59 protein-coding genes, 2 tRNA genes and 1 pseudogene are annotated in these 56,151 nt (G+C 63.2%); 10 read left to right on the forward strand and 52 right to left on the reverse strand.

The features are described 5' to 3' along the window. Positions 1-220, forward strand: a pseudogene (locus Q0X61_RS00800) (hypothetical protein); the annotation flags it as partial. Here the strand turns inward: Q0X61_RS00800 and Q0X61_RS00805 are convergent. Further along, a complete protein-coding gene (locus tag Q0X61_RS00805) occupies positions 204-941 on the reverse strand; it encodes a 1-acyl-sn-glycerol-3-phosphate acyltransferase (RefSeq protein WP_297739359.1) in 738 nt (245 codons plus the stop codon). The pseudogene Q0X61_RS00800 and the gene Q0X61_RS00805 sit on opposite strands and share 17 nt — an antisense overlap. Before the next feature lie 156 nt (positions 942-1,097). Here Q0X61_RS00805 and Q0X61_RS00810 point away from each other — a divergent pair, with 156 nt between their 5' ends. Further along, the gene (locus Q0X61_RS00810) at positions 1,098-2,450 is read left to right on the forward strand and encodes a DUF222 domain-containing protein (protein WP_297739361.1); all 1,353 of its coding nucleotides are present in this window, start codon (positions 1,098-1,100) and stop codon (positions 2,448-2,450) included. A 161-nt stretch (positions 2,451-2,611) separates the two neighbouring features. On the opposite strand, the gene Q0X61_RS00815 is transcribed toward Q0X61_RS00810, so the two are convergent. The 10 genes from Q0X61_RS00815 to Q0X61_RS00860 all read right to left on the reverse strand — a co-directional run bounded on the left by Q0X61_RS00815 (position 2,612) and on the right by Q0X61_RS00860 (position 12,691). After that, positions 2,612-3,169, reverse strand: a complete 558-nt coding sequence (locus Q0X61_RS00815; RefSeq protein ID WP_108872503.1) for a DUF4865 family protein — start codon at positions 3,167-3,169, stop codon at positions 2,612-2,614. 310 nt (positions 3,170-3,479) lie between these two features. After that, entirely contained in the window at positions 3,480-4,046 is a 567-nt protein-coding gene (locus Q0X61_RS00820) for a TetR/AcrR family transcriptional regulator (protein WP_297739368.1), read from the reverse strand. An 84-nt stretch (positions 4,047-4,130) separates the two neighbouring features. Further along, on the reverse strand, positions 4,131-5,060 hold the full coding sequence (locus Q0X61_RS00825; protein WP_297739371.1) for a hypothetical protein: 930 nt from the start codon (positions 5,058-5,060) through the stop codon (positions 4,131-4,133). Continuing rightward, on the reverse strand, positions 5,057-5,698 hold the full coding sequence (locus Q0X61_RS00830; protein ID WP_297739374.1) for a hypothetical protein: 642 nt from the start codon (positions 5,696-5,698) through the stop codon (positions 5,057-5,059). Before Q0X61_RS00830 ends, Q0X61_RS00825 begins: the two co-directional genes overlap by 4 nt. Positions 5,699-5,742: 44 nt before the next feature. After that, positions 5,743-6,900, reverse strand: a complete 1,158-nt coding sequence (locus tag Q0X61_RS00835; protein WP_297739377.1) for a glycerate kinase — start codon at positions 6,898-6,900, stop codon at positions 5,743-5,745. 26 nt (positions 6,901-6,926) lie between these two features. Continuing rightward, a complete protein-coding gene (locus tag Q0X61_RS00840; RefSeq protein WP_297739379.1) occupies positions 6,927-7,829 on the reverse strand; it encodes a glycoside hydrolase family 43 protein in 903 nt (300 codons plus the stop codon). 194 nt (positions 7,830-8,023) lie between these two features. Further along, positions 8,024-8,854: a carbohydrate ABC transporter permease gene (locus tag Q0X61_RS00845; protein WP_297739382.1), complete on the reverse strand. Its 831-nt coding sequence runs from the start codon at positions 8,852-8,854 to the stop codon at positions 8,024-8,026. Further along, entirely contained in the window at positions 8,851-9,771 is a 921-nt protein-coding gene (locus tag Q0X61_RS00850) for a carbohydrate ABC transporter permease (RefSeq protein WP_231974610.1), read from the reverse strand. Before Q0X61_RS00850 ends, Q0X61_RS00845 begins: the two co-directional genes overlap by 4 nt. A 56-nt stretch (positions 9,772-9,827) precedes the next feature. Next, positions 9,828-11,165: an ABC transporter substrate-binding protein gene (locus Q0X61_RS00855; RefSeq protein ID WP_297739389.1), complete on the reverse strand. Its 1,338-nt coding sequence runs from the start codon at positions 11,163-11,165 to the stop codon at positions 9,828-9,830. A 20-nt stretch (positions 11,166-11,185) separates the two neighbouring features. Beyond that, on the reverse strand, positions 11,186-12,691 hold the full coding sequence (locus Q0X61_RS00860) for an alpha-N-arabinofuranosidase (protein WP_297739392.1): 1,506 nt from the start codon (positions 12,689-12,691) through the stop codon (positions 11,186-11,188). Positions 12,692-12,864: 173 nt separating this feature from the next. Between Q0X61_RS00860 and Q0X61_RS00865 the strand changes: the two genes are divergently transcribed. Then, on the forward strand, positions 12,865-13,860 hold the full coding sequence (locus Q0X61_RS00865) for a LacI family DNA-binding transcriptional regulator (protein ID WP_297739395.1): 996 nt from the start codon (positions 12,865-12,867) through the stop codon (positions 13,858-13,860). Positions 13,861-15,287: 1,427 nt separating this feature from the next. After that, a complete protein-coding gene (locus Q0X61_RS13330) occupies positions 15,288-15,623 on the forward strand; it encodes a DNA/RNA helicase domain-containing protein (RefSeq protein ID WP_367270689.1) in 336 nt (111 codons plus the stop codon). A gap of 143 nt (positions 15,624-15,766) precedes the next feature. On the opposite strand, the gene Q0X61_RS00870 is transcribed toward Q0X61_RS13330, so the two are convergent. The 8 genes from Q0X61_RS00870 to leuC all read right to left on the reverse strand — a co-directional run bounded on the left by Q0X61_RS00870 (position 15,767) and on the right by leuC (position 24,456). Then, on the reverse strand, positions 15,767-16,798 hold the full coding sequence (locus tag Q0X61_RS00870) for an ABC transporter ATP-binding protein (protein WP_297739397.1): 1,032 nt from the start codon (positions 16,796-16,798) through the stop codon (positions 15,767-15,769). Beyond that, positions 16,795-18,348 (reverse strand): hypothetical protein, encoded by a 1,554-nt coding sequence (locus tag Q0X61_RS00875; protein ID WP_297739400.1) that lies wholly within the window; start codon positions 18,346-18,348, stop codon positions 16,795-16,797. The genes Q0X61_RS00870 and Q0X61_RS00875 overlap by 4 nt, the downstream gene beginning before the upstream one ends. Beyond that, positions 18,335-19,342 carry an extracellular solute-binding protein gene (locus tag Q0X61_RS00880; protein ID WP_297739403.1) on the reverse strand — a complete coding sequence of 336 codons (1,008 nt, stop codon included), beginning with the start codon at positions 19,340-19,342 and terminating at the stop codon, positions 18,335-18,337. Before Q0X61_RS00880 ends, Q0X61_RS00875 begins: the two co-directional genes overlap by 14 nt. 71 nt (positions 19,343-19,413) lie before the next feature. Next, a complete protein-coding gene (locus Q0X61_RS00885; RefSeq protein WP_297739405.1) occupies positions 19,414-20,799 on the reverse strand; it encodes an MFS transporter in 1,386 nt (461 codons plus the stop codon). Positions 20,800-20,928: 129 nt separating this feature from the next. Next, complete coding sequence (locus Q0X61_RS00890) at positions 20,929-21,615, reverse strand: response regulator transcription factor (protein ID WP_297739408.1); 687 nt, start codon at positions 21,613-21,615, stop codon at positions 20,929-20,931. Further along, entirely contained in the window at positions 21,603-22,397 is a 795-nt protein-coding gene (locus Q0X61_RS00895) for a sensor histidine kinase KdpD (protein ID WP_297739411.1), read from the reverse strand. Before Q0X61_RS00895 ends, Q0X61_RS00890 begins: the two co-directional genes overlap by 13 nt. Before the next feature lie 42 nt (positions 22,398-22,439). Beyond that, on the reverse strand, positions 22,440-23,045 hold the full coding sequence (leuD, locus tag Q0X61_RS00900) for a 3-isopropylmalate dehydratase small subunit (protein WP_297739413.1): 606 nt from the start codon (positions 23,043-23,045) through the stop codon (positions 22,440-22,442). A 13-nt stretch (positions 23,046-23,058) separates the two neighbouring features. Next, a complete protein-coding gene (gene leuC / locus Q0X61_RS00905; RefSeq protein WP_297739416.1) occupies positions 23,059-24,456 on the reverse strand; it encodes a 3-isopropylmalate dehydratase large subunit in 1,398 nt (465 codons plus the stop codon). A gap of 96 nt (positions 24,457-24,552) precedes the next feature. Here leuC and Q0X61_RS00910 point away from each other — a divergent pair, with 96 nt between their 5' ends. Then, on the forward strand, positions 24,553-25,281 hold the full coding sequence (locus Q0X61_RS00910; RefSeq protein WP_297739418.1) for an IclR family transcriptional regulator: 729 nt from the start codon (positions 24,553-24,555) through the stop codon (positions 25,279-25,281). Positions 25,282-25,334: 53 nt separating this feature from the next. Here the strand turns inward: Q0X61_RS00910 and Q0X61_RS00915 are convergent. The 6 genes from Q0X61_RS00915 to Q0X61_RS00940 all read right to left on the reverse strand — a co-directional run bounded on the left by Q0X61_RS00915 (position 25,335) and on the right by Q0X61_RS00940 (position 28,031). Further along, positions 25,335-25,407, reverse strand: a tRNA-Glu gene (locus Q0X61_RS00915). A gap of 26 nt (positions 25,408-25,433) precedes the next feature. Continuing rightward, positions 25,434-25,505, reverse strand: a tRNA-Gln gene (locus tag Q0X61_RS00920). A 61-nt stretch (positions 25,506-25,566) separates the two neighbouring features. Further along, on the reverse strand, positions 25,567-26,496 hold the full coding sequence (locus tag Q0X61_RS00925) for a CPBP family intramembrane glutamic endopeptidase (protein ID WP_297739421.1): 930 nt from the start codon (positions 26,494-26,496) through the stop codon (positions 25,567-25,569). After that, positions 26,493-27,296, reverse strand: coding sequence for a fumarylacetoacetate hydrolase family protein (locus Q0X61_RS00930; protein WP_297739423.1), 804 nt, complete (start codon positions 27,294-27,296; stop codon positions 26,493-26,495). The genes Q0X61_RS00925 and Q0X61_RS00930 overlap by 4 nt, the downstream gene beginning before the upstream one ends. Positions 27,297-27,300: 4 nt before the next feature. Continuing rightward, the gene (locus Q0X61_RS00935; protein WP_297739427.1) at positions 27,301-27,795 is read right to left on the reverse strand and encodes a type 1 glutamine amidotransferase; all 495 of its coding nucleotides are present in this window, start codon (positions 27,793-27,795) and stop codon (positions 27,301-27,303) included. 5 nt (positions 27,796-27,800) lie between these two features. Beyond that, positions 27,801-28,031: a hypothetical protein gene (locus Q0X61_RS00940; RefSeq protein WP_297739430.1), complete on the reverse strand. Its 231-nt coding sequence runs from the start codon at positions 28,029-28,031 to the stop codon at positions 27,801-27,803. 88 nt (positions 28,032-28,119) lie between these two features. Here Q0X61_RS00940 and Q0X61_RS00945 point away from each other — a divergent pair, with 88 nt between their 5' ends. Then, positions 28,120-29,169, forward strand: a complete 1,050-nt coding sequence (locus tag Q0X61_RS00945) for a 3-isopropylmalate dehydrogenase (protein WP_297739543.1) — start codon at positions 28,120-28,122, stop codon at positions 29,167-29,169. Further along, complete coding sequence (locus Q0X61_RS00950; RefSeq protein WP_297739433.1) at positions 29,166-29,849, forward strand: SDR family oxidoreductase; 684 nt, start codon at positions 29,166-29,168, stop codon at positions 29,847-29,849. The genes Q0X61_RS00945 and Q0X61_RS00950 overlap by 4 nt, the downstream gene beginning before the upstream one ends. Before the next feature lie 18 nt (positions 29,850-29,867). Here the strand turns inward: Q0X61_RS00950 and Q0X61_RS00955 are convergent, their stop codons facing one another. The 18 genes from Q0X61_RS00955 to Q0X61_RS01040 form a co-directional block, all read right to left on the reverse strand. Continuing rightward, complete coding sequence (locus Q0X61_RS00955; protein ID WP_297739436.1) at positions 29,868-31,370, reverse strand: flotillin family protein; 1,503 nt, start codon at positions 31,368-31,370, stop codon at positions 29,868-29,870. Between the two features lie 9 nt (positions 31,371-31,379). Next, complete coding sequence (locus Q0X61_RS00960; RefSeq protein ID WP_297739439.1) at positions 31,380-31,922, reverse strand: NfeD family protein; 543 nt, start codon at positions 31,920-31,922, stop codon at positions 31,380-31,382. 194 nt (positions 31,923-32,116) lie between these two features. Then, the gene (gene rbsK / locus Q0X61_RS00965; RefSeq protein WP_297739442.1) at positions 32,117-33,052 is read right to left on the reverse strand and encodes a ribokinase; all 936 of its coding nucleotides are present in this window, start codon (positions 33,050-33,052) and stop codon (positions 32,117-32,119) included. Then, a complete protein-coding gene (locus Q0X61_RS00970; protein WP_297739445.1) occupies positions 33,049-33,702 on the reverse strand; it encodes an SIS domain-containing protein in 654 nt (217 codons plus the stop codon). Before Q0X61_RS00970 ends, rbsK begins: the two co-directional genes overlap by 4 nt. Before the next feature lie 112 nt (positions 33,703-33,814). Continuing rightward, positions 33,815-34,783: a LacI family DNA-binding transcriptional regulator gene (locus Q0X61_RS00975; RefSeq protein WP_297739449.1), complete on the reverse strand. Its 969-nt coding sequence runs from the start codon at positions 34,781-34,783 to the stop codon at positions 33,815-33,817. A 190-nt stretch (positions 34,784-34,973) separates the two neighbouring features. Further along, positions 34,974-35,999 (reverse strand): ketol-acid reductoisomerase, encoded by a 1,026-nt coding sequence (ilvC, locus tag Q0X61_RS00980; RefSeq protein ID WP_297739451.1) that lies wholly within the window; start codon positions 35,997-35,999, stop codon positions 34,974-34,976. Between the two features lie 14 nt (positions 36,000-36,013). Beyond that, positions 36,014-36,520, reverse strand: a complete 507-nt coding sequence (gene ilvN, locus Q0X61_RS00985; RefSeq protein WP_297739454.1) for an acetolactate synthase small subunit — start codon at positions 36,518-36,520, stop codon at positions 36,014-36,016. Continuing rightward, entirely contained in the window at positions 36,517-38,259 is a 1,743-nt protein-coding gene (locus tag Q0X61_RS00990; protein ID WP_297739457.1) for an acetolactate synthase large subunit, read from the reverse strand. The genes ilvN and Q0X61_RS00990 overlap by 4 nt, the downstream gene beginning before the upstream one ends. A 166-nt stretch (positions 38,260-38,425) precedes the next feature. Next, a complete protein-coding gene (locus Q0X61_RS00995) occupies positions 38,426-38,860 on the reverse strand; it encodes an HIT family protein (RefSeq protein ID WP_297739459.1) in 435 nt (144 codons plus the stop codon). Between the two features lie 31 nt (positions 38,861-38,891). Next, positions 38,892-39,653, reverse strand: a complete 762-nt coding sequence (gene hisF / locus Q0X61_RS01000; RefSeq protein ID WP_297739462.1) for an imidazole glycerol phosphate synthase subunit HisF — start codon at positions 39,651-39,653, stop codon at positions 38,892-38,894. A gap of 209 nt (positions 39,654-39,862) precedes the next feature. After that, positions 39,863-40,147: a GIY-YIG nuclease family protein gene (locus Q0X61_RS01005; RefSeq protein WP_367270688.1), complete on the reverse strand. Its 285-nt coding sequence runs from the start codon at positions 40,145-40,147 to the stop codon at positions 39,863-39,865. Between the two features lie 243 nt (positions 40,148-40,390). Continuing rightward, positions 40,391-43,120, reverse strand: a complete 2,730-nt coding sequence (locus Q0X61_RS01010; RefSeq protein WP_297739465.1) for an RNA helicase — start codon at positions 43,118-43,120, stop codon at positions 40,391-40,393. Beyond that, the gene (locus Q0X61_RS01015) at positions 43,117-44,028 is read right to left on the reverse strand and encodes a diacylglycerol kinase family protein (RefSeq protein ID WP_297739467.1); all 912 of its coding nucleotides are present in this window, start codon (positions 44,026-44,028) and stop codon (positions 43,117-43,119) included. Before Q0X61_RS01015 ends, Q0X61_RS01010 begins: the two co-directional genes overlap by 4 nt. Further along, positions 44,025-44,822, reverse strand: coding sequence for a twin-arginine translocase subunit TatC (tatC, locus tag Q0X61_RS01020; RefSeq protein WP_297739469.1), 798 nt, complete (start codon positions 44,820-44,822; stop codon positions 44,025-44,027). The genes Q0X61_RS01015 and tatC overlap by 4 nt, the downstream gene beginning before the upstream one ends. An 84-nt stretch (positions 44,823-44,906) precedes the next feature. After that, a complete protein-coding gene (gene tatA, locus Q0X61_RS01025; RefSeq protein WP_297739471.1) occupies positions 44,907-45,146 on the reverse strand; it encodes a twin-arginine translocase TatA/TatE family subunit in 240 nt (79 codons plus the stop codon). 2 nt (positions 45,147-45,148) lie between these two features. Next, positions 45,149-45,358: a hypothetical protein gene (locus Q0X61_RS01030; RefSeq protein ID WP_297739473.1), complete on the reverse strand. Its 210-nt coding sequence runs from the start codon at positions 45,356-45,358 to the stop codon at positions 45,149-45,151. Between the two features lie 5 nt (positions 45,359-45,363). Next, positions 45,364-46,281, reverse strand: a complete 918-nt coding sequence (locus Q0X61_RS01035) for a YafY family protein (protein WP_297739475.1) — start codon at positions 46,279-46,281, stop codon at positions 45,364-45,366. Then, positions 46,274-47,203: a YafY family protein gene (locus Q0X61_RS01040; RefSeq protein ID WP_297739477.1), complete on the reverse strand. Its 930-nt coding sequence runs from the start codon at positions 47,201-47,203 to the stop codon at positions 46,274-46,276. The genes Q0X61_RS01035 and Q0X61_RS01040 overlap by 8 nt, the downstream gene beginning before the upstream one ends. 100 nt (positions 47,204-47,303) lie before the next feature. Between Q0X61_RS01040 and gluQRS the strand changes: the two genes are divergently transcribed. Continuing rightward, positions 47,304-48,182: a tRNA glutamyl-Q(34) synthetase GluQRS gene (gene gluQRS / locus Q0X61_RS01045; protein ID WP_297739479.1), complete on the forward strand. Its 879-nt coding sequence runs from the start codon at positions 47,304-47,306 to the stop codon at positions 48,180-48,182. On the opposite strand, the gene Q0X61_RS01050 is transcribed toward gluQRS, so the two are convergent. Genes Q0X61_RS01050 through Q0X61_RS01085 form a run of 8 tightly spaced genes read right to left on the reverse strand, consistent with a single transcriptional unit; the run spans position 48,146 to position 54,116 of the window. Beyond that, the gene (locus Q0X61_RS01050) at positions 48,146-49,183 is read right to left on the reverse strand and encodes an FKBP-type peptidyl-prolyl cis-trans isomerase (protein ID WP_297739481.1); all 1,038 of its coding nucleotides are present in this window, start codon (positions 49,181-49,183) and stop codon (positions 48,146-48,148) included. The genes gluQRS and Q0X61_RS01050 overlap by 37 nt on opposite strands. 22 nt (positions 49,184-49,205) lie before the next feature. After that, positions 49,206-49,940: a pseudouridine synthase gene (locus tag Q0X61_RS01055; protein WP_297739483.1), complete on the reverse strand. Its 735-nt coding sequence runs from the start codon at positions 49,938-49,940 to the stop codon at positions 49,206-49,208. Continuing rightward, positions 49,933-50,499 (reverse strand): SMC-Scp complex subunit ScpB, encoded by a 567-nt coding sequence (scpB, locus tag Q0X61_RS01060; protein WP_297739485.1) that lies wholly within the window; start codon positions 50,497-50,499, stop codon positions 49,933-49,935. Before scpB ends, Q0X61_RS01055 begins: the two co-directional genes overlap by 8 nt. Next, on the reverse strand, positions 50,496-51,329 hold the full coding sequence (locus Q0X61_RS01065; protein WP_297739487.1) for a ScpA family protein: 834 nt from the start codon (positions 51,327-51,329) through the stop codon (positions 50,496-50,498). The genes scpB and Q0X61_RS01065 overlap by 4 nt, the downstream gene beginning before the upstream one ends. Then, positions 51,322-51,663 carry a hypothetical protein gene (locus Q0X61_RS01070; RefSeq protein WP_297739489.1) on the reverse strand — a complete coding sequence of 114 codons (342 nt, stop codon included), beginning with the start codon at positions 51,661-51,663 and terminating at the stop codon, positions 51,322-51,324. Before Q0X61_RS01070 ends, Q0X61_RS01065 begins: the two co-directional genes overlap by 8 nt. Next, positions 51,656-52,549 carry a ParA family protein gene (locus Q0X61_RS01075; protein WP_297739491.1) on the reverse strand — a complete coding sequence of 298 codons (894 nt, stop codon included), beginning with the start codon at positions 52,547-52,549 and terminating at the stop codon, positions 51,656-51,658. Before Q0X61_RS01075 ends, Q0X61_RS01070 begins: the two co-directional genes overlap by 8 nt. Positions 52,550-52,590: 41 nt before the next feature. Further along, on the reverse strand, positions 52,591-53,502 hold the full coding sequence (xerD, locus tag Q0X61_RS01080) for a site-specific tyrosine recombinase XerD (RefSeq protein ID WP_297739493.1): 912 nt from the start codon (positions 53,500-53,502) through the stop codon (positions 52,591-52,593). Beyond that, on the reverse strand, positions 53,499-54,116 hold the full coding sequence (locus Q0X61_RS01085) for an NUDIX domain-containing protein (RefSeq protein WP_297739547.1): 618 nt from the start codon (positions 54,114-54,116) through the stop codon (positions 53,499-53,501). Before Q0X61_RS01085 ends, xerD begins: the two co-directional genes overlap by 4 nt. Before the next feature lie 81 nt (positions 54,117-54,197). Here Q0X61_RS01085 and Q0X61_RS01090 point away from each other — a divergent pair, with 81 nt between their 5' ends. Together Q0X61_RS01090 and Q0X61_RS01095 are read left to right on the forward strand one after the other, a co-directional pair. After that, entirely contained in the window at positions 54,198-55,055 is an 858-nt protein-coding gene (locus tag Q0X61_RS01090; protein ID WP_297739495.1) for a hypothetical protein, read from the forward strand. Between the two features lie 58 nt (positions 55,056-55,113). Next, on the forward strand, positions 55,114-55,518 hold the full coding sequence (locus tag Q0X61_RS01095; protein WP_297739497.1) for a PaaI family thioesterase: 405 nt from the start codon (positions 55,114-55,116) through the stop codon (positions 55,516-55,518). Positions 55,519-55,528: 10 nt separating this feature from the next. Here Q0X61_RS01095 and Q0X61_RS01100 read toward each other — a convergent pair whose 3' ends face one another. Beyond that, positions 55,529-56,119 (reverse strand): ANTAR domain-containing response regulator, encoded by a 591-nt coding sequence (locus Q0X61_RS01100; protein ID WP_108869688.1) that lies wholly within the window; start codon positions 56,117-56,119, stop codon positions 55,529-55,531. Between the last annotated feature and the right edge of the window lie 32 nt (positions 56,120-56,151).

Genomic DNA, 56,151 nt, shown 5'->3' on the forward strand with positions numbered 1-56,151 from the left:
AACAACGTCGCTGAACTCCTCACAACACTGGGGCACTAAAGTTGTGAAACTCAGGCCCGACGCGAAGCGCGAGGCGCTCATCGGGTTGTTGAGCGAAGACCCCCGGCCGGCGTACCAGCGCGACGGGCGCAGCTACGGTGTTGCATTCGCGGGCCACAACGTCCGGTTTCACGTGGAGAGCGAGACACTCGTCGTCGATGCGATCACTCAGCTCGGCTGACATATCCCTCTTTCCAACTGTTCCAGACCAACTCAGGCGCGGGCTCTCCACGCACCGATGCGTACACGTCCGTGAGCGCCTCGGTGATACGACGGTTGGCCTCGCGGACGTCGTCGTCGCTCGGCGTGTCGGACAGCAGATCAGTGAGCTCGACGGGCTCCCCCACTGCCAGCGAAATGGGCCGCCTGCGCAACGAGAACAACTTACGCAGTTGCAGATACCGCCCACCGAGCACCTCCTGACACCCCTCCTGGGCGATGGGAAGCACCGGCACCCCGGTGGTGAGGGCCAGGCGCGCGGCGCCATTGCGCGCCACCATGGGCCAGCCTCGCGGGTCGCGCGTAATGGTGCCTTCAGGAAAGATGGCGACACAGTCGCCCTGCTCCAGTGCCTCGGCGGCATGCCGCAGGGAATCCTTGGCCCGCGCCGTGTGTCGTTCGACGGGAATCTGCCTGCATTGCACGGCCAACCAGCCGAGCACCGGCACCTTCCAGATCTCTGACTTGCCCAAGAACCTCGGCCAGCGTCCCGCAGCGACGAGCGCGTCACCCAACGTGACAGTGTCGAAGTTCGAGGTGTGGTTACTGACGACGAGCACCCCGCCCTGCTTGGGAACACGATGCAGACCTCGCCATTTCCGCGTCACCAGCAGCGGCAGGAGGCACCGCACAAACCCCACCAGACTTCGGTACACGATGGGTGCGGATTCGGGCTTCGACATGGGGCCACTGTACTGCCCTAACCTCGCTCTACTCGACCGTGCGCGACCCGGGCGGTCCCGCGTCTGGGCCGCACATTTACTGGAGATTTTTTAGCACAACCCCTTTGTTTTCAAACGTTTGTTCGGTATGATTGGTGGTGTTGAAGGAGAACAATGATGTCCGACGCAGCACCTCTCGCATTCGCCGCCATGGTTCACGCGCGCAACGCCGCGCGCGCCGCTGAAGTTGCAGAAATCGTCGCGCTCCTCGAAGCGTCCGACACCTACGTGCTCGAAGAAGACATGACGCTACCCAAGGCCCTCCGCATCAAACGCCTCTCCTCCGGGCGCGACGGAGTGCGCGGTCCGTCGGAAGCGTTCGTGCTCGAAGCGAGCGCCGCTACCGGCATGAGCTTTTCCGGCATGCGCGAGCGCGTCTCCCAGGCACTCAGCATTCGCGCTCGGCATCCGCGCATCTGGCAGCTATTCATCTCCGGCAGTATTCAGTGGTGGATGGCCCTCAAGGTTGAGGAAGCCACCCAGAAGTTGCCTTGTTCGGCGGCCATGGACGTCGATCGCCGCGCCTCGCACTGGCTGGGGATCAACTCGGTGTGGACGCTGTTCGAGCAGCTGCCCGTGTGGGTTACCGAAGCCGATGCTGAGGGTGCCCGGCGTCGAGCCCGAATTGCAGCCCAAGAGCGCTTCGTGCACGTTGGGCGCTTCGAAGACGAGCACGTCGGCATCTTCGGCAAGGTGGCGGCAGCCGACGGCGTGTTGTTCGATCAGGCTCTCGATCAGATCGCCGCCACGCTTCCCGAGCCCGAGGTTCCAAGCGAGCTCGAAGCGCACGAGCGTGCTTCCTTCATCCGTGGCCAGCGACGTGCTGCCGCCTTCGGCATCTTCGCGCAGCAAGCTGTCGGTCAAGAGTCGTTGATGAGCGTTGAGATGGTGGTGCACGTTCCTGCGGAGCGCTCCAACGACGAAGCCGCTCTGGCAGCTGACGGCGCGACCCCACTCGGATCAGCGGCCTATGTCGAGGGTTGGGGGCATTTGCTCACCTCGACGCTGCCGGAGTTCCTGTCCGGTTCGAACGTCACGGTGCGGCCCGTACTCGACCCAAACCTGGTTCCAGATGCCCCCGGCAGCACACCGAGCAGCCGCCAGCTCTGCGCCTTGCAGGTTCGCAATCCGCGTTCGGTGTTTCCATTCTCCGCTACCAAAGCGAAGCATTGCGACGTTGACCACACCGTCGCCTACTCCCCCAGCCACGACGCGGGCGCCACGAGCATGGGCAACCTCGGCCCTCTCGACAGGCGTGCGCACCGTATGAAAACCGCTGGCCACTGGCATCTGCAGCAGCCTGAACCCGGTGTATATCACTGGACATCGCCGCTGGGTTACCAGTATCTGGTGACGGGCCGGGGCAGCGTCTGCACCCAAATACCCGAGGTCCCCATCGCACCCATCCCGGAGCTGCCGCCGCAGCCACCCGTCGACGAACCCCCACCCGACTGGGCTCGCGCCGCGTAACGTCAACTCACCACACCGGTACCCCGCACTCCTGCCGGAGTCGCGGGGTACCGGTGCTGCGTGCATTTATTAGGCACATGCAACAAGCGCTCACCCGAGTTGCAGATGTACCGACAGGGAACGTTGTTCCATGACAGGCGGGCGACTGAATCGTTGGTGGTTTAAGCAGCAGCGGAAACGTGCAATACCTCGTAGGCGGTGACATTGGTGGAGCTCTCGTCGGTCTCACGAGTGCTGAGCTCGACGAGGATGGCATCCCAGGTGGTGACATCGACGGCGGCGATTCGGGCCACGGTTGAGTCAGTGTTCGTGGCGAGGAAGTCGGCGGTGGTGCCCTTGATGCAGTCGGACGGCGCGGCACTGGCCGGCAGCGGCACGGTCTTGACGGTGAGGCTGCGGGCGTTGGAATAGTCGGCCGGGCCAGCGACGAGCTGGTGGACTGTCCAGTCGTGGATCGAGTGGCGACCAAAGTCGCGCACGATGGCCGAGTAGCCGGGTTCTCCCCAGCAGAACTGGCGCATCCCGTCGATGTCGCGCCAGACGTAGAAGGGAGCGTAGGAGTTCTGAGGCGCGCCCTTGGCCTTCTCCTGGATGAGGTAGGCCTTAAACTCCAGTCCGAGGTAGCCGTCCATGAGATGACCCGTCCGAGTGACACGATCGCGGATGATCTGCATGTCATAGTCGGTGGGCAAAGTGATCTGGTATTGCATGGCGTACATCAGTGATTCTCCTTGATTGTTGATTGCGTGGCATTCGGTCGTGGGAGTAACGGGTTCCTTCCGGTCAACAGTCGACAGGACATCAACTGTTCGGCTATAGAGCCATACCAGTGCCGCTGGCCGGCATCACTCCAGACGGACTCGCCCTCGGTCAGGTGCCGGAGTGGTTGTCCTTCGACGTGGGCCGGGGCAACGCCGTCCGTGACGCAGAGCCGCCGTACCTCGGAGGGTTTGCCGGCGGGTGCGCGCTCAGCGACGAACGTGACAGCGTAGACACCCAGAGTCGACGGTGCCCTTCGGTACTCCAGGGTCATCCTCGACTCCAAGTGCGCAGGAGAGTGCTTGCACCGTGGACGGCTGCGTCAAACTCAGCGGGATCTTGCTGCGCGCGAGCCAGGACATAACCGCCTTGCACTGTAGCCACAACCAACGAGGCCAACTGGTGGGCGTCAGCCTCGGGCGGGAACTCACCTGCCTCAACCCCTTCGCTGACAACTGCCCCGATCATCTCCACCAACCACGCCAAGGTCTCGGACACCGGCTGAAGCAGCTCAGGTGTAGCGAGCACGTCGGCGTCATACGTCATACGACCCATGCGGCAGCCTCGGAGCGAATCACGTTGACGTTCAAGGTAGGCGACGAGACGTTCTGTGGCCGTCCCTTCGCCACGAAGCAGGGCATCCGCATCCTCCCGCATGGCTTCCGCACTGGCTTCGAGTGCAGCCACAGCGAGAGCCTGTTTCCCTGAGAAGTGGTGGTACATGCTGCCTTGTCCGGCGTCGGCTCGGCTCAAGATCTCCTTCGGGCTGGTTGCTGCGTAACCCCGCTCCCACAGCAGCTCCTGGGCTGCATCCACAAGACGTGTCCTCGTGTCCATACTCCGACTGTACACACCAGTAGTTACAAAATGCAACGGAAAATACTCCATCACCCACCCAATCAACGTCTCCGGTCAGTCCAGCTATACCTTGTCAGCTTGGATGATCCCGCAGATCTCGTCGGTAGTGATCTGCGCGTATGAGCGCCCGTCGGGGCCGTGCTCTCGACGTCCCAGGTACCCCTTCGCGCCCGCGTGCTCCATGGGGCCGATCGTGCGGTGCTCGAACCGGTCGGAGCGCCGAATGCGCCCGTATGGCGAGAGCGGCGCCGTGGCCCAGCGCCCGGGGAATGCGACATTACCGATGTAGTGGAGCCGGTCGCCGGTGCCGGTGAGGTGCCATACATGCTGCATCTTGTCGAGGCCGGGGTCGTCGCCGAAGATGCCTCCTATGGAGATGAGGTTGACGGGGATGCCGAAGCGGTCGAGGAACCAGCCGGCACCGAGCGCCATCTGCGCCCCACCGGAGAACCCGATGAGAGTGACGGGCACGCCGCTGCCCCGGACGTAACCTTTGCGCTGGAGGGAACGCCAGATCTCCTGCGCCAGACCGATATTGAACGTTGGGCCGTAGCGCGGGTCGGCGGAGACGAGCACTTGCGCCACGTTGCGCAGGTTGATCAGCATCGGCAACATCAGGGGGAACCGCCCACGGCGCAGCTTGTCGAGCGTCCCCCACAGCCAGGCCGTAGTGCGTTGCAGCAGGCCCTGGTTGTTCACCGCGTAGGGGAACACGTCGTCGACGATACGCACGCCTGGCATCCGCCGCGCCAGTTCGTCCAGCCACGCTTGCTCTCGACGAGACAGCTCGCCGCCCAGCGTGCCCACGCCAGATAAGTAGACGAGGTAGTGCTCGGAGGACGTTTCCGACGATGGCTCCAGCGCGAGCTGCTCCATAGTGTGCGCTATTTCGCGTTCGCCGCGATCGGCCCACCAGTTCAGCGACTCCAGTGGGGACAACAGTACGAACAGCACCACGATCAGTACCGCGCCCCAGATCAGTGAGCTCATCATCGCGTGGGCTCCTTATGCTGTCCGACGGGAACCATTGGAGTGCCAGCGAGGATGTCGCGGGACTGCACGAACGTCGGTCTGCCCGACGCCAGCGTCCACAGCCGGCCCACTACCCAGTTGAGCGGTTCGGCGAGCAACCTGGACAGAATCTGCATGATGAGCCAACCAGCGATGGTGATGGCCAGCGCCGACCAACGCCCTAGGCTGAACACGTGCTGTGTGCCGACCCAGATGATGAGGTAGCTCCACACCTCGAGCAGACGCCCAATCCCGAGCCCGATGTGCGGCATGGCAGTGATGAATGCGAACACGTGCGGCGCAAGCGCTAGGAGCGCCACCTCGATGAGCGGTATGAGCGGCATGGCGCGCATCAACACCAGCGAGCCGATGCACCAGATCATCGACGCTTGGATCACGTAGAGCGAGACGAGCAGTACAGCGTTAACGAGCAGACTCGTGAGAAGTCTGAGGCCCGCGATGTGGTTGATCTTGAGCACGGCGACGTGCCCGAGCATCGATGACAGTCCGGCAAGAAGCGCCACCCAGGCGGCGATCTGCCATGTAAGGCTGTCAGGTTGCTGGAAGATTGCCGGGTCGAGTCTCAACGCAGCAGCCAACGTCGCGAGCACTTCCAGCACGCACTCGAGTCTAACCCCCGCATCCAGACACAGCTGGCGGGGTATCAGGGGTGGGAGTATCGAGGCGGCAAATCCAGTTGCTGCAGGGTTTCGGCGACAGCGTGTTCCAGGTTGTGGGCACCTTCGGCAAGCGCTGTGTCGAGGTCTGTCGCAGGGTCGACGATGGGCACGGCGGCGAGCACACCGTCGGGTAGTGGCGTGTTGGCGTCCTGCACACGCCCAGCGAAGATCACGGTAGGCACCCCATGCGCTGCCGCTCGGGTCGCGACAGCTGCCGGCACCTTCCCACCAGCCGACTGCGCATCCCAACTCCCCTCGCCGGTGAGCACGAGCGACGCTCGGCTGAGCAGCTCGTCGAATCCGACGACGTCCATGATGAAGTCCGCGCCCGAGCGGATGGTGGCGTTCGTAAACGCCAGCAGGCCCGCACCCATGCCGCCCGCCGCACCCGCGCCGGGAACGTCACGAACATCCTTGCCAACAGCGGGTTCGACGATGTCCGCCCACTGCCGAAGCGCGGCGTCCAACTCCGCGACACTCTGCGAATCGGCACCTTTCTGCGGCCCAAAGATGTGGCTGGCGCCATTGATACCGAGCAACGGGTTCGTCACATCACTGGCGATGGTGATGCGCACGTCGCGAAGCCGGGGATCGATATTGCCCGCATCGATGGCGGCAAGCTTCGCCAGCGCCGCCCCGCCAGGCGGCAACGGCGCGCCATACTCGTCGAGAAACCGCACACCCAGCGCGGCGAACATGCCCTCACCGGCATCATTCGTAGCACTGCCGCCCAACCCGACGAGAATCTCGTCGACACCCAAATCCAGAGCCGCAAGAAACAACTCGCCCACCCCAACCGAGGTGGCACGACGCGCGTCGCGCTCGCCGCGTTTGAGCCGCTCCAAACCTGCCGCAGCGGCCATCTCCACGACGGCCAACCGCCGCTCAGGAACGTGCACGATGTTGGCGGTGATGGGCCTACCCAGCGCATCGTGGCACTGCACTTCGACGAATTCCCCGTCGAGTGCTATGCGCAAGGCCTCCCCGGTGCCCTCACCACCGTCAGCCAGCGGCACCAGAACCGGATCACACAACCCCAACGAGCTCCGGACGCCCCGTGCCATCGCCCCAGCCGCTTCCGCGGCGGTCATCGATTCCTTGAACGAATCGGGTGCACAAACGATCAACGGTGGTCGCTCCATACGAGGAAGTGTACGCAGCAGCCTACTCAGGGCTTATCGGGGTGCTCCACCGTCGGCGCCTGCACGTCGATGGATTCGCCGTCGAAGGCTACCTTCGACAACCACAGCTGGCGCCCGCTCACTTCATCGCCAACCTCACCCGGAACCCAGGCGTGGTAGGCGATCCACCACTGACCATGGGCTTCAACGAACTGGCAGTGCCCAGGGCCGGCCGCAACGTCGTTGGCCATCATGACCGGCTTCGGATCCTTACGCCACGTCCCATCCGGAGCATCCGCGACAGCGTGCCCCATCGCGTAGTCCTCCGAGCCGTAGTCATTCGCGGAGTACAGCATGTGGAACACACCATCGACCTCGACCACCGCAGGCCCCTCGACCAGGTTGCCTTCCCAGTCTTCCGTCTGCTTGAAAAGATTCTTGGTTTCGCCTTCTATGCTCCGGCCGTCGTCGGACAGCTTGGCCACCTTGATCCAGGTATCGACGCCGATGGCGTTGCCATCGTTCTTCCAGAACAGCCATTTGGACCCATCAGAGGCGATGAACGGCGAAGCATCGATGGACCCGCCTTCCTCGACCTCGCAGACGATGGGTTCCTCGGAAGTGTCTTCGTAGGGCCCTGCAGCGTGTTCCGACGTGGCTACCCCGATGCACTGCCACTGTGGGTCAGGTGCCTTGGTGGTGTAGTACATGCGGTAGGTGCCGTCGTCCCACTTGATGGCTTCGGGCGCCCAGACCTTGCCCGAGCTCGTCCATGAGGCCAATGTGGGCATGGCGTCGACCGACTGCGACCAGTCGACCATGTCTGGGCTGGTGAGCACCTGGACGTTCATACCGTTGCCGTTGGTGGCGATGGCGATGTATCCGTCGTCGGTATTCAAGATCTGCGGATCCGGAAAATTGTGCGCGTAGACCGGGTTCGTGAATCCCATCTGCTCCCCCTCTGCTGTCGTCGCTGTTGGTTGGCTCGCTTGCGGTGTGATCGGGGAGCCTTCAGCACTACCGTCCGCCCCACAACCTGTGAGGACGAGTGCGGCTCCCAGGGTGAGGACTCCCGCCCCGGTCGATATTCGTCGATTGTTGCGTGACATCTCGCTTCCCTTCCGACGGCGCACGCCCGGCTTTCCTAGCCTTTGAGCCCGGACGTGGCGACGCCTTCGATGATGTAGCGCTGCAGAATGGTGTAAATGATGAGGACGGGCACGGCCGCCAAGCACGCGCCAGCCATGATGACCGGGTAGTCGATGGTGTAGGCGCCCTGTAGCCGCGACAAGCCGATAGGCAGCGTCAGCATCTCATCGCTGAACATGACGTAGAGCGGCCAGACGAAGTCGTTCCAGTTTGCCAAGAAGCTCAGGATGAACAGCGTCAGAGCTGCTCCCCGAACGTTCGGCAACATCACACTAAAGAACGTTCGGAACGGACCGGCACCATCAATACGGGCAGACTCTTCGAGTTCCTTAGGTACCGCCAGGAAGAACTGGCGCATAAAGAACACACCAAACGCTCCGGCGGCTCCAGGCACGATGAGAGCCTGCAAGCTGTCGAGCCATGCGAGTTTGCTCATCAGCTCGAAGTTCGGCATCAGGAATACGAACCCCGGCACAAACATGGTGAGCAGGATGAACCCGAACAGTACGTTCTTGCCCGGCAAGTACAGGCGCGCCAAGGCGTAGCCAGCCATGGATGCGACGGCAACCACCAGCGCGGCGTGCAGCGTCGCAGCGATCAGCGAGTTCGCAAACCACCGGAACACGGGTGATGATGCATCCTCGAAAAACAGCCGGTAGTACGCCCGCAGCGTCCACTGCTCGGGGACGATCGTCGGCGGCATCGCCCGCCCTTCAAGGGATGTCTTGAAGCTGGTGAGGATCATCATCACGATGGGCGCGAAGAAGATGAACGCCAGCAGCACGATCATGATCCAGAACAGGATCTTGGAAATGGTGCGGCTCATGCGACGCTCCCCTGCTTCTGCTTGGCCAAGAATGCCTTCTCAGCTGCCTTGGCCTGCTTCCTCTCCCGCGCAGCGTCCTTGTCTCGCACGAGCCAGAAGTTGATGACGGAGATAATCGCCAAGAAGATGGCCAGTATGTAGCTTTGCGCGGCTGCGGCACCGGCGCGCCCCTGATTGAAGCCGAGGTCGGTCATCACCATAATGGCTGTCCGTGTCGATTCAGCCGGACCACCATTGGTGATCATGTACGCCTGACCGAACATGTTGGCACTGGCCAGCGTCGTGGTGATGAGCACGAAGATGAGGACCGGCCGCAACCCAGGGATGGTGATGTGGACGAAACGCTGCCAGGCGGTAGCACCGTCGAGTTCTGCAGCCTCGTACTGTGCTTTGGGGATCTCTGCGAGGCCGGCCATGTAGATGACGGCGTTGAAACCCACCGTCCACCACACTGTGACGCCGACGAGCGAAATCCATGCCCACGGCTGGTCGGTCGTCCACTGGATCTCGACTCCGAGTAGGGCGTTGACCAGACCGAAGTTGCCGTCGAGCAGGTAGCTCCACAGCACACCGATCACAGAGACGCCCAGGACGTACGGGGCGAAGAACGCCGCCCGGAAGAACGTGCGTCCGGGGAACTTTCGGTGGAGCAGCAGCGCCAGCCCCAGCGGAACGGTGAGGAGGAATGGAACGCTAATCACCGTGAAGATCAACGTATTCTTCATGCCGTTCCAAAACGGCTGTGCCGTGAGCGACTCTCCGTCGAAAAGATCAGCGTAGTTTTGCAGACCGACGAAGGGGCGGCCAGGCAAGCTGAAGTCCCACTCGTGCAACGAGATCCACAGCCCGTATATAGCCGGCACGATGATGAACATCGTGAACAGCACCAGATACGGCGCGAGGAAAGCAATTGCCACCCAGGGCGAACCGTGTACCCGGCTCGCCCTGGGGTGCTTCGATCGGGCTCGAGACATTAGCCTTCGTACTTCTTCCGATTTGCTTCAAGGAGCTTGTTCGCACGGCTCACCGACGCATCCAGCTCCGACTTCAGCTCCTTGCCACCAAGCATCACGTTGTTGAGCGCCTTATCGAACTCGGCGCCGACGTCACCAATGCCCGGGATGGTGGGCGGGAAGTGCAGCACATCGATCTGCTCGGCGAACTTCGGCTGATGCTCAAGCTTCTTGAACTCCTCGGACTCACGCACCTCGTTACGGGCAGGCACCTGGCCACCCTTCGCCCACTCGACGGACTGTTCGGAGACGTAGTTCAAGAACACACGCGAAGCCTGCTGCTTATTCTCATCGGGCTTCTTCTGCACGGGCAGCGCCATCTGGTGAGAGCTCGACCACGCGGCATCCTGACCGCCGATATTCGGGAGTCGGACCACATCCCACTCCAGGTCTTTCTTCTCACCGAGGGTGTTAATCGCCCAGATGCCGTTCCAGTTGAAGGCGCACTCGCCGTTTTGTAGCGCGATGAAGTCGGCGTCCTGGGCCACCTTCGACGGGCTGTGCCCATCCTTCACAAGGCCCAGCCACCACTCGAACGCCTTCACTGCCTCGGGCGAGTTCCACGTCGCCTCCGTGGCATCGTCGTTATACATGGAACCGCCGAACTGGTAGATGAGCGATTGCATCGACTGGCCGCCCGTGAACAGGTGCGGGCTTGCCCAGTGACCCTTGATGCCCTTGCCCTTCAGCTTGTCGAGCGCGTCCATATACGCGTCGAACGTCATTGGCGGCTGTTCGGGATCGAGTCCGGCCTTCTCCATGACGGCCTTGTTGTAGAAGAACCCAAGCGGGTGCACATCGAGCGGCAGTGCGTAGCGCTTGTCCTTGTAGATACCCGCTTGCCAAGGAACCTCAGCGAAGTCGTCGCCCTTGAGATCAAGTGCCTTCGCGACGTCGTCGAGCGGCTGGATCACGTTTCTGGCAGCGTTGGTGGCGACGGAGTCGACGTGCATCACACAGATGTCGGGGCCTTTACCAGAAGACACCGCAGTGGGAAGCTTCGTGTAGAAGTCAGACCACTGCATGGTGTTGAACTCAACCTTGATGTTGTCATGCTCTTTGTGGAATGCGTCGACGATCTTCTTCATGTAGGCGCCGTCACCGCCGGTGAAGCCGTTCCAGAACGCGAGCGTGACAGCGGGGCCGTCGTATCCGCCCTTGCCGCCGTCGCCGCTGGCTTCGTTGTTACCGCCGCCTTGGTCCGTCGCAGATTTACCGCCACCACAAGCGGAGAGCCCACCGAGAGCGAGCGCGCAGGCAGAGACGCCAAGCAGGTTTCGTCGAGACATGGTTCGCATGATGTGTTTCCTTTCGGTTCTCAGCGTTGAGAGGTTTGTAGTCGGATGCAGTGCCAGGACACCGCCGGAAGATCTGCCGTGAGGCGTCCGCCTTCGACGCGCGCCTCACCCATGCGGGGCTGCACCGCGTCGGGATGCTCCTGGCTGTTGACGATGCTGTGGTCGTCTTCGTGAAGGAGCAGATGCTCCGCGAGTGTGACATCGCCCAGTGCGGAGAAATCGAGATTCAGCTCGCAGGCATCGTCGAGGCTCCGGTTCACGACGAAGAGTGCAAGCTCGCCATCGTCGTCGAGTGTGGCGGTTGCCCAGAGCTGCGGAACCTCGCCGTATGCCGGGGTGTCGATGACGGGCGACTCCATCGCGATGTCGAGCACCGTGCCCTTGGCGTACTTACTTGTGAGTGCGAATGGGTAGAAGATGGTCTGCCGCCACGCGGGGCCGCCTGGCTCAGAGCGAATGGGGGCGATGATGTTGGCGAGCTGCGCCTGACATGCCATACCTACGTCGCGGCTGCGGTTCACAAGCGTGATGAGGAACGATCCGACGACCACCGCGTCGAGCACGGAGTATGTGTCCTCGATGAGGCGCGGAGCGTGTTGGATCTCGATGGAGTTCTCGCCGCCGAAGCGCGACTGGTACCAGACGTTCCATTCGTCGAAGCTCACCGTGATGCGCTTGGTGGATTGCTTCACCGCCGCAACGTGGTCTGCCGTAGCACGAACGGACGCGATGAAACGATCCATGTCTTCCGCTGCACACAGGAAGCTCACCACGTCGCCATCGATGGGCTCGTAGTAGGCGTGTGCGCTGATGTTGGAGACGTAGTCGAAGGTGTGTTCGAGCACTTCTCGTTCCCAGGCGCCGAAGGTTGGCATCTGACGGTTGGACGATCCGCAGGCGACGAGTTCGAGAGTGTCGTCGAAGCGATGGAAGACGTTGGCTACTTCCTGGCTGAGCCTTGCGTATTCGTGGGCTGTCTTGTGGCCTACCTGCCACGGGCCATCCATCTCGTTCCCCAGGCACCAAATGTCAACGTTCCATGGCCGCTCGTACCCGTGCGCGACGCGGCGGTCGGCGAGTTCTGTGCCCTGCTCACCGTTGACGTACTCGAGGTACTCCATGGCTTCAGCCATGCCGCGCGAACCGAGATTCACCGCCAGCATGGGCTCGATCTCCATGCGCTCGCACCACGCCAGGAACTCGTTAGTGCCCACCTCGTTGGGTTCGATGGAACGCCAACCGAAGTCGAGACGGGTGGGGCGCTCTTCTTTCGGCCCTACTCCGTCTTCCCACCGATAGCCCGAGACGAAGTTCCCGCCCGGATATCGAACGAGCGAGACCCCCATCTCTCGCACCAACTCGGCGACGTCTTGACGGAATCCGTGCTCGTCGGCCGATGGGTGGTCTGGTTCGAAGATTCCCGTGTAGACGCACCGCCCCATGTGCTCGACAAACGACCCGAATACGCGCGGATTCACCGGCCCATGGTGCCAAGCGGGATGAATCACGGCGTTCGCCTTGCCCATATAAAGCCACTCCTTCGTGCTTCGCAACTCTGCGGTTACAACGGGAGCAAATCCCGGATATACGGCATATTACAACGGAGGTAAACTCAACACAAGAGGGTCTCCCTAATGTTCACTTGGCAGTGGAGTAGGCCCTTGCCAGGCATAGAACTAGTCAGAATAGGATTGCTCGCATGGCGGTCAGGCTGCAAGACGTTGCCCGGGAAGCTGGGGTCTCAATTAAGACAGTGTCGAACGTCGTGAACAACCGGCCCGTGGTGCGCCCAGCCACGCGGGCACGCGTCGAGGCAGCTATCGAGGCACTCGGGTATCGCCCCAACGCTACCGCCCGGCAGCTGCGGTACGGGCGCTCGGGCTTTTTGGCACTGGTCGTACCCCAAATCGATTCACCCTATTTCTCCACGCTCGCCAGCGCTTTTACTCAGAAAGCTCTCCAACGTGGGTGGGTCACGCTGCTGGAATCGACGCAGGGGTCCCGCGAAGCTGAGCTCGCCGTCCTCGCCGGACAGCAGAGCCACCTGGTGGACGGTATCGCCTTCTCCCCGCTGTCGCTTACGCCCGCCGATTTCCATAACCGCACAGATGCCACACCCATAGTGCTGCTGGGCGAGCGAGGTATCCCCGACGGGTTCCCCCATGTGGCCGTGGACTCTGTCGCGGCGGCGAATGCCGTCGCCTCACACTTTATTCACACAGGGCGACGCAGAATCGCGGCGATTGGGGTGGAGTCGGCGCAGGGGACGGCGTCAGTTCGCCTTGCCGGCTACCGTTCCGCCCTCGCGACGGCTGGACTACCCGAGCGGCCGGAGTACATCGTCGCAGTCAGTGAATACAGCCGCAGCGCTGGGCGCGACGCCATGGCCGGACTCTTGCGGCTTCCTGAACCACCCGATGCTGTGTTTTGCTTCAACGACGTCATGGCGATCGGTGCACTCAGGGCATGCGCTGACGCGGACGTTGACGTGCCATCACAGGTGGCGATAGCCGGCTTCGACGACATTCCCGAAGGCGAATTCAGCAACCCATCACTCACCACGGTGCGCCCTGATTTGGACGCGCTGGTGGAAGGCATATTGGATAACCTCCTCGGGCAAGTACAGGGGCGCGATGAGTGTTCCGTCGCGCCTGTGGGCTGGGAACTGATCGTGAGAGAGAGCGCACCCGCTTGAACCAGCCGTGCAACACGGGCCCTGGATTCGCACGCAGTAACCTACAGATGTGGTGAGCAACGATGCGGTCCCCCACATCTTCACACTTTCAATACTGCTCGAGACTGGAACCAGTCCCAGGGCTCTGAAAACTTGGCGAAATCCATTACAACCGAAGCCGGTCAGTTACTCGAGTGCTTGTAGTTGCAAACTCCAAAGGACTATTCAGCAATCTGACTGGAACTCGTTAACGCGTCTTCCCACACCTATCAGCGCGCCGATGTTCTCTCTGAGGGCCTGGGCGAGCTTGGGCTGGCAAAGCTCGATATTATAGAGCAGAAACACCCTGTCGATAAGGCCTACGAACGATCAGGCAAGTATGACCAGCTTTGGCATTCGCCGGTTCAGTTTCGACGAAACACTGAGCCTGAGCTGCCGCATGCGCCAGAATCTTGAGTTGTCGGAGAAACAATCTCTGGCTGATGGAGAAGTTCTCCTTTATAGGGCTCTTCGTAATTGAGGGTGTAGAGCGTGGTGGTGTGGGCCTGTCCGTGTCGTTGCCAGGGTAGACGTCGAGGTCTCCCTGAAGATGAGGGTTCCTACACTCTCCATCTGGAAGACCTCGACATGGATAAGCCTAGCTTCACGACCCCTGATCTTGATGCGTTCTGCCTCCTTGACACCCACGACCAAGTTGCAAACCGTGGAGGAGATCCTGGAGAGGCTCAGCTCCGATTTCCAGAACCGCACCTACCTCCGCAGCATGTCAGTGCTCCAGGAAGAGCCTGGCACCGGATAAACGGTCATCGGAATCTATCTCATGAAGCTCATGGCGGACTTCACACACACTCGATGCAGACAGCATCGACCACGACACCATGTGTTCAGAGCTCTTCCTACCAGGTCACAGGGAGGCATTCGAGGGTCTGTGCGTAGGCCTCGTGGTGCCGCAACAGTCGCTGCGGGAATCCGTCAAGGCATCTTCGCGAACACCCCGGACTCACCCCCGTCGATGGTGATGACGATGTTCACATCGCTGACGGCGAAGAGGAATTCAACGTACAGATCATCGACGAGGATCATCGACTCTCGCCGTATGCGATGCAGGCCCATGCCTCTCTCACGAAACGTTACCGCGACGTTAAAACTCGATTCTTCCATGGACAGTGACCTGAAGCGTCACAACTCGAGTGGGCGAGGAATCGAGCAAAGCATGTCATTATGCTGCTGGACTCCGGGAGATCTGTCCTCCGGCGATATTTCCAAGGCCGAATTCGACGTGCTCCTGGACCAGCTACAGGAATCGGAGTGCCAACTCTATGGCTTATCATCCGGATGCCCAGTCAGGGAAGCAATGAGTACCTCGTCGATGATCCGCCTCAACTATAACAACTCATTACCGAGAAAGAGAGGAAATCCGGTCTAGCCAGTATGGTTTCAGGTTATGCCTGGCCGTAAATCAGTTAGAAGACAACACCAAGGTCGATATCGATCTCGGCTCTGGCGCAACAAAGTGGTGGAACACAACCCCGATTGATTGGGCGAATTCCCCAACGTCGTTGGATGAATCCTGCTCCATTCACACCATTCGGGGCTTTGACCTCAACTACGCCGACGTCATCACCGGGCGTGATTTACGCTACGACGTATCCACGAGGCAGCTCTTCACCCATAGAAACAGCTCTTCGACGCCGCGGGCAGACGCAACAACACCACGGCCAGCGTCGCAACAACTGACGACATGCTGTTTGGGTACATCACCAACATTTGCACGGTACTACTGACCCGTGGCATCAAAGGCACGTTTGTCCACGCGGTCGACCCGACATTACAGCAATACCTGCGACAGTTCTTGCCGATTCCCTAATGATGTGGGCACCCGAGCGCGGCGTCAGCAAAACCTCCGCTGGTTCCGACGAGTACGCTGTCACGCGGGGATCACCCAACCATGCAGCAACTCAAACTGCACGACATCTCCCACTTGCCGAATGCTGTCACCCGGTTCGTGTACCACCAAGGTGCCCATCTCTGTTTCCAGCTCAACGACAGTATGCGTGCGTGCAAACCGTGACGCAATCACTTGCCCTCGCAACCCCGTCACTTCGCTCCCCTTCGCACCACGCAACCGGATGTCTCCGGGATGGAGGACGAGCGCCGCCGGGCCAGGCATCACTTCGCCTGGAATCGCCATACGGCTACGCCCGACTTCTATGATTACCCCCTCTTGGGCGCTGCTTACAACAGTGCCTGCGAAGATGTTGGGGATCCCCATGAATCGGGCGACGAACTGGCTCACCGGCCGTTGGTATACCTCGCGAGGCGTTCCCAGCTGCGCAACCGTCCCGTGCCGCAACACCAGGAGCGAATCACCTACGGCGCAGGCCTCATCAATGTCGTGCGTGACGTAGAGCGTCGCGGCCCCCTCGCGTCGCACGTGTGTGAGTAGGCTTTTTCGAATGGAGGCGCGCATCGTCGCTTCCACATGCGCAAGCGGCTCGTCAAGCAACAGCACACGCGGGTTGCGCACCAGCGTTCGAGCGAGCGATACACGCTGCGCCTGCCCACCCGACAAGGATTCTGGTTGCCGCTGAGCGAGCCGGGAGACGTTCATCGTCGCCATCGCAATATCGACGAGGTCCCGTCGCCGCAGCGCATCCATCTCTGCCCCATCGAGCCCAAACTCGATATTCTCTTGCACGCTCAACCCAGAAAACAGCGACGCCGACTGCGTCACCATCCCAGTGTTCCGCTTCCGAGCGGGAATGGTTGCGATGGAGGTACCGTCGATCTCAATCTCCCCGGAACGCATCGCATGTAGCCCCGCAATACTGCGCAACAGCGTAGTTTTCCCGCACCCAGACGGGCCGACGATCGCAAGCACTTCGCCGTCGCAGACCGCGAAGGACACCGCATCAAGTACACCCCGCACATCGCGCAGGGATTTGACCACCAGGTTCATGTCCTTCTCCTCCGCCCAAGTAGCGCGACTACGAACGTCACCGCCGCGGTCAACGTCGCCATGGCTAATGCCAACGCCGAGGCTTCGCTTAGCTTGCCAGCGCCCACAAGTGTCACGATCCTTGGCCCGGCGAGGGACAGCTCGGGCGGCTGTACAAACACCACTGGCGTCACCCGTGTCAGCACAACACTCGTCAGCATTACTAGGGTTACTCCGAGCGCAGGACGCATCAACGGCCAAAACACCTCCGACGCGGTTCGCACAGCACCAGCCCCGAGCAGCTCGGCAGCTTCGCCGCATTGCACCGATCTGCGCAGCCCAACAACCACCATCAGATACGCCGCAGGCACGCCGAACGTCATGAGGCAGAGCATCACTCCAATCATCCCTTGCAGGGGCGCCGCTCCTCCGACAAGCGCCGGGACGACAACCGGCCCGATCGGCATGGGATTGCGGTGATTTAGCGCGATCAACGCTCCAAGCGCGACTGGGGAGAGCACGAGCACGAAGAACATGAGTGGATCGAGGAGCCGCCCGCGGTGCCTCGCAAGCAGCGCAGTCCCACCGCCTAGAAGCAGCGAGAGAAACACCACCAGTATCGCGGTAACGAGCGTCATCGTGGCTGTAGCCCAAAGCGTTTCGGATTGTCTCCGCCACCGGGCAGCTTGCATGACGGTGGCACCAAACACGGCAGCGACACCAACGCCGACGAAGGCACCTAGGCTACGCACGATCCGCCACGGGTCGAGAAACTGCGCAAGCTCGCGTGACCCGCGCAACACCGGGAGCGCCAGCCCGCCTAGCCAGCGCGTCGCGATCATCGCTACTACCGCCGCCATCACCACGAGTGCAAGCACCGCACGCCCCGCCACAATGGCTGGGGCATCAGCAGTGATGGCATGCAAAATGAATGTGGCGAGCATCGGGCGCGCGTTCGCGAGCGCGAGCGGCACGGAGGGATCCGTCAACGCAAGCAACGCGCTCATCGCCCAACCGAGGCTGATGCCTGGCCCACAAGCGGGGAGCAACAGACGTCGCCAGAGGGACCATGGCGACACCCCGAGGTCCGCAGCGGCAAGCAGTTGTTGCGGATGGACGCGCGCCAACGAGCTTGCAACGCACACTGCCGCGATGGGAATGCCCGCCACGCCGTAGGCAGCCACGCAGATCACAATCGGCTCGAATCCCACGATTCGCCCCAGCGGCGCAGCAACCACCGCCGCGGGAGTTGCGAGCAGCCACCCAGCCAGCGCCAGCAACAGCCACGGTCTCGGGCTGACGCGCACTGCGATGGCCAGTATCAGACCGCCGAAGCTCGCGATCATTCCCGCCGCAGCTGCCATCACCATGCTTCGACACAGCACCCTCAGCATCGGCAGCCACCCGGTATCTGGCAACGTCGCGCCAGCATCGGCGGCATCGAGCCAAATGAGACGTAGGAATGGCACAGCGAGCAGCACCAGTAGCGCTGCGCCACCAAGCAGATCTCGGCGACGCCCCCGTCGGGGATTGGACCACCACGCGATGTCGGCAGTGCTAGTATTCGCCATCGCGAACTTCTGCAAGCCATTCAGTGACGAGCGCCTCACGCAATACGCTATTCACGCTGGAGTCTTTCACGAGCACTGGCACTTGCAAGGACGCAAGCACCCCGGCCAGATTGCCGTCGAGGTCCTCGGCGATGGGGCTCTGCCCGCTCACAGAGGAGGCTACCCGCTGCCCTTCCGAGGAAGTCACATAGCGGAAGAACCGCATCGCCTCACGCTGATGGCGCGCTCCATGCAGCACGGCTGCGGCACCGACCTCGTATCCTGTTCCATCGCGGGGAAACACAGTGGTGACTGCGCGAGATTGCGCTCGTTGCTGGTCGCAGTACGGCGCGAACGTCACGGCCACGCTCCCCCTCCTGGCAGCCACGAGCTGAGCGGGTGACGTCCCTGATTCAGCGATGTGCGCAGTCTGGGCATTCAGCGCTCTGAGAAACTGCACCCGCTCCTGTGCCGATGCGCTACGGGCATGTTGCACCAACAGGATCGTAGTTGCGGTGCCCGACGTCAGCGGATTGGGGATCACAATCTCTCCGCGAAGGTCTGGACGGAGCAAGTCCGCCCACGTCGCTGGCGGTTTCGTCGAATGTGCGACGCAAAACGCCAGAACCCCACCATAGATCCCTCGCCAGTACCCATCCGGATCATCGAATCTCGTGGGCGAGCCCGTGTGGGTGGGTTCGAGCAGTCCCTCGTCTTTGGCGCTCTCGTAAGCATCCGATGGCCCGCCCACCCAGACGTCAAACTCAGGCGACCGCCGGTGCTGCTGCAGCCGAGCTAGTGCTTGCGATGTCGGCAACCTCACGAGGGAAACGCGCACGTCGGCACTGACATAAGCTTCGACGAGCGCCTCGCAGGTACGTTCACTGTTCGAGCACAGTACCGCGAGCGTCTCCCCGCGCGTTGAAACCAGCAAGCTCGTCACCAGCAGCACGAGCGCTGCCAATACTGCGCAGCCACGCAACGCCGCTCGTCGAAGCCAAAGGGAACCGAACATAATTGACAAACTGTAGCGCGCGGCGCCCCAAGAAGGACACCGCGCGCTACTTAAAGAGGGAAGGGCTTCGATCAGCGCTCTGCCCGTTGTGCGATGAGCGCGCGCTCGTCACGGCCAACAATCCACATCAGAATCAGCGCCAAGACGACCACACCGAGAAGACACATGTAGGTGACGCTCCAGCCGAAGTGATCAATCAGGAGACCAACGCCAGTCGACGCGAGCGACGCGCCCAACAGGTAACCGAACAGCCCGGTGAATCCAGCTGCGGTACCGGCCACGTTGCTCGGGGAGAGATCAATCGCTTGTAGACCAATAAGCATGACGGGGCCGTAGATGAGTCCGCCGATCACAGCGATCAGTGTGTAGAACAACCACATCGGTGCAGTGGCGGGAAGCAACCAGTACATGGCCAGAGCAATGCCCACACCTCCGAGAAAGAGCAAGCCAGCCCCCGAGCGCCAACCCTTAAACACCTTGTCAGACACCCATCCGCACAGGATCGTACCGATGATGCCAGCGAGTTCATACACGGCGAACCCGATGAGCCCATCCTTGACATCCGCGCCGTGGATCTCCTGCGTCAGATAGACGGGGATCCAGTTGAGCACGCCGTAGCGAAGCGTGTACACGAAGACGTTGGTGAGGGCTAGCATCACGATCACGCGGTTCGTGAGGACGTGCTTGACCAGGGTTTCCTTCCATGTCATGGAGCCGCCCGTGGACTTCACCTTCGCCGGGTCGTTGCGATATTCCTCAATGGGAGGCAGACCAACCGCCTCCGGACGATCACGAATGAGCAGGAAGGCGATCAGCGCGACGGCGAGCGCAATGATGGCAGGGAACCAGAAGGCCGGTGTCCAGTCAGCCCTGTCGACCGCCCAACGCTGCAGCGCGAAGGCGGCGGCCACGCCTACCCCAGCGCCGCCGACATTATGTGCGCAGTTCCAGATGGAGGTTTTCCAACCGCGCTCGTTCGTCGAGAACCAGTGCACGAGCACACGGCCCGAGGGAGGCCAGCCCATGCCCTGTACCCAGCCGTTGATGAACATCATCAGCGCAAAGACGCCGACGGAGGCCGTCAGTGCCGGAACAAATGCCAGAAGCAGGTTCACCACCGCGGACAGTGCCAGACCAAGCGGCATGAAGTAGCGCGCATTTGCCCGGTCAGAGAGCATCGCCATGAAGAACTTGGAAAGGCCGTACGCAAACAGGACAGCGTTGGCCACCATGCCAATGCCCGTGGCATTCATCAGACCGTTGTCTTTCAGAATAGCCGCGACGAGCGACACATTATTTCGAATCAGATAGAAGCCGGCGTATCCGATGAAGATCCCCATGAATACGCTGAAGCGATAGCGCTTGTAGAGGCTATCCACCTCGTGGTCGGGCACTCGAGGCTGTGCGGGTGGTGCCGAAAGAAACCCCAGCGGCTTCTCTGCGGTGGTGGTTGACATAGAATTTGCTCCTTCATTGGGCGTGCATCAACGACGTGCATGCGTTCGCAGAGCAAGCGTGCGTCGGCGCTCAGTAACAGCGCTGCCTCACACGGTGACGCTTGGTGACAGCCTTGTCACCTTGCTTCCTCAACGTGTGCGCAGCAGGTATCCCTGGCCACGTTTGGCCTCGATCACTGTTGCGTCCACACCTACAGATGCCAATGCACGACGTAGTCGATACACGCTCGTCTTGAGCATCTCTCGACTGGCTGCGAGCTCGTCGGTTCCCCAAGCCTCATTGAGGATTGTGCGTTGCGACACCACTTCGTCGGGCTTGTTCGCTAAGACAGCAAGCAAGCGGAAGTCGGTAGGATTGAGCGGAAGCCCTACCCCATCCCACCAAGCCTCACCTGTTGCCCTGTCGAGCAGCAGTGAGCCACATTCGATGCGATGCATGGTCTGAGTGGGCAGCGAACGCCGCAGCAAACCTTGCGCTCGCAAGGCGAGTTCTCGAGGGCTAAACGGCTTGGTGACGTAATCGTCGGCACCTGCTTCCAAGCCTGCGATACGGTCTTTCTCTGCACCCAGCGCTGACAGCAACACAATGGGCATGTTGCTCCATGTGGCACGGATCCGACGAGTGAGCTCCACGCCCGACCCCAGAGGAAGCATCACATCAAGCACCGCTAAATCCACGTGATGCTGGCGCAGCAGACGCCAAGCCTGCGCAGTGTCGTGAGCAGCAATGCATTGAAAGCCTTGGGTCTCCAGTGCGAACGTCACAATTGACACCATCTGTCGTTCGTCGTCGACGACAAGCGCTACCGGCTGCATGAAACTCCTGGCATCAACACATGGACCATCGTTCCCTTTCCTGGCGCGGAATCCACCATGATTTGGCCTCCATGCGCATCGACGATGCGCTTCGCAACGCTCATGCCGATGCCTGTGCCAACGCGTCGGGCAGAGCCGGTGACGAACGGGGCAAAGAGGTTCTTTCTGTCTTCCGCACTCATTCCTTCCCCGCTGTCCATCACGGTGATGAGGGCACCGCTCTCCTCCGCGTCCGCAACACGTACCGTCACCACGCCTCCTTCTGGAGAATGCCGCACAGCATTATTTACCAGGTTCCACACGAGCTGCCGGATGAGGCCTGCGTCCCCCTGGATGGGCCGCATGCCGCCCTCAGCATCCACATGAATAGGCGCCGACGCGATGCGACGCATGCCCCGCGCAGCCTCCGCAACCACCGCACGCACATCCACGGTTCCGACGGTAAGCGGTTCGGATCCTGCGAGCCGGACATCGATGAGGAAGCTCTCGGCGATGTCGATCACCTGCTGCGTATTCTCCGTGATTGTCTCCACGAACCGTCGCTGCACATCGTTGAGTTTTCCCGGCAATTGCTCAGCGAGGAGCTCGGCCGCTCCTTTAACGAGCGCGAGAGGCGTTCGGATTTCGTGCGACACGGTGGCAGGCGCCCAATCACGCTGCAGCAGTTCTGCTTCGACGCGACTCAGCTCCAGCTGGACCTTTCGTCGCAGGCGATACTCGTGAGCGCCCCAGACTCCGAGCACCGCAGCACCGACCCAGCCGAGGATGCATGCAACCATCATCGGCTAATCGTGTCACACCTACGATGGCACCGCTTCAGCGCCTCAGTCGAGCACCTTGGCGGGCAGCGTCGCGGGCTTGAATGCCGGCCGACGTTCCTCATATGCCGCGATGTCTGCGTCGTGCTGGAGGGTCATCGAGATGTCGTCGAGCCCCTCCATGAGGCGGTAGCGCGTGAAGTCGTCGATCTCGAAGTCGATCACCTCATCGCCGACGGTGAGGGTGCGGTTGACGAGGCTCACTTTGATCGTGGCGCCTGGGTTGGCATCGATCCAATCCCACAGGTGTTCGACGGTCTCCTCAGAGACAACGCCGACGACGAGTCCAGCCTTGCCCGCGTTGTTGCGGAAGATATCGCCGAAGCGGGAACCGATAATCACCTTGAAACCGTAGTTTTGCAGCGCCCACACCGCGTGCTCACGCGATGAGCCAGTGCCAAAGTCCGGCCCCGGAATCAAGATGGTGCCGTCCTTGAATGCTTCCTGGTTCAAGACGAAGTCGGGGTCGTCGCGCCATGCAGCGAATAGCCCGTCCTCGAAGCCTGTGCGGGTGATGCGCTTCAGGTAGACGGCCGGGATGATCTGGTCGGTATCGACGTTGCTGCGGCGCAGCGGAACGGGGACGCCTGCGTGGGTAGAGAACTTGTCCATGGGTGTTTCCTTCTCAGAGATCGGCTGGCGACGCCAGGTGGCCCGTCACGGCGGTGGCTGCGGCGACGGCGGGCGACACGAGGTGCGTGCGTCCGCCCTTGCCCTGGCGGCCCTCGAAGTTACGGTTCGACGTGGATGCGGAGCGCTCCCCTGGCGCGAGCTGGTCGGGATTCATGCCCAAGCACATCGAGCAACCGGCGGCACGCCACTCAGCACCAAACTCGAGGAAGATCTTGTCGAGCCCTTCCTCTTCGGCCTGCAGACGCACGCGCGCAGAGCCGGGAACGACGAGCATGCGCACGTCGTCGCTGATCTTCCGCCCCTTCAGCACCTCGGCAGCCAGGCGAAGATCCTCGATGCGCCCGTTGGTGCAGGAGCCGAGGAAGACGGTGTCGACCTTGATGTCGCGCATCTTCATACCGGGCGTGAGATCCATGTAGTCGAGGGCGCGGCGCACCGTCGTCTTATCAATCTCGGACTCGAAATCATCCGGCGACGGCACCACTCCCCCAAGCTCCACGCCCTGCCCGGGGTTGGTTCCCCAGGTGACAAACGGCGTGAGCTTGGTGGCGTCGATGTGAATCTCGCGGTCAAATTCGGCGTCGTCGTCGGTGCGCAGGCTCTTCCAATACTCGACGGCCGCATCCCACTCCGCACCTTCAGGCGCGTGGGGGCGGCCCGCGATGTACTCGAACGTCGTCTCGTCGGGCGCGATCATGCCCGCCTTCGCGCCCCACTCGATCGACATGTTGCAGATCGTCATCCGCCCTTCCATGGACAGCGACTCGACCGTCGAACCTCGATACTCGACGATGTACCCCTGGCCACCGCCTGTGCCCACCTTCGCGATGAGCGCGAGCACAATGTCCTTGGCGGTCACACCTTTGGGAAGTTCCCCGTCAATATTCACGGCCATCGTCTTGAGCGGCTTCTGCGGCAGCGTTTGCGTGGCGAGCACGTGCTCCACCTCCGACGTGCCAATGCCGAACGCGAGCGCCCCGAACGCGCCATGCGTCGACGTGTGTGAGTCGCCGCACACGATCGTCATCCCTGGCTGCGTCAGCCCGAGTTGTGGCCCGACGACGTGGACGATGCCCTGGTCTTTATCACCCAATGAATGGAGTCGGACGCCGAAGTCCTCAGCGTTGCGCCGCAGCGTCTCAACCTGGGTGCGGCTCGTCGGGTCTGCGATGGGTTTGAGAATGTCCACCGTGGGCGTGTTGTGGTCTTCGGTGGCGAGCGTGAGCTCAGGACGTCGCACCTTGCGCCCAGCGAGTCGGAGCCCCTCGAACGCCTGCGGGCTGGTCACTTCGTGCACCAAGTGAAGGTCGATATAGAGCAAATCTGGCTCGTCATCGACGCAGCGCACGACATGCGCTTCCCACACCTTCTGGCTGAGAGTCTTGCCCATGAAATCACCTTCCGATAACGCGTACACCCCTACTGTGACTGAACGGCAAGCAGCCCAGACTTGCAGTCCGGATCTTGAAATGGATAGTCTCAGTATATGGACGAAACCAGCAGTGGAGTGGGTGTACTCGACAAGGCAGCGGCCGTGTTGAGCGCCCTGGAACACCAGCCCCTCACGTTGGCTGGCCTTGTGACTGCGACAGGTCTCGCGCGCCCCACTGCGCACCGCCTCGCCGTGGCGCTCGAATTCCACCGCTTCGTTGGCCGCGACTTGCAGGGACGCTTCGTGCTCGGCCCTCGGCTGATGGAACTCGCCGACTCCGCAGGCGAAGACCCCCTGCTCTCCACCGCTGGCCCGATCCTCACCCGACTGCGCGACATTACGGGAGAATCGGCGCAGCTGTTCCGACGCCAGGGCGACGTGCGAGTGTGCGTGGCCGCTGTCGAGCGCCCCCAGGGTCTGCGCGACACCGTGCCGCTCGGCGCCCAGCTCTCCATGAAGGCTGGGTCTGCCGCTCAGGTGTTGCTGGCGTGGGAAAACCCAGAGAGCATTCAGTCGCTACTCGAGGGTGCGAGCTTCACCCAGTCAATGCTGCACACCGTCCGACGTCGCGGCTGGGCCCAGTCGGTGGCTGAGCGAGAGCCAGGGGTGGCGAGCGTCTCTGCCCCGGTGCTGGCCCCGTCGGGAAAAATCATTGCCGCGGCCTCGTGTTCCGGGCCAATCGAGCGCCTGTCCCGCTACCCTGGCCGACTCCACGGAGCCGCAGTCATGGCTGCCGCCGAGCGGCTGAGCGAGGTACTGAAGCGTTCCGGCAATACCGACTGAACTAGAGAATGCACAACGCCTAGCCAGGTGAAACTGACTAGGCGTTGCACTTGTAGCCCCGACGGGATTTGAACCCGCGCTACCGCCTTGAGAGGGCGGCGTGCTGGACCGCTACACAACGGGGCCGAAGCAGGTGGAGAATCGCTTCTCCGCAGGGGTACCAGGACTCGAACCTGGACTAACTGAACCAGAATCAGTCGGGCTGCCAATTACCCCATACCCCTAGGTTGATGATGCGTTGGCACGTCGACAGACTCTACACGACGAAATCACCGCGTTGCAACATCATGGGGTGCGCGTGGCTAGGCGCATGTGCCGAGCAATCCAGCCAGCGACGAGCGCGAACAGCACGAAGGTCAGCATGTCCCATCCGGTCTTGGCCCAGGTGATCTCCCGCACCGCGCGAATCTCGGCGACGCTGCTGGTGAAAATGGCGTATCCGAACGCCCCTAGATTGTTCACGACGTGCGCCGCAATGCCCGCTTCTAAGCCGCCCGTCCACAGCACGAGCACCCCAGACACCAACCCGAAAGCCAGCCGGTGTGTGAACAGCGCCGGATTCTGCAGCCCGTGCATGAACGCGAAGATCAGCGACGAGGCAACCACACCAACCCACACCTTGCCCGTCATCGAACCGAACGCCTGCATCAGGTAGCCGCGGAAGAACACTTCCTCCGCGAGCGCTTGCAGCGGCGAGGACAACAGCACCACGAGCACGAACCAGCCCGCGTTCGACTGCCCTGAGTTGAACTGCGGCAAGCCTTGCCACCCAAACGACGCCCACAGCATGACGTTCAGCAGGACCACGGCGACGAGCACCGTCGCGAGCAAGTACCGCCACCGCATGCCGGGCTGCACGGAGAACGTCCATTTCGCCGCTCGGCCATGCACGAACCGCGCCACCGCCAGTGCCACGAGCGTGAGCGAGGCCAGGGCGAGATGCCCGGCGAGCAGCCCTTCGGGGATCTCGTATGCGCGCGCCCACTTGGAATAGGTCGGGAAATCCTGCACACCACGCGCCCGCGCACCGACGAAGAGCACCACCTGCTGCACGACTGGGAGCAACACCACATAGCTACAAAAGGCCAACAGGATGCCCATCATCGCCCGGAACGGCTCGGCAGGCTGCAGCGCGAGCGCATAAGGCACGTCGGACGGCGGATCCTCCGGTGCCCCACGATGCAGCAGCGTCGGAGGCTGACTGGAGTGGCTCATTCGTCGGCGACGGGGTTGCTCAACGTGCCGAGCCCGTCGATGGTGATGCTGACTTCGTCCCCGGCGTGTATATCGCCGACTCCTGCCGGAGTGCCGGTGAGGATGAGGTCACCAGGCAGCATGGTGATCGACTTCGTGAGCTCGACGACAATGTCGGTGATGCTGCGCATCATGTCGCGCGTGTTGCCGTCTTGGCGAATTTCGTCACCAACGACGGTCTGGATGCTGAGCTGCGACGCCTCCTCAATACTGAGATGCGTGTTGATCCACGGGCCGAGCGGCAGGAACGTGTCGGCACCCTTGGCTCGCCACCATTGATTGTCGCTCCGTTGCCAGTCGCGGGCGGTCACATCGTTGGCGATGGTGTAGCCGAAGATGACATCCTTCACGCGCTCCGCGGGCACCTCCTTACAGAACCGGCCAATGACAATCGCGAGCTCACCCTCGTAGCTCATCTCGGCGCAGCCGGCAGGCTTGATGATGCTCTCGCCCGGGCCGATCACCGTCGTGTTTGGCTTGAAGAATGCCAAGAGCTCCGACGGTGCCTCGCCGCCCATTTCCTGCACGTGATCGGCGTAGTTCTTCCCGATGCCGATGATCTTGCTGCGCGGAATCACCGGTGACAGCAGACGCACATCCTCGAGGTGAAACCGCTCCCCCGTGTAGTTCACGGGCACCCCGGCCAGCGGGTCGGCGGTGAGTGAGGCGATCGTGTCGGGGTGGTCGCCGTCGTCGACCGCCAGCTCGATGATGCCGTAAGTGGGTTCCATACCGTCGCGGGTGAATCGTGCAATACGCATGCGTTCAGCCTATCGTCCCGGCATGCACCGCCACAGCCACCAGAAACTGCTCGGCCAGGCGCCGCCCGACGAGCGCCACCTGCGCATCCACGGCCTCCATTTCGCGCCGGATCGCCGCGCCGTCGCCGCCATGCCCGTTCGTCCACAGTTCCATACGCTCAGGCGACACCTCGGGATGAAACTGCACACCGACAGCCGAGCCGATGCGCATCGCCTGCACCTCACAGCGCGCCGACGACGCAAGCAACGAGGCGCCGTCGGGGATGCGTGTGACGGCGTCGTTGTGAGATTCTGCGACGATACTCGCGCCGGCACGTGCGAACTCGCCCACCAGCGGGTCCGACACTGTCTGCTCGCTCCAGACAACTTCCGCCGCGCCTTCTTCGTCGCGCCCGGCAGCAGGCGCCTGCACCTCGCCGCCGAACTCGTGGGCGAGGATCTGATGCCCGAGGCAGATACCGAGCGTGGGGACGTGCGCGTCCACGGCACGCCGCAGCATGTGCATCACCGCCGGCAACCAGGGCGATGTGGCGTCGTCGACGGCGCTCGCCGGCCCCCGAGCACGATGAGGCCGTCCGCGAGCTCGGTCAGGAACGCGTCGGGATGCTCCCACACGCGCCGGACGTCGAGCTGCGCGCCTGCACGAAGCCACGGTTCGAACCTGTCGAGCGGGCAGAGCACGTCGAGTTCCAGCACGGTGATGCGCGGCAGTGTGTGGAGGGAAGCATTGGGCATGCTCCGAACGGTAGACCATCGCTGGCGGGATCGCCCAGGTGGTGAAACGGCGTGGGCGGACGGCGCGTCGGTGGCTAGTGTGGCAGGCATGACGCGCAAGAACATCGCAGTGATTGGCGGGGATGGCATCGGCCCCGAGGTGACCACCGAAGCACTCAAGGTGCTGCACGCCGTAGCGCCTGACGCATTCAACTGCACGCACTACGACCTTGGCGCGGAGCGCTGGCAGCGCACCGGCGAGGTGCTTCCCGACTCCGTGCTCGACGAACTGCGCGGCGCAGACGCGATCGTGCTGGGCGCGGTGGGGGCGGCTCCCGGATCGAAGGCGATACCGTCGGGGCTTCTGGAACGCGGGTTGTTGCTGCGCCTGCGCTTCGCGTTCGACCACGCCGTGAACCTGCGCCCCTCCACCCTCTATCCGGGGGTGCCGACGCCGCTCGCACCCGAGGTGGTGGAAGGCAAACAGGTCGATTTCGTGGTGGTGCGCGAGGGCACCGAGGGCCTGTACTGCGGCAACGGCGGCGCGGTGCGCGTCGGAACGCCGCATGAAATCGCCACCGAAGTGAGCGTGAATACCGCCTACGGTGTGGAGCGCGTGGTGCGTGACGCGTACGAGCGGGCCAGCCGTCGTCGGGGGAAGCTGACGCTGCTCCACAAGCACAACGTGCTCGTCAACGCGGGCAAGCTCTGGAACCGTGTCGTCGCTGAGATCGGCGAGGAGTTCCCCGACGTCGAGACGAACTATCTGCACATCGACGCGGCCATGATCGCGTTGGTGAAGGATCCGGCGCAGTTCGACGTGATCGTCACCGACAACCTGTTCGGCGACATCGTTACCGACCTCGCGGCCGCCGTCACCGGTGGCATCGGGCTCGCCGCCAGCGCGAACATCAACCCGTCGCGCGAGTTCCCGAGCATGTTTGAGCCCGTCCACGGTTCGGCACCCGACATTGCAGGCCAGGGCATCGCCGACCCGACCGCGGCCATCTCCTCGATGGCACTGCTGCTCGATCACCTGGGGCTGCCCGAGCAAGCGGCGCGCGTGCAGGCCGCCGTCGCAGAAGATATCAGCGAACGCGGAGCAGGCCCGGTGCGCACCACCGAGGTCGGCGACCGCATCGCAGGAAGGATCGCATGAAACCCGTCGCAGTCATCACCGGAGCCTCGCGCGGCATCGGCGCAGCCATCGCCCGCGAACTCGTACGCACGCACCACACTTTCGTCGGCGGCACCAACCCCGAGAGCGTGCAGAAGGTCGTCGACGAGTTGGGCGACGCCTCGCCGTTCGTCGCCGACCTCAACGACGACGCCGCACTCGCCGCGGCTGCAGAGCAGGTGGAGCGCTGCGACGTGCTCATCCACAGCGCCGGCATCGAAGCATCCAAGCCCATCGCGGAGACCACGCGCGACGACTTCCGGCAGATCTTCGAGATCAACCTATTCGCCGTCGCCCAGCTCACCACGCTGCTGCTGCCCAAGCTGCGAGAAGCCTGTGGCCACGTATTCACCATCAACTCAGGCATGGGCATACGCTCCCGAGCGAACGGCGCACTCTACAGCGGCTCGAAGTTCGCGCTGCGCGCCTTCACCGACGCGCTGCGCGAGGAGGAACGCGGCACCATTCGCGTAACCTCGATCCACCCCGGACGCGTCGACACCGACATGCAGCGCGCCATGCAGGAGCGCGACGGCAACCCGTACGAGCAGGGCAACTACATTCGCCCGGGCGCCATCGCTGATCTCGTCCGACTCGCCGTCGACGCGACGCCCGAGGCAATGATCGAATATCTCGAGGTTCGCCCGGTCGCCACGTCGTAGCCGGCCAGGGGCGGCTGGCTACTCGGTTTCGCCTGCCACGACGTCGGCTTTCCCAACGCGCTGCTTCAACACGTCCAGCAGGTCGATGCCGGTGGTGTTTTTCACCAGTTCGACAGTCTGCAACATGTTGTCGTTGACCGTCTTAGGCAGCGCGGAGGCACCGTCGGTGGATACGACGGTGAGCTTGTCGATGGAGCTGAGTGGCGCGGCCACCTTCTCCGCCACCTGCGGCAACACCTCGATGAGCATCTGCAGCACGGCTGCCTCGTTGTAGTGCGCGAAGGCTTCGGCACGCTTGTCCATGGCTTCGGCTTCCGCGGTACCGACGGCGGCAACCGCAGCCGCCTTCGCCTCACCCTCGGCGCGCACAGCTTCGGCCTCCGCGATACGCCGAGCCTTCTCAGCCTCACCGCGCTTCGCACCCTCGAATGCCTCGGCCGTCGCGAGCGCCTGGCGACGAGACTGCTCGCCCTCACCGGAGAGGCGCTGACGCTCGGCGTCGGCCTCGGCGTCAGCGATCGACGCGGCCTTGCGCGCCTCCGCTTCGTAGATGGACGCCTGACGCCTCGCCTGCGCCTCCGTCTCAATCTCGTAACGCTTCGCGTCGGCAGGCTTGCGCACCTCGGTGTCGAGCTGGCGTTCCTTCAGCGCAGCCTGCCGCACAGCCACCTTCTCCTGCTCGGTGAGAATGGCCTGGTCACGGTCGGCTTGAGCCAGCGGGCCGGATGCCGCGGCCTGCGCCTTCGCGGCGTCCGTCTCGGCCTGGATCTCGGCTTCCTTCAGCACCAGGGCGCGCTCGGAGATGGCGATTTCCTGCGACGCGGCAATGCGCGCCTGCTCCGCCTCACGGCGAGCGTCGGCTTCGGCGATGGCAGCCAGCTGGCCAACCCTCGCGGATTCGGGGCGCCCGAGGTCGGAGAGGTAGGTGCCGTCGTCGGTGATGTCCTGAATCTGGAAGGTGTCGAGCACCAGGCCCTGACCCGTGAGCGACGCCTCAGATTCGTCGGCAACCCGCTGCGCGAAGGCGGCGCGGTCACGGATGATCTGCTCGACGGTGAGCGAACCCACGATGGAGCGCAGCGAACCTGCGAGGGTTTCCTGCGTGAACGTCTCGATTTCTTCCTGCTGCATGAGGAAGCGCTGCGCTGCGGCACGGATGGAGTCTTCATTGCCGCCAACCTTGACGATCGCGACGCCGTCGACGTTGAGCTTGATGCCCTGCCCGGACACGGCGTTGCGGATGGTCACCATGATGCGCCGCGAGGAGAGGTCCAGCACGTGCAGGCGCTGCACAAACGGGATGACGAACACGCCGCCACCCATGATAACTTTCTGGCCGGACAGGTCGGTGGAGACCAAACCAGTCTCAGGGTTCGTGACCGCTTTACCCTTCTGACCAGTAATGATGTAGGCCTCGTTGGGACGAGATACCTTGTAGCGGCTCGCGATGAGCCAGAGGATGAGCACGACGAGCAGCACTGCGCCGCCAATACCCAAGACGATCGGTGGAAGTTCGTGCATAGTGTTTCCTTAACCAGGGTCAGGGCCGGAGCCGATGGATTGTGGCGGTGGTAGTTCTTCAATCGAGGTGACTTCGACAGCCGTGGGCGACAGGACACTCGAAATCCAGACCTCGGTACCCGCGGGGATCGCCGTATCGGCCCGAGCAGAACGCTTACGCGAACCTCCGGTGCCGAAGATGCGCACCTCGCCGTAGCCTGACTCCGGGATGTCCGTGATGACACGCCCGGTGGCACCGACGAGAGAATCCGAGCGGAACGTGGCGGCATTCTCCCCTCGCTTCAACACACGGGTGAGCGCCGTCGCACCCCACGCCGCCAATACTCCAGCAACGATGCCAACGACGACCGCGATGGCCGTGACGTCCACGATGCTGAGAGAGATCACTCCCCCAAACCCGAAGGCACCCAGAAAAGCCGCGAGGCTGGGAACGGAAAAGAGGTCGCTGCCCAGGAAATCAAGGTCAAAGACCCCTTCGATGATCTCACCGAAGAGCAGCGACGCCGCAACGATGACCAAACCGACGATGCCAATCGTCAAGAAAACCACCATGCAGCGTCCCCTTCTTCATCACCACTATACCGACGACATGGCTCACCCAGATGCGTGCGGCAGGTTGCCGATGCGCCACCGACTGCTGGGAAGCTCGGAGTTCGGCCCTACGGCAACCTTTGCGGGGCTCACCGAGTGCGCGCAGGGGATGTGCAACAAGTCCGGGCTGATGGCCGGATCCACTCCCCGCAGCATTACTGAGCGTCCGCTGTCAGGGACGCGACCCACGCGTCCAGCTCGTCGCGCCGGGGCGCGGAATCCGCACTGCCCACACGCGTCACCGAACACGCCGCGGCCACGTTTGCGCGCGCAGCGGCCTCGCGGAGCGGCATTCCCTGCGCGAGCAGCGCCGCGAGGTTGCCGGTAAAAGTGTCACCAGCGCCGACGGTGTTCACGGCCTTCACCTTGAGCGACGGGACCGTCTGGGTACCCTCGTCGTCGACGACGAGCGCCCCCTCCTCACCGAGCGTGACGATGAGGTCCAGGTTCATCTTCGCGTGCACAGCCTGCGCCACCTCGTCGATGCTGCACTGCGTGCTGATGCCGATCGATTCGGCCAACTGCGCGAGCTCGCTCTCATTCGGCAGCAGGAGGTCGACGTGTTCGAGCAGCCCGACGGGAATCTCGCGGAAGGGCGCGGGGTTGAGGATCACCGTCTTGCCCGCCTCGTGCGCGATCTGCGCGGCGGCCTGGTTCGCATCCTCCGGAACCTCCAGCTGCATCACGACCACGCGCGCAGCGCGAATCTGCTCCGCCTGCTGCTGCACCTGCTCAGCGTGGAGCTCAAGGTTCGAGCGCGGAATGATGACAATGCAGTTTTGCCCCTCGTCGTCCACCATCGGCAAGCCGACGCCGGTGCCCACCTCGTCGTCGACACTCACCCCGGACGCGTCAACCCCCTCGCGCTCCAGCCAGGTGCGGAACTCCTCGCCGTAGGCATCGTCGCCGACTCGTCCGACCATCGCCACCGACACACCCGCGCGCGCCGCCGCGATGGCCTGGTTGAAGCCCTTGCCACCGGGGGTCATCGTGAACGACGAACCGGTGATGGTCTCCCCTGGCCTGGGGAACCGTGGGGTGCGGGCGATGAGGTCCATCATGAAGGACCCCACGATGCAAACGTCGCTCATCCCTTGCTCCCGGGGACGAGATCGTCGGCATCTAGCGCCTGGCCGAGTGAACCGCCGACGTGGTGCACCGCGAAGTCGTCACTGGTGAAGCCGCTGTGGGTCATGAGAGCAGCGGCGAGCGCGTCGCCGACCGCGAGTGTTGCCGTCGTGGATGCGGTGGGAGCGAGATTCAGCGGGTCGGCTTCCGTGTCCATGGCCAGCTTGATGGTGATCTGCGCACCCTGAACCAGCGGCGAGGATTCGTCGCGGGTGATGGCCACGACGGGAATGTTGCGGTGGTTCAGCACCTGCACGAAGCGCACGACTTCCGCGGTCTTGCCGGAGTTGGAAATGGCGATGACCACGTCGTCCTCCGTCACCATGCCTGCGTCACCGTGCAGCGCCTCCGTGCTGTGCACGAAGAACGACGGGGTGCCGGTGCTCGCGAAGGTGGCGGCCATCTTCGACGCGATGTGCCCCGACTTGCCGATGCCTGTCACGATGAGTCTGCCGCGCATACCGACGATGAGTTCGAGCAGCTGCGGCAGCACCGCGTTGAGGGGCTCGATCTGGCGCTGCAATGTGGCGATCTCAATCTCGATGGCGCGCTGGGCGGCAGCGATGGCGTCGCCGAACGAACCGGCGTCTGCGCTCGTGACTGGTGCTGACATGTGATACCTCTTCCGTTCGCGTCGGGTTCTCGAAGGCTGATCGATGCATGCCGAGAACTCACTCACTGCAATGATGGCAGAAATCGATTACAGCTACAAGGTTGAGGCCAATTTATCCCCACACTTGGGGGGCCGGTGTGTCGATAATCACGGTGTTTGCACCGTGGCCACCCGACGCCATCCGGCTTTGCAGCAACAACCACGCTTCGCGCGCTAACTCGCCTACGGGTAGCGGCGTGATCTGCACTTGACCCGACATTGACGTCGCAAACGGCAACTCGCCAATGACGCCAACAATGGTGTCGGAGTCCCTTCTTGTAGCGAGTTCCCTCAACACCCCAACCCCGGCCAGGTTATTCGTCGCGAGAATGGCGTCTGGTGGGTTGGGAAGGTCGAGCAGCTGCGCCGCGGCGTGGCGTCCACCTTCGACGCGGAAATCGGCGTGGATGAGCAAGTCATCGTCGGCGACGAACCCGCGTTCGCCGAGCGCGTCGCGCCACCCTTCGGCACGCTTCTCCGCCGTGGAGAGCCTCGACGGGCCAGTCACGCACGCGATGCGTGTGCAGCCTGCATCGGCGAGGTGCTTCGTCGCTACTGCTCCAAGTTCTCGGTTGCTGAACCGCACCGACGGATACTCCCCCGGCAGTTCGCGGTCCACGGCGACGACAGCCATGCCGCGCTCCACCAAGGGCCGCAGGTCGGTTGTGTCAGACGCGGGGAAGACGATCACCCCCGCCATCTGTGAGTCGATAGCCACTTGGAGATACCGCGCTTCTTTGGTTGGATCCTCATCAGAATTGCACAGCACGATGGAGAGCCCCTGCTCGTGGGCTTTGTCTTCTACCGTCCTGGCAAAGGTGGTGAAGAACGGGTTTTCGATGTCCGCGACGACGAGGCCCACCACGTCCGACGTGCGTCGACGCAGCGTCCGGGCGGCGCGGTTTGGGGCGTATCCGAGCTTGTCAACGGCGCTTCGCACTGCTGCTTGAGCCTCAGGCCGCACGTTCGCCCCGTTCAGCACCCGCGAGACCGTCGCCACCGACACACCCGCTTCCTGCGCGACGTCGATCATCCGCACCATGGGATCACACCCTCGTTCATCTCGTCGTTCACGAGCCAGTGTGTCACGAAAGCGGGAAGCACCGCGGAATACACGAGACGGTATAACCCAATATCCACACGGGTTTGCGAAATCGGCCCAAAATGAGCTGTTTCGACAAACGCGTGTGGATATCGGGTTAGTGAGAGCCAGTCATGGCTCTCGACGACACTTAGCGTCCGGCTTCGCCTTCGCTGTAGTCGTCGGAGACCTTCGACCAGGAGTACAGCTTGCGCAGCTCGCGACCTACAGACTCAATCTGCTGGCCCTGGCCCTCCTCGCGGAGCTTCTTGAACTCCGGCGCGCCGGCGTCCTGGTCATCGATGAAACGCTTCGCGAACGCGCCCGACTGGATATCCGCCAGCACGGCCTTCATGTTCTCGCGCACATGATCGTCGATCACGCGCGGGCCGGAAACGTAGTCGCCGTACTCCGCGGTGTCGGATATCGACCAGCGCTGCTTCGTGATGCCTCCCTCGATCATGAGGTCGACGATCATCTTGAGCTCGTGGAGGCACTCGAAGTAGGCGATTTCGGGCTGGTACCCCGCTTCGACGAGCGTCTCGAATCCGGCCTGCACCAGCGCCGACGCGCCGCCGCACAGCACGGCTTGCTCGCCGAAGAGGTCAGTCTCGGTCTCCTCAGTAAAGGTGGTCTTGATACCACCGGCTCGCAGTGCGCCGATGGCCTTGGCGTAGGAGAGCGCGAGTGGCCAAGCGTTGCCCGACTCATCCTTCTCGACGGCGATGATGGCAGGAACGCCGCGTCCGTCCACGTACTCACGACGCACGATGTGACCGGGGCCCTTCGGGGCCACCATGCACACGTCCACGCCGGCCGGGGGCTGAATGTAGCCATAGCGGATGTTGAAGCCGTGTGCGAAGAACAGCGCGTCGCCCTCCGCGAGGTGCGGGGCGATCTCTTCCGCGTAGAGGGTGCGCTGCACCTGGTCGGGAGCGAGCACCATGATGAGATCGGCTTCCTCAACGGCCTCAGCGACGGGGAGCACGCGCAGCCCCTCGGCTTCCGCCTTCGCCGCAGACTTCGACCCCTCGCGCAGACCAACGCGCACGTCCACGCCAGAATCGCGCAAGCTCAGCGCGTGCGCGTGACCCTGCGAACCGTAGCCGATGACGGCCACGTGGCGGCCCTGGATCACCGAGAGGTCAGCGTCGTCGTCGTAAAACATCTCTGCCATGTGTGTTTCCTAACTTATTTGTGGGACTTGATGGACATGGCCTTAGCGCCGCGCCCCAGCGCGACGTGGCCGGATTGGGCAAGCTCTTGGATGCCGTGCGGTGCCAGCATATTGAGCAGGGCCTCAAGCTTCTCTGTACTGCCTGTGGCCTCGATCGTGATCGAGTCGTTGGACACGTCCACGGCCTTGCCACGGAAGAGGCCCACGACGTCGATGATCTGGCTGCGGCTGGTCACATCCGCCTTCACCTTCACCAGGATCATCTGCCTGCGCACGGCGTTGGATTCGAGTTCGAGCACCTTACGCACCTCAATCAGTTTGTTGAGCTGCTTCACGATCTGCTCGAGCGCGGCCTCATCGTCGACATTCGCGACGACCGTCATGCGCGAAATTCCTTCGCGCTCGGTCTCGCCGACGGCGAGAGACTCAATATTGAACCCCCGACGGGAAAACAGCGCGGCGATGCGAGTCAAGACGCCCGGGCGGTCTGACACCAGGATGCTCAGCGTGTGCGTGTTCACAGGATCTCTTCTTCCCATTCGGGCGCCATGTCACGCGCCACTTTAATTTCATCATTGCTGACACCTGCGGGCACCATCGGCCACACCATGGCGTCCTTCTCGACGACAAACTCCACCACGACGGGGCGGTCGTTAATCTCCATCGCCTTGCTGATCGCGTCCTCCATCTCTTCCTCGTTGGTGGCGCGAAACGCTGCGCACCCCATCGCTTCGGCCAGCATCGGGAAGTTGGGCCAGTTTTCGGTGAGCAGGTCGGTATTCGAATAGCGGCCCTCATAGAATAGGCTTTGCCATTGCCGCACCATGCCGAGCACGTTGTTGTTCATGACGGCGATCTTCACTGGAATCTGGTTGACCGCACAGGTGACGAGTTCCTGATTCGTCATCTGGAAGCAGCCGTCGCCGTCGATACCCCATACCGTGCGGTCGGGATTGGCAACCTTGGCGCCCATCGCGGCGGGGACACAGAAGCCCATCGTGCCAGCACCACCGGAGTTCAAGAAGGAGTTCGGCCTCTCATGGGGCAGGAAGTGCGCAGACCACATCTGGTGCTGCCCTACACCCGTGACGAAAATCGTGTCGTCCGGTGCTCGCTGCCCGAGTCGTTGAATCACTTCCTGCGGCGAGAGCTTGCCGTCGGCGGGTTCGTCCCAGCGAGGCTGGTAGCGCTCCTTCATGCCGCGCAGGAGCGCCACCCAAGCCGAAGTGTCCGGGGCTTTGTGGGAGCGTAGCTGTTCGATGAGGCTTTGCAGGGTGAGCTTCACGTCGCCGACGATAGGCACGTCGACGGGAACGTTCTTGCCGACCTCCGCGGGATCGATGTCGGCGTGGATGACCTTCGCTTCCGGTGCGAAGCTGGACACGAGCCCGGTGACGCGATCGTCGAACCGGGTGCCGAGCGCGACGAGGAGGTCGGCCTTCTGCAGTGCCCCCACCGCTGCGACCGTGCCGTGCATGCCCGGCATACCCATGTGGAGATCATGGCTGTCGGGAAATACGCCGCGGGCCATGAGCGTCGTGACAACCGGAATGTTGGTCATCTCCGCAAGCTGGGCCAGCTCTTCATGGGCCCTGGCGGCCATCACACCGCCCCCGACGTAGAGCACCGGGCGTTTGGAAGCGGAGATCAGCCTCGCCGCTGCCTGGATCTGCCGACCGTGCGGGGTGACCGTCGGCTTATAGCCGGGAAGATCCATCTCTTCTGGCCAGCGGAACTCCCCCACGTTGGCCAGCGCGTCCTTGGCGATGTCGACGAGCACGGGTCCCTTACGCCCGGTACTCGCGATGTGGAATGCCTCCTTGATAGCCAGCGGGATGTCTTCCGTGCGCTTCACGAGGAAGCTGTGTTTCGTGATTGGCATCGTGATGCCACGGATGTCGGCTTCCTGGAAGGCGTCGGTGCCAATCGCGGCCGAGTTCACCTGCCCAGTGATTGCGACGAGCGGCGTCGAATCCATGTAGGCGTTGGCGATGGGGGTGACGAGATTCGTCGCGCCGGGCCCCGACGTCGCGATACACACGCCCACCTCACCTGAGGTCATGGCGTAGCCCTCCGCGGCATGTCCGGCACCCTGCTCATGGCGGGTGAGGATGTGGCGAATCGAGGAATCCATGAGCGGGTCATAGGCGGGAAGAATGGCTCCCCCAGGAATACCGAACGCCACCTTTACGCCCACGCGCTCCAGCGACTCGACAAGCGCCTGCGCACCCGTGAGCAGTTCACCGTCCTGCTTGGCCATGGGATTCCCTTCTATCTTGTGTCACCTAATAAAAAACCCCCGAGGCCAAGTGGCACACGAGGGAGCGCTTCGAGAGTTTCAGGCGAAGCGCTTCTAGATAATTACGAGGTGACGAATGGTCATGCGGCAACTCTCGCGCATGACCACCACCAGCGTCAACTACGTCTCAGGATGTGGACCATTTGCCGACGAGTTCCCCGCTGTCGCCGCCGTCAACGATGCGGCGATGGGTGTCGTCGACCGATTCTGTCACCTCGCCACGCATCGCGGGGATACCCGGGTTATCCGCGTACCGCGGAATGACGTGGATGTGGGTGTGGAATACCTCCTGACCTGCATCGGCGCCCGCGTTGGATAGCACGTTGACCGCTGTCGCGCCCAAACGATGCTTCAGCAATGTGCCGACGTGAGCCACCGTCGGGGCGATCTCGGCGAGCACCGCGTCGTCTTCGAGCACGTCGGTACTGTGCCGACGAGGCACCACCAACGTGTGCCCCACTTGCCAGGGTGCGATGTCTAGGAACGCGACGGCGTGCTCGTCAGCATGGATGAGCTTCGACGAGATCTCTCCGGCGATGATCTTGCAAAATAGGCAATCCATGCTGCCATCCTATAGCCGGACGGTGGTGCGATCAGCGAACTTCGAAGCCCGCCGAACGTAGGCCATCTTTCACATCAGCGATTCGCAGCGTGCCGAAGTGGAACACGCTTGCGGCGAGCACGGCGTCGGCTCCGGCGCGGACTGCGTCGACGAAATGCTCGACGGTTCCGGCTCCTCCGGATGCGATGAGCGGGCAGGTGACAACGTCGCGCACCGCCTGGATCATCTCGAGGTCGAAGCCGTCTTTCGTGCCGTCGGCATCCATCGAGTTGAGCAGGATCTCTCCGACACCGCGACGTGCCGCGTCGCGCGCCCAGACGAGGAGATCGATGCCTGCGGAGGTGCGGCCGCCGTGGGTGGTGACGCCGAATCCCGACGGCATGTCGGGATCTCGTCGGGCATCGAGTGAAAGGATGAGCACTTGTCTGCCGAAACGCTCTCGGATTTCGTCGATCACAGCGGGTCGGGCGAGTGCGCCGGTGTTGATGCCCACCTTGTCGGCTCCGCAACGCAGGAGCAGGTCAACGTCATTCACCGATCGGACGCCACCGCCGACGCCCAGCGGGATGAAGACGTTCTCCGCACAGCGCTGCACGACGTCGCGGGTGGTGCTGCGTTCTTCAGCGGAAGCGGAGACGTCAAGGAAGATGAGCTCGTCAGCACCCTCGTCGTTGTATTTTTCAGCGAGCTCGACGGGGTCGCCCGCGTCTCGCAAGTTCATGAAGTTCACACCTTTGACTACACGCCCGCCATCAACGTCGAGGCAAGGAATCACGCGTACGGAAACACCCATAGAGAACAACGTACCTCCCCCGCGCGCAAGGTAGTGCGGCTGTCGTCATCGCGAGACGAGATTTCGATGCGCCCGCTACGCGGGCTACTCAATCATCGGCGAGGATCAGGTGCCGGGGTTTCGATACGCGAGCTCCGCTCGCTACTCAACCACCGGGGGTGGCCGACACCCGACCGTCGAGTAGCGGCAAAGCCGCGTATCGAGACGCATTATCGATTGCGAGGCTTCTTAGAGAGACGTTTGATCTCTTCCCAATCACCATCAATAAGAGCCTGCCGCTTCGCGTGGCTCCAGCCCTGCACGCGTTTCTCCATCGCGAACGCATCCGCGACACACTCAAACTCTGCTGCGTACACCATCGCCACCGGAAGCCTCCTGCGAGTGTACGTCGCGCCCTGGCCTGCAGCGTGCGTGGCCAGTCGCGTGTGCAGATCCCTTGTGCTTCCCACGTAGAACGTTCCGTCATTGCATCGCAGCATGTATATCCAAGCCATACCCCCACGCTTGGCACCTCGGTACTCGATATTCCCATCTGAGGTGGAGGTTGTGGATAAGTGTCTGGTGATTTCGATACGCGCCCTTCGGGCGCTACTCAATCACCGGGCGCGCTGCTACTCAATGACCGGGGCAGCCAACACCCGACCGTCGAGTAGGGCCGAAGGCCCGTATCGAGACGCAGCGACGGGATTTCGATACGCCCGCTACGCGGGCTACTCAATCACCGGTTGAAACGGCAGTCAGTCGTCGCCCATGTCGGCGGCGATGACGCCGCGGCGCATCTGGTCGATGGCTAGGCGGGCGGTGCGGCGGAGGTCGCCGGGGCCGGCGGCCTGTGCTACCTGGCCGCAGAGGTCGATCACCTGTCGCACCCAGCGCACAAAGTCACCTGGTGCAAGCGAGGAGTTGCGAAGCACCTTCGCCAATTCCTGGCCGCTCGCCCAGCGCCACACCGCCGACGCGAATCCAATGTCGAGGTCGCGAGCGCGGTCGCGACGATGGCGTCGCTCGATAATGCCTACTTCACGCCATAGATTCCTGAGCTCACTTTGGGTGCGCTCGCTGACCGCATCGGGCATGCGGGGGTGATCTGCGTCACGGCCCGGACGCGACTCGTACACCAGCGAACTCAGTACGGCCGCGAGTTGCGCCGGGTCCAGCTCGTTCAGCAACCCCCGACGAATCGCCTCGGCGGCGACGAGATCCAGCTCGTTGTAGATGCGTCGCAACATCTGCCCTGCCTCGGTGAGTTCCTCATTCTCGAGGTACCCGAGCTCCGTCAACACATCACAGACGTGATCGAACTGCACGCCCAGCGAGTTCGCGCGCCCCAACATGGACGCCTCCACGCGTTGTGACTCGCGCTCCAGACGCAGAATCTTCGCCGCAGCAACAGCGTGAATCTCCCGGTCCTCACAGGCGTGACACGGATGCGTCCGAATCGCCTTGCGCAATCGCTGAATTTCCGCCGCGTGCGACTCGTCGGTGGGCACATCCTCCACGCCGGGCGGATCCAGTTCTTCCGTCTTAGCAGCGAGCGCAGCGATCAACGCCCGCCTGTCCGAGCGCTCCTTCAACCGAAAATGCTTCGGCACCCGAATGCGCCCGTACGCGCTCACCGGACCCGCGAAATTGTGCACCTCGAGCTTCAGCACCGTGTGATCCACAGAAATCGTCTGCACCCACGGCTGGGCGCCCTTGGCCGGCTTCCTCCCAGTGCGCAACGCCACACTCCAGCCCTGCTTGGGTACCCAAATCACGTCGCCCGGCAGCAGGCTCGCAATCGAATCGGCGGTCTGCGCCTGCCGCTCCGCCCGACGATGCTTCGCCGAACTGGCCTCAAGCCGCGACACATCGTCGCGCAACTGCGCATACTCCATGAAGTCGCCCAGGTGGCACTGCACGGTCTCCCGCAGCTCGCTGAGATCGATCTTCCGACGCCGGTCCTGACGCGCTGCCTGCACCACCGTCTTGTCCGTGAGGAACTGCGAGAAGGACTGATCCAGCATCTCCCGCGCCCGCTCGCGCCCCATCGTCGCAATGAGGTTCACCGCCATGTTGTAGCTGGGCGCGAAACTCGACTTCAACGGATATGTGCGCCTCGACGCGAGCCCCGCCACCGCGCGAGGGTCCATGCCGGGTTGCCAGCACACGACGGCGTGCCCCTCCGTGTCGATGCCGCGCCTGCCCGCACGTCCCGTCAGCTGGGTATACTCCCCCGCCGTGATGTCGACGTGCGCCTCGCCGTTGTACTTCGACAGCTTCTCCAGCACGACGGTGCGCGCCGGCATGTTGATACCCAGCGCGAGGGTCTCCGTCGCAAACACGATCTTGAGCGCGCCGGTTTGAAAGCCCTCTTCGACGATCGCCTTGAACGCCGGAATCTGGCCGGCGTGGTGGGCGGCCACCCCGTGCGTGAACGCCAGTCGAAAGTCCTCATAACCAAGCGCGTCGAGATCAGTCATCGATAATGCTGCGGCGTGCTTGTCAGCAATCGCCCCCAGCATGGCAGCTTCGTGTGGTTCGGTCAGCACCACGCCCGAGCGCAACACCTGCTGAACCGCGCTGTCGCAACCGGCCCGTGAGAAGATGAAATGGATGGCGGGCAACAGCTTCGCCGCCTGGAGCGCGCGGGCCACATCCACTCGGTTCGTGCGGGGCGTAGAGAACCGACGATGCACCTCACCGCCGAACTTTCCCCGGCGTGGTTTACCACGACCGCTGCGCCCACGCGGATTGCGCGCATCGTCGCGCACCCGCATCGACTCGTTCTTGCTCACCTTGAGCAACTCGCGGTTCACCTTCGCCGCCCGCTGCGACGGCGCCTCCTGCGCGGTGGGCGCCACGCCCTCGAACAAATCGACCAGCTTTCGCCCCACCAGCACATGTTGGTAGAGCGGCACAGGACGACGTTCGCTCACGACGGTGGCGAAACCGCCGCGCACTTCGTCGAGCCACGCACCGAAATCTTCGACGTTGCTCACCGTCGCAGACAGCGCCACGAGCTGCACGGACTCCGCCAGGCCAAGAATGACCTCTTCCCACGCTGCGCCGCGAAAGCGGTCGGCAAGGTAGTGCACCTCGTCCATCACCACATAGCCGAGGCCGCGCAGCGTCGGCGATGCGGCGTAGATCATGTTGCGCAGCACCTCGGTGGTCATCACCACGATCTGCGCCTCGGCATTCACCGATTGATCGCCCGTCAGCAGGCCCACTCGCTCGGGCCCGTACCGCGCCACGAGATCGTGGTACTTCTGGTTCGACAGCGCCTTGATCGGCGTGGTGTAGAAGCACTTCCGTGATTCCTCGACCGCCATGAAGACGGCGAACTCCCCCACCACCGTCTTCCCGGCGCCGGTTGGCGCGGCGACGAGCACGCCCTTGCCGTCGGCGAGCGCCTTGCAGCCCTCGATCTGGTAGTCGTCGAGCGGAAACGAGTAGCCTTGCGCGAATTCGTCGATGAGGTTCATGCGACGATCACCTTCAGCGCCCCAGGGTCGCACTCGATCACTGCTGGGACATCGCCCAGCTCCTCCCCGTCGCCCATCAAGAAGACGCCGTCGCCGTCGATGTCGACCCGCTTCGCCCGCACTAACTCAACCGCAGGGTGCTCCACGAACTTGCCCGAATACATGCTGGGCAGCATCCGCAGCAGCGTGCCACGCCCGACCGGGCTCACGAGGGTGAGGTCCAGGTACCCGTCGGTGGGATCTGCGACGGGGCTCATGCGCATGCCGCCGCCGATGATGCCGGTGTTGCACACCGCGACGAACATGCCCTCGAATTGGCGGGGCTCACCGTCGATCACCAGCCGGTACGTGAGCGGCTTGAACCCCATGAGTTCACGCATCGCGATTACGCCGTAACTGAGCGAACCGAAGCGCAACCGAATGTCGTTCGTCGCGCGGTTGACGCGCGCATCGTAACCGGAACTGATCGCCGCTCCGACGTAGCGCTCCCCCACGCTTTCGCTGCCCACCTTGGTGAGATCGAGGTGCTGGGTGCGGCCTGCAGCGATGGCTGCGAGTGCGTCGTCAATGCTCGTTATGCCGAGTGCCCGCGCGAAATCGTTGCCCGTGCCCGCAGGGATAATCGCGAGCGTCGCGTCGGTATGAGCACAGCCGTTCAGGCCGAGATGGGCCATGCCGTCGCCGCCCACCACCGCGACGGTGTCCCCCTCCCTCGCGCTCGCTGCGGCGGCACTGATGCGGGCTTCGGCGTCAACCCAACTCGTCGACGTGATTACCAGTACTTCCGCTGACGGCAGCGTCGCTCGAAGTCGCGCAAGGATCTTCGGCAGTTTTCGCCCAGCGCGGCCACCGCCCGAGCGGGGGTTGACGACGAGCGTGACGAGCTGTGGCTTAGCGAGTTCGTTCACTGCGCCTCGGGGGCCTCAACGTCAGGATTGAACTCTGCGTACGACGCCTCAGTGATGCCTCGGCGCTTATCGAGGATGCGGCAGATCAGCTCCGCGACGAAAAACAACAGCGTCATGGGAACGACGAGCGACAGCATAGAGAAGGGATCGACGGTGGGGGTCACCACCGCTGCGAAGATGGTGGATCCCAGCACCACCATCTTGCGGTATTTGCCGAGCTGGAAGCCGTGCACCACGCCACCGAGGTTCAGCATCACCAGGAGCACTGGCAGCATAAACGAGACCCCGAACACGAGCATGATCATCACCTGCTTCTGCAGGAAATCGACCATGTCGAGCAAGTTCTTGATCTCGAAGCCTTGCGGGGTGAAGCCCACCATGATGGCGACGCCGCGAGGCCAGACGAGGTAGCCCACCCAGCAGCCCAAGAGGAACAGCGGGGTGGCCGCTGCGACGAAGGTGAGGACGTACTTCTTTTCCTTCTTCAGCAGCGCCGGGGCGAAGAAGGCCCAAATTTGGTAGAGCCAGATGGGGCTTGTGAACACCAGCCCAGCAAGCAGGCAGGCTATCACCGCAAGGGTGAACGGCGACACCACGTTTTGTGCAGTGAGCACGATCTCCGCCGTGCCGTTTGTGTTCTCTTCTACCCATTGTTTGGCCTGGTTGAAGGGATTCGTCACAAATGGCACGAGGCGTTCATAGATGAACCCGCACCCGATCGCCCCGATCGCGATGGCGATGACGGAGACGGTGAGGCGATAGCGCAGCTCCCGGAGGTGGTCCATGAGCGACATGGTTCCTCCGGGGCCACCCTTGGGGGGTCGCAGCCACGCAAATCGGCGCGGCTTCGCCGTTGTGTCAGATGCCAAGGCCAGTCATTACCGTTCGGGGCGTTCGACAGGCTCGTCAACGACCTGCGCATCCGTGTGCGTCGACGTGTTCTTCGGCGCTTCGACCGACTTCTGTTCGTCGTCCGTGGTGACCTCTTCCTTGAATTCGCGGATCGAGCGTCCGACGCCCTTACCGACACCAGCCAGGCGCGAACCACCGAAGAGCACAAGCACCACGATCAAGATGATGATGGCTTCGGGCCAGCCGATAAACAGTGGGATGGGCATAGTTACCGCCTTTCATTACTTGGGACAGTGTAGTCGCGTTTGCTCGAGACAACCTCGTCGAGGATGTCTTGGAGCCTGGTTACTCGTTCAGCTAGCAGCTCGGATTCTCCGCCAAAGCGATGCAGCTTCGGTTTCAATCGTGACGCGTAGCTGACAAGCACAATCAGCCCGGCGACACCCATCACCGCGAGAATCAGCGCAGACCAGATCATGGGAATCAACGGTAGTACCCCAGCGCCTCGCGTGCCATCTCCCGCGCCAGTTGGGTGACGCGTTCGTCGGAAACGCCCACGACGGCGTCTCCCAGCCTCAGCAGCAGTCGTGCCGCCCAGTCGAGTGAGACGAGCGGGAACGTGATGCGCCACAGCTCGCCCACCTGCTCGCATGCGGTCGTCGGGTGATAATCGGCGCACCATCTGCCCGCCTGCGTGACCGTGAGGGTGAGCTCGGTGTGTGCATCACTGAACCAGGTGGCAAGCTCGTCGGGCACCGCGCGCGGAGTGACGGGCTCGTCGAGCAGATCCACACCGACGATGCGGTCCAGGCGGTAGGAACGCCACGCCCCACGCGTGCGGCTCCAGGCATCAAGGTAGGCGTAACCGCGGTCGGTGCGCAGCCGCATCGGCTCCACCGTGGCTTCGCGCACCTCGCCCTTGCCTTCCCTGCGGTAGCTGAGCAGGCAAACTACCCCCGTCGACACGGCCTCGTGCAGCGCTGCACGGACGTGCTCGTCACCGGCATCGACGTCGATCTCAACGCTCGCCGGCGCGTCCTTCGACAGGGCTTCGAGCTTCGTAAGCGCCGACCTCGCGCCAGCGTCCTCGCCGCCCAGCTCCAGCACCATGCGCAGCGCGACGATGAGGCTCGCCGCCTGAGCTCCAGTGAGGCGCATAGGACGCCCGAGCGCGTCCAGGTTAGTGGCGAAGATGTGCCCATCTTCTCGTGCGCCGCCGAGATCCACCTCGAACAGGTCACCGTAGAAGCCGCCTGGCAGCCCGACGAACTGCAAAATCGAGAGGTCGGTGAGCACGCGCTGCTCCGTGATGCCGAACTCGTCGGCCACCTCCTCGACGCTCACTCCAGGGTGAGCATTGAGGTACGGCACCAGGTGCACGAGGCGCTGCAACTCATTCATGCGTGCCTCCAGCTAGGGCCGTGAGCCGTTCGACGACGGCCTCACGCAGGTGGTCGGGCGCGAGCACGAACGCGTCGGGGCCGGCTGCGCACACCTCCGTGATGATCATGTCGTCGTTGAAGCCCCGCACCTCGCGGGAGACGAAACCGTCCGGCAACGGGTTCGGCCAGGTGGCTGGCGAGGAATCCGCGAGCAGCTCGGGCGCGTCGCGCACCGCGACCACGGCACTGGCCTGCGGGGACGTTGGCGCAAGGTACTCGGTGAGGTCGTCTGGTACCTGGAAGGCGCCGTCTGGTCCCACAGCGCGAGCAACACCGTCGATGCGGGAGAGCTTGAACCGTCTGGGCGCCTGCCGGTCGACGTCGAAGCCCAGCACCAGCCACAGGCCGCGACGTTGCGAGAGCTGCCAGGGCTGCACCCGTCGCGTACGCCCGCCGTACTGAAATTCGACGCAGCGCCTGGCCAGCTGCGCTTCGTAGATGACATCGAATGTGGGTTCTGTCGCGGGAATGTGCGCGCGTACGTTGGGCAGGCGGTCGAGATCGGGTGCGGCCCCTGCTGCGCGCAGCCGTTGGAGCGCCGTCGACGTGGCTTCCGCCCCGACGGAGGTCTGCCAGGCGTGCGCGGCAAGCCCGATGGCCACCAGCTCGTCGCGGGTGAACTCCACGTCGGGAAGCTCATACTCGAGGCGGTCGATGCGATATCCGTCTTCGTCCGTTGAGTCGGGATCGTTGCTGCCGGTGCGCAAGGGAATGCCGAGCGCGCGCAGCTCTGCTTTGTCGCGTTCGAAGGTGCGCTCAAAGCTCGCGGTGCGTGCGTAGCCCTCGACCATCTCCCGAATCTCTGATTTGGAAAGGAACCGCTTCGTCGTCAGCAGCGCGATGAGCAGGTTCATAATGCGCTCTGACTTCGCAGCCGACATCGCGCCCCTCCCTTCCGCAGCTTGGGCGACGTTGATTCCTTGCAGAAGCCTACCGGCACCCATCGCCGTCTCAGCCCAAGCGTGCGGCTACGGTGAAAAGATGCACGTAGATCGCTATGCTCCTTCTCCCACCTCCGACCTGCACCTCGGCAACCTCCGCACGGCGCTCGCCGGATGGCTGCTCGCCCGCACAGCGGGCGGCCGGTGGTTGATGCGTGTGGAAGATCTCGACGAGCCCCGCGTGCGCGCTGCTGGCGACGCGGAGCGCCGCAACCTTGACGACGTGCGTCGACTCGGGCTGGACTGGGACGGCGAGGTGATCCGCCAATCCGAACGCCATGATGACTACCGCGACGCCATCGCCTCACTCGGCGATCGCGTGTTCGAGTGCTTCTGCACCCGCCGCGAACTCGCCTCGGCAGCCTCCGCCCCCCACGGTGACGACGGGTTCCGCCCCTATCCCGGCACATGCCTACGCCTCACCGACCGTGAGCGCAAGGAGCGACGAGCTGAGCGCCGCCCAGCGCTCAGGGTTAGAGCCGATGGTGCAACCTGGCGGGTGCACGACCGCTTCGCAGGTGAGGTGGAGGCCACCGTCGATGACTTCGTGTTGGTCCGCGGCGACGGGCAGTTCGCGTACAACCTGGCGGCCGTCGTTGACGACATCGCCACCGGGGTGACGCACATCACTCGCGGCGACGACCTGCTGTCGTCGGCTCCACGCCAGGCGTGGCTCACGGCTCAACTCGGCGGCACACCCGCGAGCTACACTCACGTCAGCCTCGTGATGGGCACCGACGGGCACCGCCTCGCCAAACGCAAAGGGGGTATCACGCTGGACGAGGCAGGCGGGCCGAAGACGGTGTTCCCTTGGCTCGCGCGGTCACTCGGGCTTGGCCCCTGCAGAGATAGCGCAGAAGCCCTCTCCCGCATGCCTGCCGACTACGAGTTTTGGACGTCGAGAATATCGATCACGTAGACGAGAGTCTGGCCCGGCTCAAGAGCGGGCGCCGTCGTGCGGCCCTCAGGGTAGGCCAAAGCGGGCGGCACCACGAGCAGCACCCGAGAGCCCGCGGTGGCGCCGACGAGACCCTTCTTCCAGCCCTCGATGAGGCCTGAGAGGTTGCCTGTTTGCGGAGCCCAAGCGTCCTCGAATTGCTTGCCGTCCGCCCACTTCCAGGAGCGGTACTTCACCTGCACGACACTCTTCGCCGTGACTTCGGGGCCGGAGCCCTTAATCAAGGTGGCCTTCTTGAGTTCACCGGGCGCCTGGGCTTTGGTGTCGATCTTGGCGGTGGGCACGCCCTCAGCGTCGACGCTCACCGGCGGCATCCCCTCGACGGGGGGCTGCTCCTCACCGGTGGCCTTCTCGAAGTTGGCTGAGAGGATATCGACGACGAACAGCAGCGAGTCGCCAGGTTTGATCGAGCCGTCCGCGTTGCCCTCGGGGTACCCGTCAGAGCTAGGCATTCCGATGAGCACGCGCGACCCTACGGTCTGCCCGTCGAGCCCCTTCCTGAAGCCCGGCACCACTTGACCCAGCGCGAAGGTAAGCGGCGAACCAGACTCGTAGGACGAGTCGAAAACCTTGCCCGTCGACCCGTTCACACCGACGTAATTGACGGTGACCACCGAATCCTGCGTGAGTTTCTGTTTACCGTTCGAAGGTTTGAGCACCTTCGTCGTCGTTTCCTTGATGGCCCACGGCGACTTGAACTGGATTTCCGGCTTGTCGCCTTCGGTGACGATGATGCCCGACAAATCTGTGGATGGCTGCACGCTAACGCTCGGCTCCGCAGAAGGAGACTCTGACGGTGACTCAGCCGGAGAACTCGACTCCAGTGCAGTGGGCGACGCGGACGCCGATGCGCTCGGCTGAGCCGTCTCCGCATCGGTGCCCTCCGACGGGGAACACGAGGTGAGCAGTGCAATGGACGTCACCGCAGCTAGTGCGGTGGAGAAAGCCTTCGATAATGACACGCGCATGATGCTACCTCGCTCCTCACAAACCCACGATGTCGAGCAGCTTACCCAGCTCATCACGGGTCAACTCGCGGGTCTCCCCCACGGGCAGCTGGCCGACCCTGATGGGGCCGATGCCGATGCGGGAGAGCCTATTAACGGGATGTCCCACAGCCTCCATCATGCGTCGCACGATGTGGTTGCGCCCTTCGTGCAGCGTGATGCGCACGAGCGACTTCGACTCGGTATTCGACAACAGCTTCACTTGGTCTGGCTTCACCGGCCCGTCGTCGAGACGAATACCCTTCTCCAAACGCCGGATCACCTTGTTATCGACAATTCCAGCCACCTCGGCCACGTAGGTTTTCTTCACCTCGTAGCTCGGGTGAGCCAGACGATGCGCGAACTCACCGTCGTTGGTGAGCACGATCAAGCCCTCGGTCTGGGTATCCAGGCGTCCGACGTGGAACAGCCTGCTGGTGCGTGGCGGGATGTAATCGGCCAGGGTGGCGCGCCCCTCTGGATCCTCCATCGTCGACACCACCCCGCGCGGCTTGTTGAGCACCAGGTACATGTGATTGCGCGGCGACGGGATGCGAGAACCGTCGACGCGGATGGTGTCGCGCTCTGGGTCGACACGGGTACCAAGCTCGGTGACGATGGCGCCGTTCACCTCCACGCGTCCCTCGACGATCATCTCCTCACTCGCACGCCTCGAAGCGAGGCCCGCGGCAGCGAGCACTTTCTGCAGACGCACGCCTTCGGTTTCACTCATCGATCTTCCCTTCCTGGGCGACGGCACCCAGTTCAGCCTCCAAGGCTACGGCGTCAGGCAGCCACGGCGCCAAGTCTGGCAGCTCGTCGAGGCTATTGAGACCCAACTTTTCGAGGAACAGTGGCGTGGTGGCGAACGTCACCGCCCCCGTGTCCGGATCTTCACCCGCCTCACAGATCAACCCGCGCAGCACGAGCGTTTTCACCACACCGTCGACGTTCACCCCACGCACGCCGGCGATGCGCCCCCTAGAGACGGGCTGCAGGTACGCCACCACCGCAAGCGTCTCCAAGGCAGCCTGGCTGAGCTTCGAACGCTGGGCAGACACGAACCACGCTTCAATGATGTCCGCCACGTCCTCGACCGTCGCGAACCGGTAGCCACCCGCTACTTGCACCAACCGGATCCCGCGGTCGTGCTCTGCATAGAACCTGGCAATGTCGTCGAGCTGGGCCACGACGTCGCTCACCGGTTCGTCCACTGCGGAGGCCAAGGCGTCGGCCGACATCGATTCCGTGGTCATGAGCAACAGCGCCTCGAGCGCGCGGGAAAGGCTCACTGGTCCTCCAATTCGGGTTGTGCTTCGTAGTCATCTGCCACCTCGACGGCGGCCTCGTCGCCCGCAGTCCACCGGATGCTGAGCTCTCCCAGAGGGTTGAGCTGCTCGAACGAGACCTGCTGGTGGCGAAACAGCTCTAGGATGGCCAAGAACCTGACGACGGTGACGAGCCGGCCTTCCCCCTCCACGAGGGAACGAAAGGTCAGTGCGCCCTCGCGACGCAGACGCGCCCCGACGAGTTGCACCTGCTCGGTGAGGCTTACCGTCGCTTGGTGCAGGTGGGTGAGGGTGACCGTCGGCACTTCCTTGGGCGCCATCGACGTTGCAGCGAGCTGCGCGAGCTCCTCGGGCGTGACGTGGAGCTCCACCTCAGGAAGCACAGCGACAAATCGTTGTTCCAAGCCGCCTGGGCGGTAGTGGCGGCGGCTAGCTCCGTCGATTGTTTCGTCGATCCAGGCGGCGAGCTGCTTGAACGCGCGGTATTGCAGGAGCCTCGAGAACAGCAGATCGCGGGCTTCCAGCGCGGCGATGTCCTCGGGGTCTTCGGCTTCTGCGCCCGGCAACAGGCGGGCGCATTTGAGGTCGAGCAGTGTGGCAGCCACGACGAGGAATGAGCTGGTGAGCTCCAGATCCCAATCGCCCTCACGCACGTGGGCGATGAACTCGTCGGTCACTTTGCTGAGCGCCACCTCGGTGACATCCATCTCGCGCCTGGCAATGAGCTGCAGCAGCAGGTCGAAGGGGCCCTCGAAGTTCGTCAGGTGAATGCTGAACCCAGCCACCTGCTCGTGGTGTTCGGGTGGCTTCGCGGACGAGCGCCGTTTAGCCACGGAGCTCTTGAACTAGCGCGGAATCTGCTCCGTCCTGATACATGTCGCGCAGTGCCAGCGCCACCGCGGCTCGCACGAGGCGCCCGCGATCCACGCGGATGCTGTGCTGGCGGCGCAACTCAAGGTTGGCGTCCTCGAGCGCGAGCAGCTCCTGCTCGGAGAAGTACACCGTGATCTTGTGGTCGTGCTTCACCCTCCCCGACGACGTGGGCCACCCGGGCCGTTCGCTTCGCTCCTCAATCGCCACCGGCTCCGGTGTCTCCTCCAGGGCCGGTGCTGCGTCGGTGGGTCGAAACAGCTCCGACGCACCCGGCAGCGATGCGCGTTTAGTCATGCTGCACCCTCAGCAGCACCTCGCGGGCAAGCTGACGGTACGCCTGGGCCCCCGGCGACGACGGCGCGTACGACGTGATGGGCTCGCCTGCGACGTTAGTTTCGGGGAAACGCACAGTGCGCTTAATGACGGTATGAAACACCTTGTCACCAAAGGCTTCAACGATACGTTCCAGCACCTCGCGCGCGTGCAGCGTGCGCGAGTCGAACATGGTGCCAAGCAGGCCGAGCACTTTGAGGTCCGGGTTGAGGCGATCTTGTACCTTCTCGATGGTGTCGGTGAGCAGCGCGATGCCACGCAGCGCGAAGAATTCGAGCTCCAACGGCATGATCACCCAATCGCTCGCCGTGAGCGCGTTGATGGTCAACAGCCCAAGGCTTGGCGCGCAGTCGATGAGGATGTAGTCGTACTGGCTGCGCAGCGTGGTGAGCACGCGCTGGAGGGTCTGTTCGCGGGCGACCTCGCTCACCAGCTGCACTTCGGCGGCGGATAGGTCGATGTTCGCGGGGAGAATATCGAGTCCGGGCGTGGAGGTTTCGGCGATGACCTCCTCGGGCGAGAAGTCGTGGGTGAGCAGCAGGTTGTACACGGAGCGTTCGAGTGTGTGCGGGTTGATGCCGAGCCCGACGGACAGCGAGCCCTGCGGGTCGAAATCCACCAAGAGCACCTTGCGCCCCGTCTCGGCGAGGCACGCGCCCAGATTGATCGTCGTTGTGGTCTTGCCTACCCCGCCCTTTTGGTTGGTGAGGGCGATGATGGTTGCGTGCTTCGGCCCATCGCCTACCGGCTCAGGCTCAGGAAAATCGGGCAAGGGCCGACCTGTCGGGCCGATCTCCCCGTCGATCAACGAATCCTCAGCCAAGGCGTTCTCCTTCCGGGTGTGCATTTGTCGACATCCTACTCGCTTATGAGTCGAGCCTACTCGCTCTAGGCACGCGGGTGTGCGGCCGTGTGCACCTCGCGGAGTTGCTCAACTGTGACGAGCGTGTAGATCTGCGTCGTCGCCACTGACGAGTGTCCCAGTAGTTCCTGCACCACCCGCAGGTCAGCCCCACCTGACAGGAGGTGCGTGGCGAAGGAGTGGCGCAGGGAGTGCGGGGACACGTCCGTGGCCAGCCCCGCCTTCTGCGCCGCGTTCTGCATCACCGCCCAAGCGCTCTGCCGGCTCAGCCGCCTGCCACGCTGGTTCAGGAACAACGCGTGGTCTGCCTTCGTTGCCTTCTGCGCGAGCCCGGGGCGCGAACGCACGAGATACGCTTCGAGCGCTGTTCTGGCGTAGCTCCCGAGCGGCACGATGCGCTCCTTATTGCCTTTCCCGACGAGCCGCAGCCCCAGATCGGGGTCGCGCAGCACGGGTGCGACATCGTCGATGTCGAGGGTGCAGACCTCGCTCACGCGGGCACCCGTCGAGTAGAGCAACTCCAGCAACGCGGCATCTCTGACACCGATGGGTTCCGTGGCATCGGGGGCAGCGAGCAGCCGCGTAACCTCGTCGACGGTGAGCGCCTTCGGCAGGCGCGATTCGAGCTTCGGCGGCGAGATCTCCTTCGCTGGGTCGTCGCGCGTCGTGCCCTCAGCTTGCGCGAAGGCGTGGAAGTTTCGCACACTCACCAATCCTCGCGCGACGGAGGATTTCGCCACCTTCTGGGAGCGCTCGCGCACGAACTCGGAGACGTCGGTGGGCGTCACATCGCCCACGTTGTCGATGCCTCGGCGGCTGAGGAAGTCGACGTAGGTTGCGAGGTCGCGGCGGTAGGCTGCCACGGTGTTCGTCGACAACCCGCGCTCCACGCGGATGTGCCCGAGGAAATCCTCGACGGCAGCCTGCACGGATGTCATTCGCGAATAGCCCACGGTGCGTCGATTCCGCGCAACGCGTTGATGCGCCCGGACAGACGGGCGGTTTCTAGCGCCAACATGCCCGCCACTAGCGTGGGCGATTGGCATCTGCCCGAGAAGACGGCGTCGATGAGCTCGGCCCTGGGAGCCCAACCCACCGACATCTCTCGCTCCTCCCCTTCGAGGACGAACCCTGCGGGCCGTGCTGCTGGCGAAAGCTCGCGCGCCAGGAAGATGCGCAGCGATTCCTGGCAGCCGCCGGGGGTCGTGACGATGTCGATGAGCACGTCCCATCTCGCTGCCTGTAACTGGGCTTCCTCGGCCAGCTCACGCGAAGCGGCTTCGTGCCATGGCTCGCCAGGCACATCGAGCAGGCCGGCGGGAATCTCGACGAGCTCCATGCCGACGGGGTGGCGGTACTGTCTGAGCACCGCAATCTCGTCATGTTCCTCATTCCATGCGACGATGGCAACCGCGCCTGGATGGGTGGTGAATTGACGCACCATCGTTTCCCCCGACGGTGTGTCGATGACGTCTTCGATGAAGCTCATGACCCGCCCCTCAGCGAGCACCTCTCGCGATTGCACCGGCCACTGTTGACGTCGATCCTCGATCACGTTGCTCCCATCGTTCGCCTCAAGAATCCATCGTAGCCAGTCGAAATGAACCCTGAGAAAGCTAGATTCAGTCGCATTATGGAATCGGACATCGAACTCAGCATCCTCGAGCAGGCGATCATTGCGCCTCCGGTGACGCTGGGATCACTCGCCAACGACCTCGGTGTTGGCGTTGATGCCCTGGCGCCCCGCATCAAGAGGCTCACGCGCACTGGAGTGTTGGAAATCGCCACCACCTCCGACGGGTGCCAACTGGCGCTCGCTGCGGGAACGCCAGCCGCAGTGCAAGCGACGATGCCGCATTCGAAGGTGGTCGACGCGTGGCTGCTCATGCATGAGGCCGGGGCCGGGCGCGGTGCACGTGCGCTGCACACACCGTCGGAGTTCGTGCAGATCGCGGCCCGATTCGCGCGCACCGCGACTGGGCTCACCCTGCTGCTGCCGCCGGCGCCCGATCCGCTCGCAGCGCAGCTGTATAGCCACTACCTGGAGGCCGCCAAACATGCGGCACGCCAGGGGCTCGCGCCCAACCTCCTCATCGCTAAAGGACTACTTGATTCTGCGGAAGGCCAACGTTGCTGCGACGCCGTGGCTGGGCTCGGCGCTACGATCCGATCCGCCCAGCACGTCGCCGTACCGCTGATTGCGTGGGAGGGCGTCGGGCTAGCCCTCATCCTCCCTGACCAGGTGATCGCTGGCATGCTCGACGTGGGCGCCTACGCGGCAGCGGCGTTCCAGGCCGGGGGCAAGCTCGAAGAGCTCTCGCGCGACACCTTGATCGAGATGCTTTCCGAAGGCAATACCGACGCGGTCTCCGCCCGCAAACTAGGCATGTCGGAGCGACAGTTCCGACGTCACGTCTCCAACCTGATGCAGGAGCTGGGCTCGTCGAGCCGCTTTCAAGCCGGCATCGAAGCCGCCCGCATGATGCGCTGATGTGCAACGCACGAGCCGCTCTCCCACACGCCTCGGCACGCTGTGGCAAGGTTGCTCCATGTCGAGAATTCCCGAATGGGCCGAGAAACTGACGAGCCCCTTGGATGCCAAGCTCGGTATTACGCTGCTCGAGCTCGCGCCAGACAAGGTGGTCGCGCGCATGCCTGTGAAGGGCAATCAACAGCCGTTGGGGTTGCTGCATGGTGGCGCCACCGGCGCACTGGTCGAGTCTGCCGCATCCGTCGCGGCGATCGCGCACGCGAAAACGATGGGGAAGGTAGCGGTGGGTGTGGATCTCCACGTCACGCACTTGGAAGCCGTGACGGCTGGCGCAGTAACAGCGACGGTGACGGCCGTCCGTCTTGGACGCACCGTCGCCGTGTACCGAGCGGAGGTTCGAGACGACGCTGGGCGGATGAGCGCGATTGGGCAGCTCACGTGCCAGCTGGTGGAACCTCGGTGAGGGCTGGCTGCTACTTGCGCTTGTTGTGGTTGATGACGCCCTCAGCGACATCACGCATCGACTTGCGCAGATCCATGGCGGTCTTCTGAATCCACCGGAATGCTTCTGGTTCGGTGAGACCGAGGTCTTGCTGCAAGATGCCCTTCGCCTGGTCAATGATCTTGCGGGATTCGAAGCGCTCTTCGAGGGATGCCAGCTCATCTTCGATGGCCTTGATCTCTTGGAAACGGCCCAGCGCGAGTTCGATGGCAGGGACCACATCGGACGCATCGAAGGGCTTCACGACGTACGCCATCGCACCGGCATCGCGGGCTCGTTCGACGAGGTCGCGTTGGCTGAAGGCGGTCAGCATCACGATGGGAGCGATGCGTTCCTCCGCGATGGTTTCAGCGGCCGAGATGCCGTCGAGCTTCGGCATCTTCACATCCATGATGATGAGATCAGGCTGCAGCTCGCGCGCCAACTCGATGGCTTCCTCACCATCGCTGGCTTGGCCAGTGACCTCGTATCCCTCCTCTGTTAGGAGTTCCACCAGGTCGAGGCGAATCAGCGCCTCGTCCTCAGCCACCAGCACAGTTGGCTTCTTCTTCGCTTCAGTCATCAACTTCCTCACTTGCTCCGCAACGGCGGTTC

The organism is uncultured Tessaracoccus sp. (assembly GCF_947255005.1).
GTDB lineage: Bacteria > Actinomycetota > Actinomycetes > Propionibacteriales > Propionibacteriaceae > Arachnia.

Coding starts and splice junctions, on each gene's coding strand:
- tatC (WP_297739469.1), bottom strand. CDS start 44,822: ATGTCGCTCATGGACCACCTCCGGGAGCTGCGCTATCGCCTCACCGTC.
- leuC (WP_297739416.1), bottom strand. CDS start 24,456: ATGGGCAAGACTCTCAGCCAGAAGGTGTGGGAAGCGCATGTCGTGCGC.
- Q0X61_RS00945 (WP_297739543.1), top strand. CDS start 28,120: ATGACGCGCAAGAACATCGCAGTGATTGGCGGGGATGGCATCGGCCCC.
- Q0X61_RS00925 (WP_297739421.1), bottom strand. CDS start 26,496: ATGAGCCACTCCAGTCAGCCTCCGACGCTGCTGCATCGTGGGGCACCG.
- Q0X61_RS00935 (WP_297739427.1), bottom strand. CDS start 27,795: ATGCTGCGGCGTGCCGTGGACGCGCACGTCCCCACGCTCGGTATCTGC.
- Q0X61_RS00940 (WP_297739430.1), bottom strand. CDS start 28,031: ATGCCCAATGCTTCCCTCCACACACTGCCGCGCATCACCGTGCTGGAA.
- Q0X61_RS00855 (WP_297739389.1), bottom strand. CDS start 11,165: ATGCGAACCATGTCTCGACGAAACCTGCTTGGCGTCTCTGCCTGCGCG.
- Q0X61_RS01005 (WP_367270688.1), bottom strand. CDS start 40,147: ATGGCTTGGATATACATGCTGCGATGCAATGACGGAACGTTCTACGTG.
- Q0X61_RS01040 (WP_297739477.1), bottom strand. CDS start 47,203: ATGTCGGCTGCGAAGTCAGAGCGCATTATGAACCTGCTCATCGCGCTG.
- Q0X61_RS00875 (WP_297739400.1), bottom strand. CDS start 18,348: ATGGCGAATACTAGCACTGCCGACATCGCGTGGTGGTCCAATCCCCGA.
- Q0X61_RS00890 (WP_297739408.1), bottom strand. CDS start 21,615: ATGCAGCCGGTAGCGCTTGTCGTCGACGACGAACGACAGATGGTGTCA.
- Q0X61_RS00805 (WP_297739359.1), bottom strand. CDS start 941: ATGTCGAAGCCCGAATCCGCACCCATCGTGTACCGAAGTCTGGTGGGG.
- Q0X61_RS00820 (WP_297739368.1), bottom strand. CDS start 4,046: ATGGACACGAGGACACGTCTTGTGGATGCAGCCCAGGAGCTGCTGTGG.
- Q0X61_RS00995 (WP_297739459.1), bottom strand. CDS start 38,860: ATGGATTGCCTATTTTGCAAGATCATCGCCGGAGAGATCTCGTCGAAG.
- Q0X61_RS01100 (WP_108869688.1), bottom strand. CDS start 56,119: ATGACTGAAGCGAAGAAGAAGCCAACTGTGCTGGTGGCTGAGGACGAG.
- rbsK (WP_297739442.1), bottom strand. CDS start 33,052: ATGAGCGACGTTTGCATCGTGGGGTCCTTCATGATGGACCTCATCGCC.
- Q0X61_RS00895 (WP_297739411.1), bottom strand. CDS start 22,397: ATGATGGTTGCATGCATCCTCGGCTGGGTCGGTGCTGCGGTGCTCGGA.
- Q0X61_RS00845 (WP_297739382.1), bottom strand. CDS start 8,854: ATGAGCCGCACCATTTCCAAGATCCTGTTCTGGATCATGATCGTGCTG.
- Q0X61_RS00835 (WP_297739377.1), bottom strand. CDS start 6,900: ATGGAGCGACCACCGTTGATCGTTTGTGCACCCGATTCGTTCAAGGAA.
- Q0X61_RS01090 (WP_297739495.1), top strand. CDS start 54,198: ATGGAATCGGACATCGAACTCAGCATCCTCGAGCAGGCGATCATTGCG.
- Q0X61_RS01010 (WP_297739465.1), bottom strand. CDS start 43,120: ATGAACCTCATCGACGAATTCGCGCAAGGCTACTCGTTTCCGCTCGAC.
- Q0X61_RS00950 (WP_297739433.1), top strand. CDS start 29,166: ATGAAACCCGTCGCAGTCATCACCGGAGCCTCGCGCGGCATCGGCGCA.
- Q0X61_RS00815 (WP_108872503.1), bottom strand. CDS start 3,169: ATGTACGCCATGCAATACCAGATCACTTTGCCCACCGACTATGACATG.
- Q0X61_RS01055 (WP_297739483.1), bottom strand. CDS start 49,940: ATGAGTGAAACCGAAGGCGTGCGTCTGCAGAAAGTGCTCGCTGCCGCG.
- leuD (WP_297739413.1), bottom strand. CDS start 23,045: ATGGACAAGTTCTCTACCCACGCAGGCGTCCCCGTTCCGCTGCGCCGC.
- Q0X61_RS01075 (WP_297739491.1), bottom strand. CDS start 52,549: ATGCACACCCGGAAGGAGAACGCCTTGGCTGAGGATTCGTTGATCGAC.
- xerD (WP_297739493.1), bottom strand. CDS start 53,502: ATGACATCCGTGCAGGCTGCCGTCGAGGATTTCCTCGGGCACATCCGC.
- Q0X61_RS00825 (WP_297739371.1), bottom strand. CDS start 5,060: ATGATGAGCTCACTGATCTGGGGCGCGGTACTGATCGTGGTGCTGTTC.
- Q0X61_RS00970 (WP_297739445.1), bottom strand. CDS start 33,702: ATGTCAGCACCAGTCACGAGCGCAGACGCCGGTTCGTTCGGCGACGCC.
- Q0X61_RS00810 (WP_297739361.1), top strand. CDS start 1,098: ATGTCCGACGCAGCACCTCTCGCATTCGCCGCCATGGTTCACGCGCGC.
- Q0X61_RS01035 (WP_297739475.1), bottom strand. CDS start 46,281: ATGAATGAGTTGCAGCGCCTCGTGCACCTGGTGCCGTACCTCAATGCT.
- Q0X61_RS01030 (WP_297739473.1), bottom strand. CDS start 45,358: ATGATCTGGTCTGCGCTGATTCTCGCGGTGATGGGTGTCGCCGGGCTG.
- Q0X61_RS01070 (WP_297739489.1), bottom strand. CDS start 51,663: ATGACTAAACGCGCATCGCTGCCGGGTGCGTCGGAGCTGTTTCGACCC.
- tatA (WP_297739471.1), bottom strand. CDS start 45,146: ATGCCCATCCCACTGTTTATCGGCTGGCCCGAAGCCATCATCATCTTG.
- Q0X61_RS00960 (WP_297739439.1), bottom strand. CDS start 31,922: ATGGTGGTTTTCTTGACGATTGGCATCGTCGGTTTGGTCATCGTTGCG.
- Q0X61_RS00955 (WP_297739436.1), bottom strand. CDS start 31,370: ATGCACGAACTTCCACCGATCGTCTTGGGTATTGGCGGCGCAGTGCTG.
- Q0X61_RS00930 (WP_297739423.1), bottom strand. CDS start 27,296: ATGCGTATTGCACGATTCACCCGCGACGGTATGGAACCCACTTACGGC.
- Q0X61_RS00865 (WP_297739395.1), top strand. CDS start 12,865: ATGGCGGTCAGGCTGCAAGACGTTGCCCGGGAAGCTGGGGTCTCAATT.
- Q0X61_RS00885 (WP_297739405.1), bottom strand. CDS start 20,799: ATGTCAACCACCACCGCAGAGAAGCCGCTGGGGTTTCTTTCGGCACCA.
- Q0X61_RS00840 (WP_297739379.1), bottom strand. CDS start 7,829: ATGGGATTCACGAACCCGGTCTACGCGCACAATTTTCCGGATCCGCAG.
- Q0X61_RS00880 (WP_297739403.1), bottom strand. CDS start 19,342: ATGTTCGGTTCCCTTTGGCTTCGACGAGCGGCGTTGCGTGGCTGCGCA.
- Q0X61_RS00990 (WP_297739457.1), bottom strand. CDS start 38,259: ATGGCCAAGCAGGACGGTGAACTGCTCACGGGTGCGCAGGCGCTTGTC.
- Q0X61_RS00870 (WP_297739397.1), bottom strand. CDS start 16,798: ATGAACCTGGTGGTCAAATCCCTGCGCGATGTGCGGGGTGTACTTGAT.
- Q0X61_RS00860 (WP_297739392.1), bottom strand. CDS start 12,691: ATGGGCAAGGCGAACGCCGTGATTCATCCCGCTTGGCACCATGGGCCG.
- gluQRS (WP_297739479.1), top strand. CDS start 47,304: ATGCACGTAGATCGCTATGCTCCTTCTCCCACCTCCGACCTGCACCTC.
- ilvC (WP_297739451.1), bottom strand. CDS start 35,999: ATGGCAGAGATGTTTTACGACGACGACGCTGACCTCTCGGTGATCCAG.
- hisF (WP_297739462.1), bottom strand. CDS start 39,653: ATGGGTGTTTCCGTACGCGTGATTCCTTGCCTCGACGTTGATGGCGGG.
- Q0X61_RS00975 (WP_297739449.1), bottom strand. CDS start 34,783: ATGGTGCGGATGATCGACGTCGCGCAGGAAGCGGGTGTGTCGGTGGCG.
- Q0X61_RS00910 (WP_297739418.1), top strand. CDS start 24,553: ATGGACGAAACCAGCAGTGGAGTGGGTGTACTCGACAAGGCAGCGGCC.
- Q0X61_RS01095 (WP_297739497.1), top strand. CDS start 55,114: ATGTCGAGAATTCCCGAATGGGCCGAGAAACTGACGAGCCCCTTGGAT.